We start from the raw sequence: 44,459 nt of genomic DNA, 5'->3' as shown, positions 1-44,459 counted from the left end.
TTGAGGTACTCATTTTTTAGCATTTGAGCCTCTTTTTCACTTGCTTTTCTTCTTTTATTTTCCGACTCTGAGAATGAATACTCACACCCTTGTAAAAAACCTACACCTGTCAGACCTCCCACCCCCCTTCTCCCTGCGGTTTTGATGCTCAGTCTTTTACCGGACATGATATGAGTCCTATCTACGGAAAACTGTACGTGGGTTCTTAAGTATGTTTGCGAAACTGATTGGTGAATAGCACGGAATGAGGATGGGGATACAAAAGTTTATTATGAAGATGAGGTTTTTTGGGAAGTATAAACATAAGAGAGGTATTGCAACTGTTCTACTTCCCTGTTGAGAGTGGACTGGATTAGTCAAGACCTATAATTCTATCGCGTCGGTATCTTTGACTTATGAGCGATCGCTCTGCCCTAACTATCTTCTTAATTGATGATTCTGCTGTAGATCGTTATGTCTATCGTCAGTATTTACAGCACGACAGATTGCAGTCTTATGAAATTTTAGAATTTGAGACGGCAACACAAGCGATGCTCTGGTGTGAGCAACAAACACCAGATGTAATTTTGCTGGATTATTTATTGCCAGATGAAGATGGACTAGAGTTTTTGCAACAGTTGAGACAAAAGCTTCAGAATCGGCAATCTGCTGTGATTATGCTCACAGGGGCTGGCGATGAAATGATCGCCGTTAACGCGATGAAATATGGCGCTCAAGATTACTTGGTGAAAAATCATTTCACGCCCAAAGCCTTACACAATGCCATTCATCATGCAGTAGAACGAATACATCTGACTCGCAAGTTAGAACAAATTCAGGAACAACAACAACTGATTGCCACGATCGCTTTACGCATTCGCCAATCTCTCCAACTCTCAGAAATTCTCAGTACCACAGCCACAGAAGTACGGCAATTTTTACAGGCAGACCGAGTACTGGTTTATCAATTTGAGTCGGATATGAGTGGCAATATTGTAGCCGAGTCAGTGCTACCTGGCTGGACAATCGCTTTAGGAAGGCAAATTCAAGATACCTGCTTTCAACAGGGTGGAGGGCGTGATTATCACCAAGGCACAAAAAGAGCCGTCGATAATATTTATCAAGCCGGCTTAACCAAATGTCATTTACATCTTTTAGAACAATTTGAAGTCAAAGCTTATCTCGTAGTCCCAATTTTAGTCAAAGAGCAATTATGGGGATTATTAATTGCTCAACAATGCAGCAATTTTCGCCACTGGCAAGCGGTAGAGTTGGACTTGTTAGATCAATTAGGGGTGCAAATTGCGATCGCCATTCAACAAGCCAGTGCTTATGAACAATTAAAAACAGAACTAGCAGAACGAAGACGTGCCGAATCAGCCTTAAAAGCCAGTGAAGAGAAACTCAAGCTAACCTTAAATTTTACGGGGATTGGCTATTGGGAGTGGAATCCCATTACTAATCAAATCGTTGCCAGCCAAAACGCTATTCACGGAGTTATCAATAGTATCAATGATTTACTATTGACTTTAGAAGAATGGTTGAGTTATGTACATCCAGAAGATCGGCAATGGGTGGAACAGAAATTGAGACAGGCGATCGCCACCCAAAACGATTATGCTGTGGAATACCGCGTGATTTGGCAAGATAGGAGCATTCACTGGGTATCCGTGAAGGGTAGGGGAATCTATAACAAGACTGGACAACTGCTCAGAATGCTAGGCGTGTTGACAGACATTACTGAACGCAAACACTCAGAAGCAGAACGGCAGCAATCAGAAATGCTGCGAATGGAATTAAATCTCCTAGAACAAATTCTCGAAGTTAGTCTAGCCGGTTATTGGGACTGGGATATTCCCAACAATCAAGAGTACCTCAGCCCCACCTTCAAGCAAATGTTTGGCTACGCAGATCATGAATTGCCCAACACGCCAGAAACATGGCAAAGGCTGATTTTTCCAGAAGATTTAGCCAGTTCCCTAGAAATGTTCCAGCAGCATGTTCAAAGTCATGGCAAAATCCCTTATCACAGTGAGTTACGATATCAACATAAAGATGGTTCTACTGTGTGGGTCATTTGTTCTGGGCGCGTCATTGCCTGGGATCAAGAAGGTAATCCCCTAAGAATGATTGGTTGTCATGTTGACATTACCCAACGTAAACAAATCGAAGCTCAATTAATTGCCGTCAATCGCTTGCAACAAGCCATTTTAGATGGCAGCGACTATGCAATTATTTTCAATAACTGCAATGGTATCCAAACCTTTAACAAAGCTGCTCAAACAATGTTGGGCTACACAGCAGATGAAGTGATCAATCAAATCAAGCCGACTGTGTTTCATGATCCAGAAGAACTCCAACAACGAGCAGTAGAGCTTTCTGCAAAAATAGGGAGAGAAATTGCCCCAGGGACAGAATTTTTTATGACTGTCACTCAAAATGGCAATACCTATGAAAATGAATGGACTTACATTCGCAAAGATGGGACTCGCTTCCCTGTATTTTTGTCAGTAAAAACCTTGCTCGATATAGAAGGTAATAACATCGGATTTTTAGGAATTGCCAAAGACATTACCGAGCAGAAACAAATTGAAGCCGCCCTCAAAGAAAGCCAACGTCGTTATGAAACTTTAACAGAAGCCGCGCCAGTGGCAATTTTCCGGCTGGATACCACTGGTCAATGTCTTTACGTGAATGATTACTGGAGCAAGCTCACAGGTAGACCAACATCAGAGGCGATAGCACTGGGTTGGTTAGAAAGTTTACATCCCGAAGACCGCGATTGTTTGTGGATGCAGTTATCCCAGGGACTTTGGCAAATTCGCCAAGAAGGTAGATATTTACATCCAGATGGCAGTATCACTTGGTTTTACTTGCAACTCCTCGCAGAAAGTAATCCTTTCGGCAATATTATTAGTTACATTGGCACTTTTACCGACATCACTGAACGCAAACAAGCAGAAGAAGCACTCAAAGAAAGCGAAAGTCGTTATGCCCATTTAACAGAAGCTGCGCCTGTGGGGATTTTCCGCATGGATGCTGCTGGTCAATGTATTTATGTCAACGATCGCTGGAGCGAAATGACTGGTAGACCAACACAGTCTGCATTAGGTCTGGGGTGGTTAGCAGCAATTCACCCAGAAGACCGCGATCGCTTAAAGCAAGAATGGGAACTTACATTTGATCAGGAAACTGTTGACTTCCGAGAATACTATGAAAGTGAAGGTAGACATCTGCGCCCAGATGGTAGTATTAGCTGGTTTTATGTCCAGGGAGTACCCGAAATTGATAGTAACGGCTGTGTTAGTGGCTACATCGGCACATTAACAGATATTAGCGATCGCCGTCAGGCAGAAGAAGCCCTGCAAGATAGTGAACACCGTTATGCTACCCTAGCTAAAGCCGCCCCTGTGGCTATTTTTCGACTTGATGCCGCAGGGAATTGTGTCTACATTAATGATCGCTGGAGTGAAATGACAGGTAGACCCACATCAGCCGGATTAGGAACTGGTTGGTTAGATGCTATACACCCAGAAGATAGCGATCGCATTCTCCAGAAATGGTTTGCGGCAGATTTAGCACCAAACGAACTGTTTGACAACGAAGGTAGACATCTGCTTCCCGATGGTAGTGTGAAGTGGTTTCACTGCTATGTGTTAGCCGAGACTAACGCCAATGGAGAAGTAATTGGTTATATCGGCACACTCACAGATATTACCAGTCGCAAACAAACCGAAGAACAACTGCATCACCTCTCAGAAAGACTGACTTTAGCACTGCAATCAGGGAAATTTGGGATTTGGGAATATGATTTTGCCGAAGCAAAACAAATTTGGGATGACCAAATGTATGAACTGTATGGGTTGAGTCCAGGGGAGTTTAGTGGTACTTATGATGCTTGGTTGAACTTCTTGTACCCAGAAGATTGGGATTATATGTTGGCAAGTATCCAGCAAGCGATTGACGGTAAGCAAGAATATGATGTTGAGTTTCGGATCATTCAACCCAGTGGAGCAATTCGCTTCCTCAAAGGCTATGGTATTCTCAAGCGTGACGCGCAAGGTGAACCTGTACGAGTGATTGGCGTAAACTTTGACATCACCGATCACAAACAAGCAGAACAAGAACTGATTCGCAACCGAGATTTGCGGGAAGCAATTTTTAACGAATCAGCCGATGCAATTTTCTTAGTTGATTGGTCTACTCTACTCACCTTAGATTGTAATCGTCGGGCTGTAGAACTATTTGAAGCAGCAAACAAAACTGAATTAATTAATATTAATGGTCAGGCACTCCAGCGCCAACCATTCACTGCCCAGGAAACCCAGGCAATTATGGCAGAAATGGAGTGTCAAGGAGTCTGGAGCCGCGAAATTGAATATGTAACCTTAAAAGGCAATATTTTTTGGGGAAACACTGCCGCCAAACCAATTACTGTCGCCGGACGTACTATGAATATAGTGCGGATAACTGACATTAGCGATCGCAAACAAGCCCAAGAAGCCCTGGCGAAATATGCCCATGAAGTTGAAGATTTATATAATAATGCTCCTTGTGGCTATCATTCCCTAGATCAAGAAGGTCGGTTTATTAAAGTCAACGAAACAGAATTGCAATGGTTGGGCTACAGTCGTGCAGAAATGATTGGTCAACCATTAGTCAACTTTTTCACCGCCGATAGTCGCTTGGCCTTTGAGGAGAACTATCCTCGCTTCAAACAGCAGGGCTGGGCTAAAGACTTAGAGTATGAAATGGTGTGTAAAGATGGCACAATCTTGCCAGTATTGATTAACGCTACGGCGGTGAAAGATGCTGATGGTAATTATTTATATAACCGCGCCACTTTATTTGATATTAGCGATCGCAAACAAGCCGAAGAAGAACTCCGACAAACCAATAAGCAACTGCTGAACACAAACATCGAACTGGCTCGCGCCACTCGACTCAAAGACGAATTTTTAGCAAACATGAGCCATGAATTGCGGACACCACTGAATGCGATTTTGGGGATGTCAGAGGGTTTGCAAGAAAGTGTGTTTGGCTTACTGAATGAACGCCAAGTCAAAGCGATCGCCACCATTGAACGCAGTGGTAGACATTTACTTGAACTCATCAATGACATCCTCGACTTATCAAAAATTGAGTCTGGCAAGCTGGAATTGCAATTAAGTGATGTTTCTGTCAGAAGTTTGTGTGATGCAAGTCTCACCTTTGTCAAACAAATGGCGTTAAAAAAGAATATCCGCCTCAATACTTGTATTGATGGCAACATCGACAGTATCCAAGTAGATGAGCGCCGTCTACGTCAAGTACTGATCAACCTACTAAGCAACGCTGTCAAATTCACCCCAGAAGGAGGTTCTGTCACCATCGAAGTCCGGCAGGAAACAACAGAAATCACTTCAGCCACCAATAATGCCCATCTGTACTTTCATGTGATTGATACGGGTATTGGCATTGCCCCAGAAGAAATCGGTAAATTGTTTCAGCCCTTCGTTCAGCTTGACAGTAGCCTGAACCGCCACTACAATGGCACCGGTTTAGGTTTGGCACTGGTACAGCGCATTGTCAATCTGCATGGGGGAACAGTCTCAGTTAGCAGTAAAGTTGGCGAAGGAAGTTGTTTTACTGTCCGCGTTCCCAGTCATAGCAGTGAGCATATAGTTACAACACCAATCATTACTGCTCCCTTACCCAGCCATAGCTGGCCTGTGGAAAATGCTCAGGTTTTGATTATCGAAGATTCTGTCGCAGCAGCAGATCAAATTACTCGCTACTTCCAGGAAATGGGAATCCAACCCATTACCTATCCTCAAGGGGAAGGAGCCGTAGAAGAAGTGCTACGGGTTCAACCTGCCTTAGTCATTTTGGATTTGCAACTACCTAACCTATCGGGTTGGGATGTGCTTCATCAACTCAAGACTCATCCCCAAACTCAAAATATTCCTGTGATTATCTTTTCTGTCGTTGATGAGCGTCTTAAAGGACTAGCTCAGGGCGCATTTGAATATTTAGTGAAACCGATTACCCGTGAGCAACTCCAGTCTACTATTGGCAAGCTGCGAAATTCTTCGGCTGCGGCAGAGCAGAATCTCAATTTAGCACCTGCGGCAACTTTAGCTAATCCAGTGATTTTGTTAGTAGAAGATAATCCAGCAAATATTGATACGATGTCTGGTTATCTGGCAAGTCGAGGCTATGATTTGATATTTGCCCACAATGGACAACAAGCTATTGATTTGGTGACAATTCATCGCCCAGACTTAATTGTGATGGATATTCAAATGCCGGGAATGGATGGCTTAGAGGCTATGCGTCGCATCCGTGGTGATCAGCAGTTTATGAATATCCCGATGATTGCCCTGACAGCTTTAGCTATGCCGGGCGATCGCGAAACTTGTTTAGCTGCTGGTGCTAACGAATATTTAACCAAACCCGTAAAACTTAAACAACTGGTAGCCACCATTCAAACACTTTTAGGAAGATCGTAAAACTTTTCGATGAAGACTCAACCCACTATTTTAGTTATTGATGATGAACCGGATAACTTTGATGTTGTTGAAACTTTGCTGGATGGTGAAAACTACCAGTTACACTATTCTCCTGATGGTCAACAAGCCCTAAGTCGTCTTGATAATTTTCAGCCTGATTTGATTTTGTTGGATGTGATGATGCCCGATATGGATGGGATGGAAGTCTGCAAACGCATCAAGTCCCAACCCAAGTGGCAAGCAGTCCCGATTATTATGGTGACAGCATTAACGGCAAAGGAAGATTTAGCTCGATGTCTGGCTACGGGTGCAGATGACTTTATTAGTAAACCCGTCAACCGGGTAGAATTACGTGCCAGAGTTCATTCCATGTTGCGAATTAAGCAGCAGTATGACAGCCTGCAATTATTACTCAAACTGCGCGAAGACATGGTAAACATGATTGTCCATGATTTGCGAAATCCCCTGGCCAGTATTATTTTAGGGGCTGAAATGCTGAAATTCCCTGGCTTATCTCAAAAACAGCAACAAGGCAAAGTCGAGCAAATTTTACTGGCTGGACAACAACTCCAATCTTTAATTGATAGCTTGTTGTTGATGGCGAAGCTAGAATCAGGCAAAATGGTTCTCAATTACAGTCAAGTAGATTTACATTCTTTGTGTAAATCAGCATTATCAGATGTGGAAGCGATCGCCGCTCAAAAGAAAATCACCTTAATTAGTGAATTACCAAACCCCGGTGACACAATTGAAATCGATGCTTTAATGTTCCGCCGCGTTTTAGATAATTTATTCACAAATGCCATTAAGTTTTCCCCATCCAACTCACAAGTTACCTTGCGTGCAGAATATTTACCAACAGGTGGGGCGAAATTACAAGTGATTGATTCTGGCAAAGGGGTTTCTGAAGATTTACGCAAAATTATTTTTGAGAAATATGAAGTAGGAACCAGGATGCCTGATGTGTCGCAAATTGGCTTAGGATTAGCTTTTTGTAAAATGGCAGTCGAGGCACATTGCGGCACAATTACCATTGAAAATAATCAATCTAGGGGTAGTATCTTTACAGTCACAATTTAAAATAATTCGGCATCAACCTATCTCTAATTCCTCGGTACTGACCTATCATCATCAAAAATTAATTATTATCCCAAATAAGCTTTTTTCACTCGCTCATCACTAATTAATTCTGATGCTGCACCTGTTAAAGTGATAGAACCAGCTTCGAGTACATATCCCCGGTCAGCAATTTGTAAGGCTAAATTTGCGTTCTGCTCAACTAATAAAATAGTTACACCTGTCGCCCTTAAATTTTCAATAATTGCGAAGATTTCTTTGACAATTGCTGGTGCTAAACCCAAGCTTGGCTCATCTAACAATAACAATTGTGGTCTACTCATTAAAGCCCTTGCGATCGCCAACATTTGTTGTTCACCACCACTGAGAGTTCCGGCTAACTGATTGCGGCGTTGTAGCAATCGCGGAAATAACTCAAATTGACGTTGAATATCAGCTTTAATTTCTGCTTGATTAGAACGGATATAAGCACCTAATAATAAATTATCAAAAACAGTTTGCTTTGCCAAAACTCTCCGCCCTTCTGGACAATGGGCAATCCCCAATTTCACAACTTCATGAGGTTGACGGCGGGTAATATTGCGTCCACTATAAATAATTTCGCCACGCACAGGATTAACTATTTTGGATATAGCTCTGAGTGTAGTAGTTTTACCAGCACCATTCGCACCAATTAAAGTAACGACCTCACCTTTATTAATAGTTAAATTAATCTTTTTCAGTGCTTGAATCCCGCCATAATTTACATCCAAATTTTGAATATCCAAAATCTTAAAATCTTCTGTATTTTCATATCGGCGTTCATCGGCGTTCATCGGTGGTTGCATCTCAAAAGTATCTATAAAAAATTATCTACCTTTGTGAATCATTTTTGTGTGGATACAAGAAAGTTCCGCAACCATCTAATTGCTTCGCTTGTCGTGTCTTCCCGCGCAATTCGGAAACATTGCTGTACAATTTCTGGAATGTTAGGAAAATAACTGCTTTCACTCAGTGTATAATCTTCCCCTTGTAACCTATAAATTAACAACTGTTTATTTATCAGCAGCCAGACTTCCGGCACTTTATATACTAAATAATCATTAATATCGGTATAACTAGTAACATCTATTTCAATGGCTAAATCTGGCGGCGGATCATTTTGCCAATCAATCCGGCTTTTACCGACTGCTGATGGCCAATTTTCAATATAAAAGCAAAAATCAGGCTCAATACCGCTAACCTCTGGCAAACTCATGGTGATGGGTGTAAATGAGTCATATCTAAGGTTTAAATGATCAAGAAAAACCTTAGCAACATCAGCCACCAAACTTACATCTTTTCCATCTTCTGGTAGCGGTGACATCAATAAAATCTCCCCTGGTCGATATTTAATCCGAGGGATGGAGCGATCGCCTAACACTGATACCATTCTTTGATAGTCTTGCCAGTTTCCCAAAAGTTTCAGGACAGCGCCAGCAGGAAGATGAATTTTTTCTGATGTAACTACGGTATTCATGAGTTATGCAGAAATATAACAGTCATATTTGAGAAATTAACAAAAGAGACAAGGTAGACACAGGAGACAAGGGAGAGAAGTTTGTTAATCATTTAGGATTGCTATCTTAAGAATGATCCAATAGGAAATATCAATATATTTAATGGCTACTAACTTCTCTAGTCCCTAAGTCTTGAGAATGTTGGGTTCCGTTCCTCCACCCAACCTACACCTTTTCTAGCCCCTAATCCCTTTTCTCACCCTCTTGCTAAGATAACATCATGATTGACATGGGAGGAATCAATCGTCATGAGTGTGATTTTAGCTAAATGGACGATTGACGAATATCATCGCATGATTGAGGCTGGCATTTTAAGCGATCGCCAAGTTGAACTTTTGCAAGGAGAAATTATCGAAATTTCACCAGAAAGCGAACCTCATGCTTATTCTAGTGATGAAGCGGGTGAATATCTAGCAAAGTTACTGGGTGAACGAGCCTCAATTCGTGAAGCTAAACCAATTACCTTACCCAACAACTCTGAACCAGAACCAGATATTGCCATTGTCCAACGTTTGGGGCGGCAATATAAACACCATCATCCATATCCAGAAAATATTTTTTGGTTGATTGAGTATGCTAACTCTAGTTTAGAAAAAGATTTAGAGATAAAAACTAAAATCTACGCCCAAGCAGGTATTTTAGAATATTGGGTTGTGAATTTAAAAAAGCAAAATCTCATTATATTTCGAGAAATTCTCAATGGAGAATACACCTCAAAACAAACATTAACTACTGGTACAATTCAGCCACTAGCATTTCCCGATGTTGATGTGGCAGTAGAAAAAATTATTAATAACTAATAATGGAAAACACACAACTTTGGTATATTGTCAAGCGCAAAGCTCAAAACTGCGAAATCGTCCCCAGCAATTTAGTTAGAGACGATGATCCAGAGATTATAGAAAAGTGGGGAACATTTACTTCCCAAGAAGAAGCGATCGCGCGGCGGATCGGGCTAATCAGGGCTGGTAAATGCCAACCCCAATAATAGTGCTGAGTGCTGAGTATGCGGGATGAATTGCGATTTTAGCCAAGCTTAAAGGTTGATTTTTTGCGTCTTGGCACGAGTCAGAAATCATCCCATGTTTAAAACCCTCTAATTATTTTTCTCCGCCCTAGTTATACCTTTGGCAGCAATTTGTTTACCCAAAATTTCCACGCCTTTAGCATATTGCGGATCAGCCATAGTTGCTAGTTTGTCACGCTCATGCAGCCATAAATCTTGCCGTTGAGCATCTGTCAAATCCACTTTCACATCGGGGTCAATCCCGTGCTTATTAATATCTTTACCGCTAGGAGTGTGATATTTGGCAATTGTCACCGCCAATCCAGAGCCATCATCTAGGGGACGCACCGACTGTACCAATCCTTTACCAAAGGTTTGAGTACCTACCAAAACAGCCCGTTTATTGTCCTTTAAAGCTCCCGATAAAATTTCACTAGCACTAGCAGAACCCTTATCTACCAACACTACTAATGGTTTATTGGTGAGAGCGCGGCCATTGGCAACTTCTCGCTCTTGCTCGCCTTGGCGGTCAATGGTAGAAACAATTGTGCCTTTATCTAGCCACATCCGAGCAATTTCTACACTAGAGAATAACAAGCCACCAGGGTTGCCACGCAAATCGAGAACATAGCCAGCAACTTTCTTAGACTCTAAATCTTTGATGGCGTTTTGCATTTCTTTACCAGCATTAGCACTGAATTGGTTCAGGCGGATGTAACCGATATTCCCTGCTGGTGATTTTTTTTGCGAATAACGTACTGGATGAATTTCAATTCTGGCGCGTGTGATGTTGAACTGCTTGATAGCACCGTTACGCTGAATTGTAAGTGTAACTTTAGTATTTGGTTCGCCACGGATTAAGGATACAGCTTGGTTTGTATCCATACCCTTAGTGCTTTTATCATTAATTTTGAGGATGATATCTTTGGCTAAGATTCCCGCCTTAAATGCCGGTGTATCTTCAATGGGCGCAATCACAACCAATTGCTTGGTTTTTTCATCCTGACTGATAGTAATCCCGATACCTGTGAGTTCTCCAGAGGTATCAACCTGCATATTTTTGAACTCTTCCGGGTCCATAAACCTAGTGTAAGGATCACCAAGTTTCTTCAGCATTTCCCGGATGGATTTATAGGCTTCTTGCTGATTACTGTAGGACTTGTTCAGGTACTCCTTACGAACAGCCTGCCAATCTACTTGGTTAAAAGTGCCATCTACGTATTGGCGGTTAACAATTTGCCAAACTTCATCTACTGTTTCCTTGGGACTTGCTTTAAATAAAGCCTGACCACGCGAGTGAATGCCCAAGCTAGTAACAGCAATTGTGGAGAGTGTTACTGCCGTAGCACCCAAAACAAGCCTACTTTTTGTAATCACCATAATGACAGCTGTGTCAGAGGGAAAATAATAGTCAGTATGCCCAATCTAACACAGGTATTCTGCAAAGACCGGGTATGTATTTCTAATTTCATGAAAATACTTGACAATCCGGCGAACTTGGGAAGTATAAAGTCTGAAGTATGAAGGATGAAGTATGAAATTGAGCTTTGATGGTTCCTGGTAGTGATGGGTTTCGCTTCTTACAGACAAGCAGCCCCAAACAATTTTACATAACTTCATACTTCATACTTCACACTTCTTATGGATCTACCCAACGTCCATCGGCTTTAATCAAATTGATTAACTCTTCTACACCTTGGTCTTCTGGAACTTTTTTAATTTCCTCACGCCCGCGATATAAAGAAATGTAACCAGGAGTTTTGCCCACATAACCATAGTCAGCATCTGCCATTTCGCCAGGGCCGTTGACAATACAACCCATCACGGCGATATCTAACCCTGTTAAGTGTTTGGTGGCTTCCCGGACTTTATGTAGTACTTCTTCTAAGTTAAATAAGGTGCGTCCACAGGAAGGACAAGCGACATATTCCACCATTGTTTTCCGCAGTCCCAAAGCTTGCAAAATGCTATAGCAGACAGGGATTTCGTTTTCTGGTGCTTCTGTGAGGGAGACGCGGATGGTGTCACCAATGCCATCTGCTAGTAAGGTGGCAATACCAGCCGTAGACTTGATTCTGCCGTATTCACCATCACCTGCTTCTGTGACACCCAAATGTAAAGGATAGTCCATACCTAATTCGTCCATCCGCTTGGCTAACAGACGATAGGCGGCTACCATCACGGGAACGCGAGAGGCTTTCATGGAAACCACTAAGTTGCGGAAATCTAATGATTCACAAATGCGAATGAATTCTAAAGCCGATTCCACCATTCCTTCTGGAGTATCACCGTAGGTAAATAGCATTCTTTCCGCTAGGGAACCATGATTTACCCCAATCCGCATCGCTTTGCCTTGGTCGCGCAAGGAAACTACTAGAGGTTCTAGAGTTTCGCGGATTTTATCGCCAATTTCCTCAAATTCGGATTGAGTATATTCGGTACGGTTGGCGTTTGGTTTTTCAAACACATACAATCCAGGGTTAATCCGTACTTTCTCGATGTGTTTGGCAACTTCTAAAGCAATTTTCATACCATTATGATGTACATCAGCCACAATGGGTACATCTTGGTAAGTTGTAATGATTTTTTGCTTAATTTCTGCCAATGCTACAGCGTGAGCGAGGCTAGGCACTGTGACACGAACGATTTCGCAGCCGACTTCGTGCAAGCGACGAATTGCGGCGACAGAACCATCAATATCCAGAGTGTCTTCGTTAATCATTGACTGCACCACCACAGGGTGTCCGCCGCCGATGGTGACATTGCCTACTTTGACTGGCCGAGTTTTACGCCGTTTGATTGTAGTATCAAAGGTGGGTTGACTAGATGTGGTGTTTGAGCTTGTAGGTGTAGGCAGAGTTTGCATAACTCATTCAGTAAATTTTTGTAGCTAAAAATATTCAGACTAAACAATCCTGTCTCTCAGAGTGCCACAATGGGGGCTTTTTTTGGCGACGGGATGGGAAAAAAGCAGATGACGATCGCCATACATCATCATATATAGCAGGTGATAGGTGACAGGTGATAGAGATAAAATGAAGAGCGATCGCATCATCACGGCGATCGCTCTTCATTTTTACTATTTTAGTTCTGTGCTTAATTCGGCTTAAATAGCTGCCAAGCTATCAGTAAAATCAGCACAATCAAAAACAAATAAACAATTAGGTCGGTTTTATCATATCTAGTCTTAGTTTGGGTTTGACGCTGATTGTTGTTAGCTCTGGTATTATTTGCGTCTGGTCTTGGTGGTGGTGTGATTGGAATAACAGGTTTAACTTGTTCTGCAACTGGAAGATTATTAGTTTCTGGCGGTGATGGTGGTGTCACTGGTTGAACAGGTTTGATTTGTTCCGCTACAGGAAGATTATTGGTTTCTGGCGGTGATGGTGGTGTGATTGGTTGAACAGGTATGACTTGTTCCGCTACAGGAAGATTATTAGTTTCTGGCGGTGGTGGTGGTATGACTGGTTCCGCTACAGGAAGATTATTGGTTTCTGGCGGTGGTGGTGGTGTAACTGGTTCTACAGGTATAACTTGTTCCGCCACAGGAAGATTATTGACTTCTGGCGGTGGTGGTGGTGTGACTGGTTCCGCAACTGGAAGATTATTGGCTTCTGGCGGTGGTGGTGGTGTGACTGGTTCCGCAACTGGAAGATTATTGGTTTCTGGTTGTGGTTCTGGCGTTACTGGTGCAATAGGAGTGACTTGTTCCGCAGTCGGTTTGCTATCTTCAGCCGGAATAACTTCCAGGTTCCACTCATTACCGATACCTGTACCCCAAGTTGTGACACCTTGTTGAGAGTCTGGACGATGTAAGTAATCACCTTTCCAAGATTTTAGTCTGATAGTGCGATCGCTGACTGATTCCACCAGCCACTCATTACCGACACCTGTACCCCAAGTTGTGACACCCTGTTCTGAGTCTGGACGATGTAAGTAATCACCTTTCCAAGATTTTAGTCTGATGGTGCGATCGCTGACCGACTCCACCAGCCATTCATTACCGATACCAGTTCCCCAAGTGGTGACACCCTGTTCTGAGTCTGGACGGTGTAAGTAATCACCTTTCCAAGATTGCAGCTTGATTTTGCTATTGTTTGGTAGATTTACTGCTGCATCTGTAGAATTTTTTTCAGGTTCAATGTTAGTTGTGGCTGACTCTGGCTGTGGTGCAACTGCTGGTTCTACTGCTTTTTCAGGTTCAAGGTTAGTTGCGGGTGCTGGTTTGATGAGTAGTTCTTGCTGTTGCCAAATCGCACCATTAACTGTACCGTTGTTTGCACGGCTAGTCTTATCAGCTACTACAGTACCGGAACATTCATTTAACTGCCAGTAGCCAACTAACCCGTCCTCATTTCCTGCAAGTCTGCTGTGCAGATGCTGTTGAATTTCTGCTTGGCTGCGAGCAATATTCCAAACCCGCACTTCTGAAATTTGACCATCAAAGTAACCATCCTGCGGCCAGTTACTTCTACCGATGTAGTTTTGTGTCCGGTTAATATTTGCTGGGAGTTGTAGCTGTCCACTTTGAATTAACTCACCATTTTTGTAAAGTTTCGCAAATCCTGACTGATCAATTGTTGCAGCTAAGTGCGTCCACTTGCCAGTTTCTAGAACTGCGGCGCTAGTAATTCGTCTTTCTCCGGCGCTAGTTTTGACATCTAAAGCTAGTTGATTAGTGGTTTCTGGATTGGCAAAAACAATATTATTGCTACTTACGCCATTGCCAAAATCGATAATTCTTGACCAATATTTAAAGCTGTTGTAGCGTACCCATGCTTCTACACTAAAGCCCTGAGAATAATCAATATTTACAGCAGGTAAAGATACATAATTATTTTGACCATTAAATTCTAAAACACACTGTCTAAGTGCAGTTGGAAATTCATAAAGTTCTTGAATATCTTTTTCAGATAATGCTCGATTATAAATCCGCACATCATCTATCACACCTTTGAAAAATTCGGTATGAGAGTTATGGGCTGCACCAATTTTTAAAGTTAAAGAATTAGTATTAACTGCCTCACTATGATGTTGTCCTGAACCATCAAGATTACCATCTAAATAAAAAGTTGATACACCTTTAGAGAAAACTACAGCTACGTGATGCCACTCGTTGAGAGAATAAGTAGTGTGAGCAGATACGTTTTGTTTTCCGCCAGTTAAACGCAATCTTCTGCCAGTACTGCCATCGTAGGTATCAAAATTATAGCCATCGTTGACACCTGCTGTAGTTTTGTCAATTAGTCTGTAACCTCTTAATGAATTATCTTCTGGTTGGTTAATCCAGAGGGAAATAGTAAAGTTATCAGTAAGGTTTAGCAGGTCATTGTGGGCGATTTCGATATAGTCATCAATGCCATCAAATTGATAAGCACTGTTAGGATTCCCAAATCTATCCTTGGTAAGTGTTGCACCGTAGACAGTTCCATGAAGTCCGTGTCCACTGCTATCATCTGCATTGCCGTTAAATGGATAATGAGCTACTAAACCTTGTTTGAGTAGTTCTGTTGCTAATTCTTGAAACTCTGCACTACTCAAAATCCATGCGTCGGAATTGCCGACAATTTTGCTCAGTTTTTCAGCAGCTTGCATAATTATTGCCCTGTGTTGTTGATTGAAATGATCTGTTGAAGCTACGCAAAAAAAAAGAAAGATAAGGGTTTGATGAAGGGTGAAGGGGTATAGGGGTGTATGTATTAAAAACCCTTATATAACCTCAAGCCCTTACACCCATTCTTAACAGACAAACTTTGTCTGTAAGTCCTGAAGATGTTTTGCAGTCCGATACTTCAACAATTGGTTACAATGGGGGAATTTCTAGTGAAAATTAACGATACTCATTTCCACTTCATCAAGATATCCACTTATTGGCTGATCGTCCTACGTATAATTACTGAAATCTCTGGAAATCTACTGAAAACTAGGATGTTATTATTACTATGATTTCAATTGGTAAATTTATATGATTGTGAGTTTTTAGAACTTCAAAGTGCTGAATTTTGAGAGGCGATCGCACTCAATATCAGTTCCCAAAATGCACGAAATCTCCTAGACAATTTCCTAGTTTAATGAGGTACAAATTTATTTAATCTTATTCTGTCTCAAGCAGATAGTGATGAAAGATTTTATGTACTAAGTGAAGATGGGCAAGAGGGAGATACAATTGTAGTTCTGTTAAATCCATCTATATTTAAATTTCTTCAAGACATTAGTAAGTTTGAGAATCAAGACGTACCAAAGCCTATCGAGACATATTTTGAGAGTATATTGTCCTGAATATCAAGTAAAAAGTGCTGCACCAACTGTGCAGAATAAATATGGTCAGTGTTGTTTTCAAAAGTAAAGATTGAGAAAAACCTGAGATATAGGAATACGGTTTGATTCCTATATCTAGTTGTGCAGACAGGGAGTAGGGAATGGGGAGTAGGGAGTAGGAAAGAAGCCTGAACTGGGTGTACTGATTTTTTCCCAAATCAAATATGAGTCCTATAAGTAACCACGCAAAATTAATTACAGTCATTGCGAGCGAAGCGAAGCAATCCCAGCCCTTGCGATTGCTTCATTTCGCTTCGCTCCATTCGCAATGACTTTGTGTAATTAATTATGTTTAACTACTTATTGCTGGTTATTTAACTGGTTACGATTTCCTCTTCAATGCTTTATCTGTGGCAAACATTTTTTGAATTGGGATTACTTTAAGTTAATTCCAGTCGTCCGCGATAACCGGTGACAATGCGGCTACCATCTTTGAGAATGTGAATTTCAATTTGGTCACTAGCCCAAGTAATTTGGTCGGCTAAAGCAGGGTTAAAGACATTTACTCGCTGGTTACTAGAAGAAACTGGGGAGTTGGGGGAATTAATCGCCAGAGATTCGACAAATGGCCCATCAATTAAAATATCTAATTGTGCTAATAGTTCTTGTGAACCTGGAGGTGCGGAGTCGGACTGGAGTTGTTTGAGGGTAAAACCTGTAAAAGACATCACATTTAAGCCCGCAGCTTTTAGTTTACGTGCTAAAGCGGCTAAAGCAGGTGCTTGCCAAAACGGTTCGCCACCAGAGAAGGTGACACCTGTGTTTTGGGGTTTACTGAGAATTTGCTCGGCGAGGGTATCAACAGCAATCAGTTGGTTAATCTCAAAAGGCCAAGACTCAGGATTAAAGCACCCAGAACAGGCGCGGGGACAACCTTGCACCCAAATCACAGCGCGACAACCAGGGCCATTAACTTCTGACTCATCAACATAACCCATAATGTTGAGATAGCCAGGGGGAATTTCTAGAAGTGTTGGTGATGGGTAAGTTGGTTGCGTTTCCATCTGTTTCCTCCTGTGCTGAAATTACCCAATACTCTTGATGTGTTGATTTGGAATTATGCGGTGCGATCGCCGTCAAAACCTACATCAAAGCAATTATCGCTACCAGTCACTCGACATACTGCATTTGATTTGACTAAACTGCCATTCTCCATAATTCCATCAACATTGAACCCGAAAAAAATGAGGAACTTGTGAAGATATCTCGCCTAACTCGTAATTCACGTTTTCTGTGGAACACAAGTAAATTCGGCAATCAAACCAAATTACTATAGGACTCATATTTGATTTCTGAAAAAAATCAGTACACCCAGTTCAGGCTTCTTTCCTACTCCCTACTCCCCATTCCCTACTCCCTGTCTACACAACTAGATTCAGGAATCAAACCGTATTCCTATATCTCTGCGTTATATTTATTAATAATATTCTAATTTTATGAAAATATTTTCCCTTTGATCCCCAGAAATTTTTAATAAATTATAAAATCAAGAGACATTTATGTATGATCAATCGATGAAAATTCTATTGGTTGATGATCAGCCCACTGATTTAAATTTTTTAACTCAAATTCTTGAAGGCGAAAATTATCAGGTACAAAAAATAACTTCAGGTAAACTGGCAATTGACGCAGTACTCAAAATATTGCCTGACTTAATTTTACTAGACATTCTCATGCCGGAAATGGATGGTTATGCAGTCTGTCAGTATCTCAAAACTCAGCCACAAACTCGACATATTCCGGTTATTTTGCTCAGTTCTATAGAAACCTTACAAGATAGAGAGAAATTTTTTCAATTAGGGGCTGTTGACTATATTACCAAGCCACTGTGCGCTCCCGAAATTTTAATTCGTGTGCAGAATTGCATTCATCGTCACATCCAGTCTCAGCAACTAAAGTTGGCATCAATACCAACAAAGGATACATCTCAGGCACAAGCTTTAAAATTGCTAAATCTTAAACTCCGTAACCATAACTTAGTATTAACGGAATTAGCTAAAAATCAGATATTATATCAAGGTGAGATCAAACAAGCATTTGGCGCAATTACAGAAGCAGCTACGAAAAGCTTGGAAACGGAACGAGCTAGTATCTGGTTATATAATCAAACTGCAACTGCGATTTCTTGCCTAGATTTATTTGAGCAAAGTCATCAGCGTCATAGTGAAGGGCGTACCTTAGCTGTAGTAGATTATCCGATTTATTTTCAAGCTTTGCAGCAAGAAGAAATCATTGCGGTGGAGAATGTTCACATTGATCCGCGAACCCAAGAATTTGCTCAACCTTATTCCGAAATCAACGTTATTTCGATTTTAGATATACCGATTCGATCAGCCGGAAAAACGGTGGGAGTTTTGTGTTTAGAAGCGGTGGGAGAATTGCGAAATTGGACATTAGAAGACCAAAACGTTGCCCGTTCCCTGGCAAATATCGCATCTTTAATATTGGAAGCGCGGGAACGTCAACGCGCCGAAACCGCACGTCAAGCTTCGGAAGCCAAGTTAGCATCAGCCTTTAAAGCTTCTCCTGACCCAATTATTTTGTGTAAACTGCCAGAAACTCGCTACATCGAAGTTAATGATAGTTTTTGTCGGCTATTTGGTTATTCTCGTACCCAAGTGATTGGTCACACTGATCAAGAATTGCAGATTTGGGCTAATTCGCAAGAAAGTGTGTTTCTGACACAAATTTTGCAACAAACTAAATCTTTACGCAATTATGAAGTTGATTTCCGTACCGCCAATAGAGAAATCAAAACTATGTTGTTCAGTGCGGAAATGATTGAAATTGATGGTCAAAAATATGTGTTAGCTACAGCGAAAGATATTACAGACCGGAAGCAGGCAGAAAATGAAAGTCGGCTACTACTATTAACATCCCAAGCTATTACCCGCGCGGTGGATGTTAATAGTGCTTTAAAAGTGGTGTTGCGTTTAATTTGCCATTCTATTCACTGGGATTTTGGGGAAGTATGGCTACCGAGTAAAGATGGGAAATGTTTAGAACATAGTTTAGTTTGGTATGGCGAAGAAACCAGCTTAGGACAATTTTCTCTCAATAGCCAAACAGTCAAGTTTGTTGTGGGTGAGGGGCTACCTGGGCGGATTTGGCAAAATAAACAACCAGAATGGATTGAAGATGTTTCTGCGGCTACGCAACCAAAGTTTTTGCGATCGCCACAAGCAGCCCAAGTAGGATTAAAAGCAGCCTTTGGTGTGCCAATTTTAGCTGATGGTGAAGTATTAGCAATTTTAGTCTTCTTTAAACGCACTGCTGTATCTATTGATAAGCGGTTACTGATGTTAGTTGGGGCTGTGGCGACTCAGTTAGGCAGTTTAATTCAGCGCAAAATGATCGAAGCGGCCCACAGACAAAGTGAAGAACGTTTACAACTTGCCTTAGAAGCCAGCGACTTGGGTTTGTGGGATTGGAATTTGATCACAGATCAAGCTTACTGTGGCTGGCAATGGAAACACATTATGGGATACGAAGGCCATTATCTAACAAATACTTCTCAAGCACTGGAGAAATATATCCATCCAGAAGATTTACCAGCAGTCAGTTCTGCTTTAAAAGCCCATCTGCAAGGGGTGAGTGCTGTTTATGAAGTTGAGTATCGGATGCTCGGTGGTAATAATGAATGGAAATGGATTCATTCTCGCGGGAAAATTGTTGAATGTGATGATTGGGGTCAGCCGTTGCGGATGATCGGTACTCATAAAGATATTACAGAACGCAAAACTTTAGAGCGAGAATTGGCACTACGAGAAGCGCGTCTTAATGCCTTTTTTAGTAGTGCGCCTGTGGGGATGAAAATACTCGATAATCAATTGCGATATGTACAGGTAAATCAAGTTTTAGCTGATATTCACGGATTATCCCCAGAATCACATATTGGTAAAACTGTATACGAAGTTATACCCCAAATTGCACCTTTATTAGTGCCATTTTACGAACATATATTATCGACTGGCGAAAAAATTCTCAATATAGAAATTTGTACAACCACACCCAAGCAACCAGAAATATTGAGTTATTTTTTAACTTCTTATTTTCCGATTCCCGATGAAGACAATCGGATTTCGGGAGTGGGGACAGTGGTAGTAGACATTAGCGATCGCAAACGTGCAGAATTGGCTTTGCAAGAAAGTCGGCTGCGCTATCAAACCTTAGCGGATGCTTCACCAGTTGGCATCTACCATACAGATAAATTTGGTCATTGCATCTATCTTAATCAGCGTTGGTCGGAAATTACTGGTTTACCACAAGCAGAAGCAATGGGTACTGGCTGGGCAAAGTCCTTGCATCCTGATGATCGCGATCGGGTTTTTGCTACCTGGAATGAAGCCGCCGCCGCTAAATCTTTATATACATGCGAACATCGTTGTCTGCGTCCTGATGGAAAAAGTGTTTGGGTGATTTGCCAAGCCATACCAGAACTCGATGAACATGGAGAAATTACCGGACATATAGGGACAATTACAGATATTACCGAGAGTAAACTAGCAGAAGCCGCTTTACGAGAGAGTGCTGAACGAGAAAAAGCAATTGCCCAAGTCATTCAAAGAATGCGCCAAACTTTAGATTTACAGACAATTTTTGCCGCGACAACTGAAGAATTACGCCAAGCATTAAATTGCGATCGCGTGGTTGTCTATCGTTTTAATTCTGACTGGAGTGGTGAATTTGTCTCAGAATCAATGAGCGAAGGTTGGGTTTCTTTAATGTTAGAACAAATCCATGATCCCATCATTGCCAACGATGTTTTAGAAGATGGTCGCTGTCTAGAAACGATTTTACAAAGTGCCACTTATCCCATTCAAGATACTTATCTGCAAGCCAATCAAGGCGGTGTTTATGAGCAAGAGATAAATTTTCGGTGTGTGGCAGATATTTACAAAGCCGATTTTGACTCTTGTTATTTAGACTTATTAGAACGTTTTCAAGCCAAAGCTTATATTCTTGTCCCAATTTTTTGTGGAAGCAAATTGTGGGGTTTACTCGCCAGTTATCAAAACTCTAATCCGCGAGAATGGAAAACAGGTGAAATTAATATTGTTGTGCAAATTGGCAATCATTTGGGCATTGCTTTGCAACAAGCCGAACTACTAGCACAAACCCAAAGACAATCACAAGCATTACAAGCAGCAGTAATTACTGCTGATGCTGCTAATAAAGCCAAAAGCGAATTTCTCGCCAACATGAGCCACGAATTACGCACACCACTCAACGCAATTCTTGGCTTTACCCAAGTTATGAGTTATGACAATCAACTGTCAACAGAACACCAACAACACCTAGCAATTATTAATCGTGCTGGCGAACATTTGCTCAACTTAATTAACGACATCTTAGAAATGTCTAAAATTGAAGCCGGCAGAACCACATTAAACATCAGTCATTTTGATTTAATTGCCTTATTAAATAACCTAGAAGAAATGTTGCGGTTGCGTGCCGAATCAAAAGGTTTACAACTACAGTTTGAATACGCACCACAGCTACCTCAGTATGTGCAAACAGATGATAATAAACTACGGCAAGTTTTACTTAATCTTTTAGGCAATGCGATAAAATTTACCGCTAAAGGTAGTGTGATTTTGCGTGTCAAATTAGCCCAAAAATCTCAACAACATACAGAAAATATTTTTTCTCACTCGCTTCTCTTCGAGATACAAGATACAGGCGTTGGTATTTCTCCTCAAGAAATTGATTTGTTATTTAAAGCCTTTGAACAAACTGAAATTGGACGAAAATCTCAACAAGGAACGGGACTCGGTTTAGCCATCAGTCGTAAATATGTGCAGCTGATGGGAGGAGATATCACTGTTACTAGTCAAGAAGGTATTGGCACTACTTTTACTTTTCAGATTGATATTGATTTCGCCGCAACTAGTCAACTTACAATCAGTCAAAATCAGTGTCGAGTTCTTTGTTTAGCACCAGGACAACCTGAGTACCGAGTTTTAGTTGTAGATGATGTTTTAGAAAACCGTTTAGTATTAGTTAAATTACTACAACTCAGAGGTTTTGTAGTGCGTGAAGCAACAAATGGCCAGGAGGCGATTAACTTATGGCAAGAATGGCAACCACATCTAATTTTTATGGATATGCGTATGCCTGTGATGGATGGCTATGTAGCAACAAAGTTAATTAAAACTGCAAATGAAACCGCAGTGTCTTCGTCAGTCAATGCGATTATTATTGCTTTAACTGCCCATGCTTTTGAAGAGCAAAGAGCAGCTATCCTATCAGCAGGTTGTGATGATTTGATTAATAAGCCGTTTCGTGAAGCAGAAATATTGGAAAAAATTCAACAATATTTAAATGTTCAATATATCTATCAGGAAGGAACTCAGCCTAAGATTAATGAAATACAATCAAATATTAGCCATAATACCATACACCAAGAAGTATTAGATTGGTTAGACCAAATGCCTGATGAATGGCTGAAAAAACTACATCATGCTGCGGCTCAGTGTAGTGATGATTTAATTTTAAAGTTAATGTCAGAAATTACCCTTAAAAATCCCAGATATCAAAAGTATTTAATCGAATTAGCGCAAAACTTTCGGTTTGAAATCATTATGGATTTAGCGAGCCAGAAATCAAATATATAGGAATCCGGTTTTATTTCTGAATTTATTTGTGTAGGTAGGGAATAGGGAATGGGGAGTCGGGAGTAGGAAAGAAACCTGATCTGGGTGTACTGATTTTTTTCCAAATCAAATATGAGTCCTATAGTTAAATGATAAAATTTCAGCAATTACCAGATTTTAATTAATTGCTTGCTCTGTAAAAATAAATCAAATCGATGGATATCTTTTTCACTTTCAAAAGCAGCAACTGGTAAATAATGAAATTGAGCTTTAGTCATGTATAAAAAATAATAGTCTGCTTTTGTGATGACTTGCATAAAGTGTGAGTAATTAAGTTTAACAATACTGCCATCTTCATAAAACATTGCAAAAAAGTTTTCATCAATTTCACAGTAGCGATTTTGAAAATTTAACGTAGAATTGCGCTTTCGTGGTTGAAAAAACAAAGGCAAGGAGACAAAATACGCTCCTAAGCCGACAAAATATATTAACCACCAATCAAAGCGATTTTGTAAGACGGAAACAACAATATTGATAACTAGCAAAATTGCGAAGAGAATAAAAAAAAATTTCATCCGTCTGTAATAGTCAACAGTTAACAGTGCGCCTAATTCTTTTGGAGTAATTTGAAAACTTTTAGTTTTGATGTACATTTCATTTAAACCAGTGGTAAGAAAATTTGAGAATTGCGATCGCCACCACAGTGTACTGTCAATGTGATAACCTGAGCATTGCGTAAATCATTACTGTTCAGTACTGCACCATTACCAGAGTTCATGGCATAAGCAGGAAAACAAGCTGCACTCAAACTCAAACGCAAAGCATTACCTTTGGCAATTTGTACACAAGTTGTTTGCAGTTTAATTTTAATCGGGACAGGAGTATGTTTTGGACAATGTATATACCCTTGAGTCAAATTATATACTTTGCCATCAGGCTGGACTTGCGATAACACAGCGCATACGTCATAACTAGGCTGGTCGGCATTACAATCAATTTCTACCACTACATTCCCCAGGATATGCAGGTCTTCGGTGAGTGGTTGAGTGGTATAGGTTAACACATCAGAACGACAATCAAGATGCGATCGCTCAAATACACCTGCTGGTAAGCCGGCATGACCACCTAAAGAAGGTACAGGTCGCCAAGGGTCGTGGACTAAAACGTCGTGAGTACTGAGTTCTGGATACTGTACACTGAGCGCAGTCGAAGTGTGAGTGCTGAGTATTCCTGAGTCTTCGCGGATGCTGGCGAGTCCGGTGGTTGACAGAAAATAAGATTTTTGGTTATCTGTATTTAGGCTAGGGAAAGTCCGCCAAATATTACTTCCCATTTCAAACAGGCAAATAGAAGACTCCCGCAATAAGCCTGTATCTATATCTTTTAAAAATTGATCAAACCAGCGAATTTGCATTCTATCTACAGGGCTGGCGGCTTTCGCACCAAAGTCAACTTCGCCGACTTTTCTTCCCCAAGGCAAATGCGCCCAAGGGCCGACTAATAAATGTTGGGGTTGGGTGCTGCGGGTTGCCATATCTTGGTAAAAACCCAGAGTTCCACGCAGATAAGTATCAAACCATCCGCCGATATGAAATATTGGCAAGTCCACAGCTTGGAAGTGGCGTTTGGGTGAAAGTTCTTCCCAATAATCATCGGCTTGGGGATGGGCTATCCATTCATGATAAAACGACTCCGGGGCAAGTTGTTGGAGAACTTCGGGATTATTTAGCGGTAAATTGCGTGCCGCAGTAAATAAAGCCTGATAAGTTGTGTGATCATAGCGTAGACGCGCGGTTTCTGTAGCTAATTGAATTGCCCAAGCGAGATTAGTTTGTAAACAGAATGCGCCACTTTCATAAGCCCAATCTGTATATAAATCATAAGCAATCATCGCCGGACAAATTGTTTTTAAAGCACTGGGTTTAGCAGCTGCGGCGTAGAGTTGGGTCATTCCTTGATAAGAAAAACCATACATTCCGACTTTGCCATTACTTCCAGGTAAATGGGCTGCCCAATAAATGCTATCTTCACCATCAGCAATTTCATGGGCAAATAACTTAAATTCTCCAGCCGAAGTACCGCGCCCGCGAACATCTTGAATCACGACAATATAACCTTGGGCAGCATACCAACTGGGATGGGCATAGACTACAGTTGATGCGATCGCTCTACCATAAGGTTGTCGCATTAATAATACCGGAAAATTCTCTGCGGCATCAGGGCGATAAATATCTGCATCCAGTCTGACACCATCGCGGGTGTACATAGATGCAGTTTGTTTAGGAAGAACTCTATACATAAGTAGTTGCACAAGATTAAATTAGGGAACAAGCAACAGGAAGAGAATGTGTGTAATTAATTCTGTGTGATTACTTAAGACAAGCACAGATGAGTAATGGCGTGTCTAAACTAAAATATAGCGGTTCTCGGTTGGATGAGGTACATTTCAACCCCACCCCCAACCCCTCCCCGCAAGCGGGGAGGGGAGCGTTTGCGTCAGCAAATGCGGGGTGGGGTTCCGACTGTATTACAAGCAAGTCAGAACCGCTATAGTGCATTAGATTGGAAAAATTAACCGCAGATGGACGCGGATATAGACGCGATAGCGGCTTCCCGGAGGGTACGCGGATGAAATCGGTTTTTTAATGCAACATTTCTAGACACGCTACTACTTTTTACTCAGTACTCAGCACTTTTTAAGCACCTTCACGTAATTTATCTAACACGCTACGGTCTTCGAGAGTTGAGGTGTCACCAGAAACTTCTTGTCCGGCGGCGAGGTTACGCAACAATCGCCGCATAATCTTGCCTGATCGCGTTTTGGGTAAAGCATCGGTAAAGCGGATTTCTCCGGGACGGGCGATCGCACCAATCTCCTGCACGACGTGTTTTTTCAGTTCTTTACTCAGTTCCTCGCTTGGTTGATGTGTACCTTCTAAGGTAACGAAAGCTACAACATCCTCACCTTTGAGTTCATCTGGTTTACCTACTACCGCCGCCTCAGCAACGGCTGGGTGAGAAACTAAGGCTGATTCAATTTCCATAGTGCCGAGGCGATGTCCTGAAACATTCAACACATCGTCTACCCGTCCCATCACCCAGAAATAACCATCTTCATCGCGTCTCGCACCATCGCCAGCAAAGTATGTATACTTGCCATCCTGGGGCGGAATATGTTCCCAATAGGTGCGGCGGAAGCGGTCAGGATCGCCGTAAACAGTCCGCATCATCCCCGGCCAAGGATGGCGCACTGCTAAATAGCCGCCTTCGTTATCGCCTAAAGAATTACCATCTAAATCAACGATGTCTGCCAAAATTCCGGGGAAGGGACGGGTTGCGGAACCGGGTTTGGTCGGAATTGCCCCTGGTAGGGGTGTAATCATAATTCCACCTGTTTCAGTTTGCCACCAAGTATCGACAATTGGGCAGCGATCGCCACCAATTACGCGGTGATACCACATCCAAGCTTCTGGGTTAATTGGTTCGCCGACGGTTCCCAGCAAACGCAGTGAAGACAAGTTGCGGGTTTTGGGATGGTGTTCGCCCATCTTAATAAACGCCCGAATCGCCGTTGGTGCAGTGTAGAAAATATTCACGCCGTATTTTTCAATCACATCCCAGAAGCAGCCAGGATTAGAAGCACGGGGCGCACCTTCATACATCAGTGTGGTTGCACCGTTGGATAATGGCCCATAGACAATGTAACTATGTCCGGTAATCCAACCCACATCGGCAGTACACCAATAAACATCTGTGTCTTGTAAATCAAATATCCACTTGGTGGTGATATGGGTGTACAAGTTATAACCAGCAGTGGTATGCACAACGCCCTTGGGTTTGCCTGTACTGCCAGAAGTGTAGAGAATAAACAGCATATCTTCGCTGTCCATTGGTTCCGCCGGACAATCAGCCGAGACACCTTTTTGTAAATCGTGCCACCAATGGTCACGTCCGCCCAACTGCATATAAATATCTTGTCCGGTGCGCTTGACTACCAAGACATTTTCTACAGAAGGAACAGCGCCATCTGCCAAAGCTTTATCGACTTGTTCTTTCAGGGGAACGATCGCATCTTTGCGCCAACCACCATCAGCCGTAATCACTAATTTAGCTTGGGCATCAATCAAGCGATCGCGTAAAGCTTCGGCACTAAAACCACCAAATACCACACTGTGGGGTGCGCCAATTCTCGCACAAGCTAACATAGCGATCGCCGCTTCCGGTATCATCGGCATATAAATACCAACGCGATCGCCTTTCTGCACACCCAACTGCTTTAATACATTGGCAAATTGGCACACTTCTCGATGTAGTTGGGCGTAAGTTAAAGTTCGGGAATCCCCTGGTTCACCTTCCCAAATCAACGCCGCTTTATTCTTGCGCCAGGTGGTGAGATGTCTATCTAAACAGTTGTAAGAAATATTAATCTTACCGCCGACAAACCACTTAGCAAACGGTGGTTGCCAATCTAAAACTGTGTGCCACTTTTCAAACCAATGCAACTCTGTTTCCGCTAAATCTGCCCAAAATTTTTCCGGGTCAGCCTTGGCTTTATCGTAAAGTTGTTGATAATCTTCTAAGCTTTTAATATGGGCGTTTTGCGAGAATCCCGCCGCCGGATGGAATAAACGCTTCTCTTGTAGGATTGACTCTATAGTTGGTTGAGACATAGTTGATCAGCACAATCACTATATGTTAGTAAAAACCATTCTTAGCCTAGTTAGGCTCTCAAGAGTTTAGATTTTCGTTAAGCTGGATGAAAAGAGGGGCTAGGGGCTAGTACAACAAGGCAAAAGGAAAAAAGCAAAAGGAAAAAGAAAGAATAACGATACCACAAGCCTTTTAGCAATTCTAGATAGTCTGTTTATTTACACCGACCTGTACTAGTTTTTGTTGAGTATCCAGGATTTTCACATTAAATAAAATAAGTATAAAATCTCATACTTCACACTTCATACTTCACACCATGCCGCTAATTCTTGAAGCTAGTAACTTATCACTCAACGATGTTCATCGCTTGCTGAAACTCGAAAAGCTTCCAAATGGCTCATTTACAGACTTTTTAAGTTTAGAACCAGTCTCTGAGTTTGAACAGCAGGATTTATTGCGAATCAGAAATGACTTTGAGCGTTACTCTAGTGAAGGTAAAATTTCTGAAGGATTAGTTAAATTTTTAACACTAGCGCCATTAATGCGACTGGCTGGATTTTATGATGTGCCGATTCGGTTAACAATGGAAGATAGTGTGGCGATCGCAGTCGAAGATGAAGACAGAAGAATTACCGGACGGATGGATATTTTAGCCCTCAACAGTTTTCAAAGTAATGCTGTACCACCTTTTTGGATTTTAGTGATTGAAACGAAAAATAGTGCGATCCATGTGGGTGAGGGTTTGCCGCAATTAATCACTTACGCCTTTAAAAGTTTAGAGCAACAACCATCTGTGTGGGGTTTAGTTACCAACGGACAGCTTTATCAATTTGTTCATTTAACCCGCGCCCAACAGCCTACTTATCAACTTATGCCATTATTAAATCTTAATGAATCCCCCGATGCGATCGAGTTATTACAAGTTCTTAAAGGCATCTGTCAGTTAGTAAATCTTCAGAAATAATAAACGTAGATATTGAGAGCCGCTTATGTCTGAACCTGCCATTGTAGACAGGATCAAGAGTGAAATCACAGCAGATGGTATACCATTTCCGCCTAGTGATTTACTAAGTGACGAACCACCATTGGAAAGTGATTTACACCGCGACCAAATTGAACTGCTAATTCGCACATTAAAGTTATGGTGGCAAGAAAGACAAGATTTCTATGCTTCTGGTAACTTGACAATTTACTACAGCCCCAGGCAAAAAAAATCAGAAGAATTTCGCGGCCCAGATTTTTTCGTGGTGTTAGGTACAGAAAAAAGAGACCGTAATAGTTGGATAGTCTGGCATGAAGACGGCAAATATCCTAATGTGATTGTCGAAATTTTGTCAGATTCCACAGCCGCAGTAGACAGAGGCTTGAAAAAACAAATTTATCAAGACACCTTCCGCACCCCTGACTACTTCTGGTTTGACCCCGTTACTCTTGAGTTCCAAGGATTTCATTTAGTAGAAGGTAGATATCAACCAATTACACCCACCCCAGAAGGCAAACTCTGGAGTCAGCAGTTAGAACTGTATCTCGGCGTGTATCAGGGCAAATTAAGATACTTTACGGCGGATAATCAGTTAATACCCACACCAGAAGAAAAAGCTCAACAAGAACAAAGCCGCGCCCAACAAGCCGAAACCCGCGCCCAACAAGCCCAAGCGGAAGTTAATCGGTTAAGGGAGATTTTACTAGCGCAAGGTATTGACCCCGACAATATTTAATAGCATGATGAAGTTAATACGAAGTTTTTTAAATAAAATAAGTATCATTGACCACGAGCAGGACATCATTTGCAAGCGAAAGAGATTAAGGAGCAGTTAAAATCACTTATCGAGGAAGCATCCTCGGTAGATCAAAATCTAGCGAGAAAATTGCATGAAATTAATCGTTGGGTTAAAGATATTAAGTTAGGTTCCCTGACGGCAAAACCTTTGGTTCTGGCATTTCTGTTGGAAGTAATCACGGACTCTACCATTTGGTTAATGATTAAATCATTACCTTCCGAAGCAGAACAACAAGCTAAATTTGCCCAAATGACAGCAAATGAAAGATATTGGTATAGTTATCTTTTTCCTAAGTGGATTAATGCAACTGACACTAAATTTTATATTTGGAAACAAAAATTAATGTCGGGTGAATTTAATCAAGTGGATGATGGTATTATTAAATCTATAGCTCAAGATATTGTGAGTCGTGAAGGTAGTTTTTGGCAGAGGTATATTGCCGACCTTTCGATGGCGACAGACTTAATTGTTAGCAGTCGCAACAATCAACCATTATGTATTCAAATTACGAGTGTATCTGAAGAACTAAGTAACCAAAAATATCATGATTGGAAAAGTACACTTAACTCATGGGAGATAGAAAGAGGCTTGTTTGTTAGTTACAATCCTAAAGATGCAAATTTCATTAATCAGTTAGTCAACGTTGCTTTGTATAACAGTGATTATCTTGCGGAAGGCAAATATCTGAAATTTGCCTAATTTTTGATGTATTAATTCAATTAACTGCTTATCACAGCCTTTATGCCTAATCAAAGTGAAACTGCAAGCTACGAAGGACAATTAGATAAATTTGCCCAAGCTTTAGCAACAGCCCGTAAAATGCAACAAGATTGGCTAACTTATGGTTTAGATTTTGTACATATCTATGTTGAAGATGTTGATGGAGATTGGCTAGAAACCTGGGAACATGACGAGATTTTAGGCAATCAGTTATTAGATTCAATTAAAGAATTTTTGGTCAGTGATGATATATTAGCTGTCCAGGTGAGACAGCAGTTAGGTGAAAAATCGCTGTTTGATTTTGCAGTTAACTTAGCAGCTTGTGAACGAATTGCGGAAGAAGGTGATAGGTTATCTGCGGTGATTAGTTTATTAGCTGATGATCATGTACATAATCTAGATGTTGGAAATTTAGCAGCACATCTAGTAGGAAGATTTTTCGCCTGAAAATCTATCACCTTCGTAGTGATTCTTAGCAGTATTTTTGTTGAATAATTTCAACTTTTTTTTGAAGACCATTCGCATGAATTAAGCCTACATAACCTCTAAATTGGCATTTGTCATCACTATCATACACAGAAACATGCTGAAGGGGAGACGAAATAAGCTAGAAGACTCACTCTATAAGCCTCATAGCTCTTAGACCTTATTGATAATACTTACATTTATTGCGATTTAATCTCATTAATTCTATGAACCATATCCATACAAATATCCTTGAAAAAGTGGCATCACTTGAGATAATATCTCTTGTTGCTCAGATATGTTACTATTCCCTAATTTTGGTAATAACTTAAAGTAAATTGGCAATGCTCTTTTATCCCAAATTACACTTACCATCAATAAATTTATTCTCTTCCAATTAGTTCTATCAATTGCTAGATAAATTATTTTTTCCTCGCTACAGTATATTGATAACCATTCTTTAATAATCGGAAACCAGATTTTCTCAATTGTGAAATTCGGTAATGATAAAAATCTTTGTATTCTTTTTCTCCTACTTTCAAATTTTATTGGTAATGGTAGTCCATTCGCTAACTTTTCTGGCTCTCCCAGACTGTGTTACAAAAATAAATTTAGTTACACTAATGACAAATTAATAATTCTTTATATATTTTGTTATGTTGACGATTGACTGGTAGAAATAACCGAAGCTTGCCCAATCAATGTGAATAGGCATATTATTTCTCTACCTTCGCAGGCTTTGTTTGTATAGCCCCAGATTTCCAGTTTCTTGGGTTATATACAGCCTCTTATCGAATTGGGATGACTTGACTTTCAGTTGCGCTTCCAGCCTAGATAAGTAACATAAATAATTGCAGCCAACTGCATTGGTAGTAGGAAAACTACACTCTTTAAATAATAATTAATTTCTAAATTAGACATGGTACTAAAATATCCACAGCCTAATAGCAGTAAGAAAAACCAAATGAGATGTTTACGTTTGAGCATTGGCATAGTAGTAAAACTCAGACTATTTTTTCCCATCCTAATTGATATATGAACCAAAGAGACAAGGGTGAAAAGGTAGACAAGGAAGAAAGATGTTTGTAAATGATTGAGGAATTGCTCTAGCCATTCAAAGACTTACTGAAAAAGCCATTGACCCAAAGGAGATTGACTAAAGGCAATATACAATTCTCCTGTTTGTGAGATGTGATACAGCCGGAAAGTATGATAAATTAACACGATCAGTAAAAACAGTATTTGTACCTTTTTCAGTCTTAATAGTTGACAATATAAAGTTTTAATTTCCTGCCTAGTTAACAATTCTAAGGTAACGTGAACTATGGCAATGACAAAACTAGCAAATAAAATAGGGCCAAATAAATTCTCGGTAAATGCTTGGTTTAAGTCTCCTCGCCCAATAGCCATAAATGAACGTGTCATACCACAGGTAGGACAAGGGATTCCTGTTAAGTGTCTAATAGGACAGACTAAAAACCCAAGACGATAATTTTGGTTGTAAAAATATGTACCAAATAGTGGGGTATAAGAGAACCCTAATATACCCCAACGTACTAGCTTACCGTGGCACGATAGAGGAGTAGAAGATAATTTCAACACAGATGTCCTCTGAAATCACAACGGCAAATGAAACCTGCCAAAATTAAAACTTAAAACCAGCCTTTTTTGTTGACAATGTAAGCCTCAACAAATTCCTCATCGGTTTTGGTTAAGTAAATAACTCCTTCTACTAAACCAATAATGCCCATAATTGCTCCACCAAAACCACAGGTGAGGATGCTAACCAGCAACATGATTAAGCCTTCGGTTGTGTAACCGAGAATAAACTTGTGAATCCCTAAAGCTCCTAACAAGATTGCACAAATTCCTGCTGCTAGTTTTTTACTACTGGTATCGCTAGGACTGTTATTAGACATTGGTTAGAAATACGCCTCAAGCATAAATAACACTCCAATTTTATAGTAACTTTATTTACTTAGCCTCTACATATTTACAACAGATACAATTTGTTATCTATTAAACCTTCTGTTACGCTTTGCTGGGAACTTGGAGCGTCTAGCACAGAAAGTCAAAGGTAGCATTAAATATAGTTAAGTATTGTATTTAAAATATCAAGATAAGTTACAGTATATTGATAAAATATGAACATTTTTCAGATACCCAATTTTCTGAAGAAAGTCGGGTATCTTGTTGTTCTTGTGAGATATGAGCTTTAGAACCAGCCTTGTTTATTGACAAAATAGATATCGGCAAATTCTTCTGAGGATTTGTTTAAATAAATCATGCCTTCAATCAAACCGATCAGCTGCATCACTATCAAGGCGACTCCATAAGTAAAAGTACCTGCAACTATGGATATAGCCAACATAATAAAGCCTTCAGCAGCATATCCTAAAATAAATTTATGAACGCCAAACCCGCCAAAAATTATCCCGCAGTAACCAGCCAAAAGTTGCTTATTAGGATGACTAGTAGGGTTGAGATTTGCCATAGTATTCTTACTCCTCAAAGATCAGTGGAAAACTAAATTTTTCTTTTGATGAAGAACAGTTGAGTTCAATTCATAATTTGTAATTAATGTTTTTGAATCTCAATATAGAAATGCAGAAATCACCAAGAAACACAGTGTTTTTTCTTAGTCGTACATGAATAGTCAGCTAGGAAAAACTATTTATGAAACTGATTTTTTGTTAGTATACGCCTAACGTTTACCTAAATAAAGATGTCAACACTTTAAAGGAAACACTACAAAATATAAGTAATAGGGACAAGTATTTTGTAGCTGCAAACTAGCAAGCTACTTGATTTACAGCAGAATCCGAGCATCAAAATTCAGAATTAGATTAGTTTTCTAAGCTAGGTAGAAAACTAATTTGTGTACTTTATTTACTTGAAATCTGCTGTATGTATTTAATTGTGATTATGACATCAAAAACAGTGATTTTGTAGATTCGTAAGTATGATTTCTCTGGACGAGGATAAATACTCATAATCATCAAAAAACGGCGATATCATACCATTTCTTTCAAGTCCATTAATGTTATTTCCGGACTTTTTTGATATGGCTGCAAGGATGAGATTTTAAATTAGCTGTAAAGGGATAAATTCGATACAGATGGCATGTATTCCTCAACTAGAAAATTATGCCATTTTGGTACTAGTGAATTGAAGTTACACTGAATACCTTATTTAATTGTTTTGCATCACTCCTATGGTTAAGGGCTATGATTCAATATCGCTTGCCAAATATGACACAGATAGGCAATCAACATCTGAAAAATAGCTTTCACTATCTAGATAGTACTAGAGGTTTATCTAGAAGTTTTGTAGTCTATTTGACAGTAATGTTGGAATTTTTTGGCTGTCAATATGATTAAATTTCAGCCAAATCTCATAGAATACTTGCTTTAGTAATCACCTACGAAAAATCATGACCTACGCAGATGTAATCAGATATTTTTTGCTACGGCAACCGTATTAAATATGTTTCATTAGTTACTACTGCCCAAGAGGAAAAGACTCAGTAGTGTGCCACTATTCCAGAGGCTGTGGAGTAGCATGGGAGCAAGGAGATTGCGCGATCGCGTGTACACTACTCCCAGGATGATCCCCAAGGCGGTGAGTGGTAAAACTTCTGACAAGCTCAGGTGAGCGATCGCAAACAACAAGCTACTGGCCAAAATTGCCCCCCACACAGGTAAATAACGGGTGAGGGAGGGTAGCAAAAAGCCTCTAAATAAAATTTCTTCAAATATGGGAGCAGCGATCGCGGCTGTCGAGAAAAATATTCCTAATGCGATAGAATCTTGACTTTCTAGCGCCAGTTGTAATAACGGATTACTACCACCCTGTCCTTGCCAGAGTTTTTGATTAATCAACGATACCACCACAACTACAGGTAAAGCGGTGCAGTAACCGCCTAAGCCCCACAGCCACCAACTATCTTGGAGTTGGAATTTAAACCACAACCTTGGCAGAGGGAAAAACCGTTTGATGGAAAAATACATCACCGACAGCGCCCCCGCCGCCACCAACAAGTAACTAACCAACACAGAAAAAGCTTGTAAGCGTACACCCACAATCGGGCGGGGAATAGGCAGTATAGATAATAAAACGGGAACAAAAACTTGTCCCATAAAGAAAAATCCCACAACAAAAACCTGGAGTACAGTTTCACCATCCCAGGGTGTTGTCCAAACCAAATCACCATTTTGTGCCAATAACGCTTCTTTTCCTTTCAGCAAGCGTTGTGTCAATAAGAAAATCAGCAGAATTGTGCCGATCAATGCGGCTAAGGCGGGGATCGTGCCGATGAGGGTGAGTTTAAATACTGCTTGGGCTGCGGCTGATTGCTGTGCAGCTTTAACTGCGGCTAAAGGTTCTTGACGTTGCTGGAGTTGGTATAGCTGAATCAGAGCCGTATTCCGAAACCAACCATCTAAATTCTTTTTAATTAGCTGCTGGGCGTTGGGTAAAATTCGCGGAGGATCACTCCAGAGTCCGCTCAAGATAGTCGCGGTATCTGCAAAATCGCTGTTGAGTGCTGGTTTTTGTAATTCCGCCCAAGTTTTCAAGGCTGTGTCTTGTTGTCCTTGTTGTACTTGTAAAATTCCCAGACGTAAATCTAACTCGGCGAGTAATTTTTGCTGTTGGTAAAGAGATTGCTGTAATTGTTTCTTGGTGACTTCTGGAGATGCGCTAGTGTCAACAGTGTCTTGTGGTAGGGGTTTAGCTGGAGAACTTAACTGTGTAAGTTGGCTGTTAAGCTGATCTAAATTAGTTTGTACAGATTTACGTGCTGCTTGATATTGCTGTGTGGCATTTTCTAGGGGCTGATCTTCCAGGATAGCTTGGCGAATTACCTGAAAATTATCACCATTGCTATCTTCTGGCTGCCAAGCTTGGGCTTGCAGCGCAATATTGATTTGATAAAGTTCCAGACGACTTTGGAACTGTGGTTTCTGCCAACTACTGACTAGCGACAAAGTTGCCAATACAACTGCTATCACAGTCGAAATGATTAAAACCAATCGTTTGAGAGTCATCTATCCCCCTTGGACGAACCAGAATATGCCCCTTGGGAATTATCGCAAGAAAAAGCAGGAGGTGGATAGATATGGTCAAGATTGTGAGTCTACTTTACAAGAATAGCGATCGCTCACCGCACCACAGGATGTTAAATTACAACTCATTAACCCTCTAGCTGACTTCTTACCCAAGCACGAAATAATTTGAGTAAAGCAATTTCACCCATAGTTTTACTTTGTTCAATAAATCGGCTCACATCACGTACTGATACTATTGGAAAGGCAATGCTAAACTCACACTCAATATATTGCCCTTCTAATAATTGATAAAATTTTAAATTCTGTCCGTTATATCTCCATAGTTCAGTAATACCTAATGCGGCATAAATATTAAACTTATTAACTGAACTACTAGTAATATCAACTTCTATTGCTAAATCAGGTGGTGGATCAGTTTCTAAGTCTAAAGTTTCTTTACATCGCATCAATAGTTCGTTTTGGATATAATAACAAGCATCTGGTTCTATGCCTTTTTTAACTAACTTCTGCTTCAAGGTTGTAGAACCAGCACTTCTGATTTCAATATCTAATTCTTCAGCTAACGCAACAATAAAGTTTCCTAAATTACTTTTAGGGTTTTCATGTTCAAATAGTGGTGTCATAATTTCTAAAGTACCGCATTCATACGCAAACCGAGAACCTCTCTCTTCACCTGTATCTCTTAGCAAAGCTTCAAAGGTTTCCCAGCTAACGTTGTGCAGAACTGTTCTTTGTTCAGCAGGCGTTGACTTGGCAAGCATACGAAAATGTTGATTTTATCAGATTACTAGATAAACAAATTTTATCGTGTATGTACATCAAGCGGGCATCAACTATGGCGTTTTTCGGTTTAGTGCAGTACAAGTTAATAGGTAATAGAGGCTAGAGACTAGAGGAATGTATCTTATTAAGACGGAAAACGCTGTAGTATTCCTCCACATAAATCACATCATAGAACCCCGACTTTTTCAAAAAGTCGGGGTTCTGAACACCTGCAACCTGTCAATATATGCTTCTTCATATCGATTTGGTATTAGAGACATCCAGCAGTCAAATAGAATTTTTATATATAGGACTCATATTTGATTTGGGAAAAAAATCAGTACAGAGCAGGTTTCTTTCCTACTCCCTACTCCCTGCCCACACAAATAGATTCAGGCATAAAACCGTATTCCTATAGTATATGGTTACAAAAGCTTTTGGTTATTTGGTATTGGATTGTACTGAGTAAAAATTCAATTTATACCCAGCAAATCGATTGCCTTGATTGTTCTTAAAACTAAATACAATGTTTTCCAAAAGTCTGATGAAGATTTAAGTTTTTCAGCTTAGTATACTAAGTTGCCACTACCGCGTAATTGTCGCAAAGAATTAATGCAATAAGGACAGTCACACTTAAAGATTCTAATTGCGGCATCACTTTCTTCATCTGTAAAGTTCAATTCTGCAATATTGGTATCAGATGGCTGGGATGAAACCACCATAGATGTAGGTGCAGGAGGTGCTTTGGGATCTCTTTCGGAATCTCGAATACAGACAAAATCCTTCAAACCGTGGGGATTAGTAATGCAAGTACGTCCATCGTTGGTGTGAATTAATTTTTGGGTGAGGTTCACAGAGGCGTGTGCTGGAATGACTGCCAATGTAGACATCAGGGAGGTAAAGATTGCCGAGCTAGAAAGCAAATTCAGTACTAACTTCTTGTTCATATTTTTCCTGATAGAACATCTCTGATTGCCAAGCCTATCCTATTAGTTCTCATTGGTCAATATGAGGTTGACAATAAATTATGAAAGATTACTCATATATTTACTTGACTGTCCCTCTTTAGCTATCAAAGAAAGTAAATTAATTGACTATTAAAATTCGTCACTAAAAAGCAATACAAAAGACATACCAAGTCCATACAATTAATAAGTATCGTCACAATTGTGAGTCTATCTTCAAACATAAGTACACACATTTACACGGTAGTATAATTTGGATTACAGTGTTTTTCATCTCAATGAGGTACATTCCTCTAGTCCCTAGCCTCTAGCCTCTTTCCCCTATCAACTTGTACTGCACTAAACCGACAAATGCTACATGATGCTATCTGCTTAATAATCGGTTTTAAATAAATAGCTATTTTTAGAGATTTGTCTACAGCCCACCAAAAGGATACTCAGATGAGAAAAAATAGAATGCTTAAAAGCATCTGTTAATGGTGCAGGCTTTAGAGCAATTGAAATTGTCATCCTTTTTTTCTGGACAATCAAGAGTTTTTACAGTGTGAAATGAGCCTTGGTCAAACTGGATAAGCGCAACATCATCGCCAAGTTCTAAAGACAGCAATGAATTTCTTTGTGATTGCGGATTTTTGTCCTGTTTCTTTGTAGTTAGGCTTGCATAAGTTAATGGGAAGCCATCTTATGAGTCATGACCATCCTGTAAGCTACACAAATCTGAGGATGGAACTGATATTTTAAAAATTGCGTCTCTGCGTCTAGACTATTGCATCAATTGATACAATATCAATATGCAATTATCTGTTTGGAAAGTCCGATTCATCAAGGTGGAACTGACCAAATGACGTAGGCGTAAATTATTTGCTGAGGTTGATATGTATAGGATAATTTGCATTGGACTCATAGCATTACCGGCTTATTTGTACAATGCGGAAGTTAGTTTAGCGAGCAGTAATATTAATGTGCCAATTATTACTGCCAAGATAAATAAATATAGTGTTTATACTAAAGTAAAGCGATCGCCACAGCGATTTGCTTCCAGAGAAGATCAAACGGGGGATTGCTTGCGAATCGGTCGGTGTAGAGATTAATCGGCTGATGAGTCAACTATGCTGGCGATCGCATCCCCAAATTCTTGCCCCAATCTTTATCGCAAAATTTGGTCAATCATCCGGTTGGCTTGGGAACCATAAGCACCACCAAATAAATTGAAGTGATTCAAAATGTGATAAAGGTTATACAAAGTTTTCCGGCGTTCGTAGCCTTGATCTAGGGGAAAAGCGGCGTTATATCCTTGATAAAAAGCGGCGGGAAAACCACCAAAAAGTTCTGTCATCGCAATATCCACTTCGCGATCGCCATAATAAGTGGCTGGATCAAAAATGACGGGTTCACCTGACACAGTACAGCCAGCATTTCCACCCCACAAATCGCCATGTACTAAGGATGGTTGTACTTCGTGATTGGCTAATAATTCGGGAATCGCGGCTAATAATTTATCTTGTTTCGGAAAATTACCTCCGCGCCTTCTGGCTAACTGAAATTGATAACCAAGGCGATGTGTACAGTAAAAATCAATCCAATCGGCTGTCCAAGTGTTGATTTGGGGAGTGGAACCAATAGTATTATTCATATCCCAACCGAAACCATTTTGGCTGGTTGCTTGGTGCATGGCGGCTAACTTGCGCCCCATTTCTGCCCAAGATTGGGTATTACCGCCACCTATTTCTAACCATTCCAAAACGATGTAGCCAGAATCGCCTGATGTTCCCCAACAAATGGGCTTGGGTACACGGATAGTATTTGTGGCGAACATTTGCTTTAAACCCAACATTTCAGCTTCAAACATCGCTACTTGCGATGCTTGGTTGAGTTTGACGAAGTATGTGATTTCACCGTTAGAAACGGCGTAACCTTGGTTAATACAGCCACCACTTACAGAACGCCGTTTTTGAGTGAGAAAATTTTCGCCAGTTACTCGGCTAATATGGGCATCAATTTCAGTCCAAAACATTTTAATGGGGAGTAGGGAATCGGGAGTAGGGAGTAGGGAATTTCACCACTCCCTACTTACCACTCCCTAATTTACAACGGTTTCATGACCACTACACCATAAGCATCAGGACAGAGATATTGATTGGCGGCGAGGAGTAAATCGTTGGCTTCTTGTTGTTGAATGTGCAGGGGGTAGTTAAAGGCTGGTTCTAAATCACCGACTAATGATTGATAGAAACCATATAAGCCACTGCGATCGCTTGGGGTTTCGTTACCAAAGATAAATCTGTTGGTGACACGTTTGCGGATGCGGGCGATTTCTTTGTCTGTGACTAGTTCTGTTTGTAGTCGGCGAATGTGTTGGGCGATCGCATCTTCAACGGCGGCGATGTTTTCAACTGCACATTTAGCAGAAATATAAAATGTACCTTGTAATAAATTGCTCATATTACTAACTGCGATCGAAGAAACTAATCCGCGTTCTTCCCGCAAATCTCTAACTAATCTTGATGTCCTACCATGTGCTAAAACTCCCGCTAACACATCTAAAGCATAAGTCTGATTTAACTGTGCTAATCCAGGAACCCGCCACACCATGACTAACCGCGCTTGCTGAAGACTTTTATCGACAAATTCTCGCCGCACAATTTCGGTAAACGCTGATTCGCTGTTGATGAGTAAGTGCTGAGTACTGAGTGCTGAGTGCTGAGTTTTACCAACCTGGGTAAATCCTTCCGCAACATTAGCAATTAATTGTTCTACAGGTAAATTGCCCACAGCTACAGCCGTAATCATTGGCGGTTGATACCATTGAGCATGAAAATCCCGCATTTGTTGAGGTTCTAGCCCAGATATGACCGATTCTGGCCCCAACACGGGACGGCGATAGGGTAAAGTATCAAATGCCATTTCCATTGCACGGCGAAAAGTCCGGCGGTGGGGATTATCTTCAGAACGGCGGATTTCTTCTAAAACAACAGCACGCTCACGTTCAAAGGCATCATCAGGAATACTCGGATTAAATACAACATCGATTTGCAGTGGAGCCAATTCAGCAAAATCTTGGGGCGCAGTAGTTATATAGTAATGAGTATAATCTTGGCTGGTAGCAGCATTAGTCACAGCACCCCGTTCTTCAATTCGACGCTCAAACTCTCCACTGGCTAATCGCTCAGTTCCTTTAAAAATCATGTGTTCTAAAAAGTGAGCCATCCCGTTAATCGCATCAGATTCTACAGCCGAACCAACTTTAATCCAGAGGTTGAGGTTGACAACATCAATGGGCATTTGTTCGGCAATGATTGTCAAGCCATTAGGCAAACGGTGTATTGTTGGGGAATTGAGACGAGAAGACTTTAATAGAGTTGAGGTCATGAGTAGTGGTGAGTGAACAGGGTTCTTACTTCTTTATCTTATCCGTCACTCCAAAATATCTTTGATTGTTGCATCTGAAACAGACTGAACACACAAAGATTTTGTGAGGCTGGGTGTAAGAGTTATTCTTAATCGCCCGAATACTCAACTTTTACTACTTTGCCATTTTTGAAATAAATATTTACCACCTCCGCATTGTAATCACCATTGTTTGGGTCAAGAATGTAGTTTAGATGCTGGTTATATACAACTGGGCCAATATTTTCCCACACATCATCATTCCCACCCATGAAGTCCCCTTGTGGCTGATAAAATCTTCCACCTTTGGGAAAACGTTGGTTCAATCTGCTTTGCACTTCTGGAATTGTCATCCCATGTTTAATATCGAGATAAAACTGGGTGAAGGGCTTTACAGGCGAGAGAGCTACAAAGTACAAAGCAAAGAGGCTGAGATTGAACCCGATAAACAGCCACAATTCTTGTTTCCGCCGAGATGGTAAGTACACTGGCAAAAGTAAAATGAGGGCTAAAACATCCATAAATACGTAATATTGCCAAAATAAAGAAGCAGCATATTTATAATCCAGCCAATATCCCAGTAGAAATAAGATTACTAAAAAAAACACCTCGACAATAAGCTCAATTTTGTTAACGTGACGATTGATATATTTCATGTGACTATATCTTGTATTTTTTTCTCAAAGCTCTCAGACTGGAAGTTTGGTGGTAGACAAACAAAGCCTGCTCTTCGACTGCGCGGTAATCTCGACACTTCGACAAGCTCAGTGCATCGCTTCGCTCGATTACCGCGTAGTCAAAACTCAGTAAACACCTTCCCAGGCTAATTACTACGTTAATATTCAGAGTAGGTTTTACCAGTAAGAAAGCATACTTAGCTGTATAGTGTCAGGAGAAAAAATACTTAAATTTACTCAGCCTCCTGAAAAATTCTTGGTACAAGGTTAATAACAGTAGTAAATCCGAAAAATAAATATACAAATACAGCAATCATTCTGATGTCTGTTCTTGGGCGATCGCCCCAACTCGCCTCGATTAGCTTGTAAAATTATGAGTAGTAATATTAATTTTTGTAAAGCTAATCTTAATGTCACATATTGTTGTTAACCAAAATCAACCCCGTGTAGTCGTGATTGGTGCGGGAATTGGCGGACTGACGGCGGCGGCGTTATTAGCCCATCGTGGCTACAGCGTTTTAGTCCTTGACCAAGCCATTGTACCGGGGGGTTGTGCTTCGACATTTAAACGTCAAGGGTTCACTTTTGATGTGGGTGCAACCCAAGTGGCAGGTTTGGAACCGGGTGGGATTCACCAGCGCATTTTTGCGGAACTAGAAATTGATTTACCAGAGGCTACCCCTTGTGACCCGGCTTGTGCAGTTTATTTACCAGGAGAAACCACTCCGATTAATGTTTGGCGCGACCAAGATAAATGGCGTGAGGAAAGACAACGGCAGTTTCCTGGAAGTGAACCTTTTTGGCAGTTAATGGCAACTTTATTTGCTGCGAGTTGGGAATTTCAAGGACGTGACCCGGTGTTACCGCCGCGTAATTTGTGGGATTTGTGGCAATTAATTCAGGCGGTGCGTCCGAGTACATTTATCACTGCGCCGTTTACATTGTTCACCGTAGGTGATGCGTTAAGACTATGCGGTTTGGGTAATGACCAGCGTTTGAGAACTTTTTTAGATATGCAATTAAAGTTGTATTCTCAGGTAAACGCTGAAGAAACAGCCTTACTATATGCAGCCACGGCGTTGAGCGTTTCCCAACTGCCCCAGGGATTGTACCATCTCCAAGGTAGTATGCAGGTGTTGAGCGATCGCTTAGTGACTGCCCTAGAAAGAGATGGCGGACGGTTATTAATGCGCCACACTGTTGAACACATCAAAGTCGAAAACGGTCAAGCCACTGCTGTTGTTATCCGCAACCAAAAAACAGGCGAAGTTTGGACAGAACCAGCCGACCATGTAGTAGCTAACGTGACTGTCCAAAACTTAGTGCAGCTTTTGGGGGACAAAGTACCATCCGGTTACAAACAGCGAGTCGAAAAACTACCGCCACCATCAGGGGCTTTTGTGGTGTACTTGGGTGTGGATGCGAGTGCGATTCCTGTAGGTTGTCCGCCCCATTTACAGTTTTTATACGATGCCAATGGCCCCATTGGCGAGAATAATTCCTTGTTTGTGTCTGTGAGTCATCCTGGTGATGGTCGCGCCCCAGAAGGTAAAGCCACAATTATTGCGTCATCTTTTGTGGATTATCAGCAATGGTGGCAAACTCCAGATTATCAAGCATTGAAACAAAAATATACCGCAGATGCGATCGCTCGCCTCAATCAATATTTTTACCTCAAACCAGAAACCATCATTTACCAAGAAGCCGCCACACCCCGCACCTTTGCTCATTACACTGGACGCGATCGCGGTATAGTTGGGGGCATTGGGCAAAGAATACCCACCTTTGGCCCCTTTGGTTTTGCCAACCGCACACCGATAAATTCTCTCTGGTTAGTCGGCGACTCTACCCACCCCGGCGAAGGTACGGCTGGCGTGAGTTACTCGGCGTTAACCGTGGTGAGACAACTTGAGGCGCAAGCGAAATAAGGAGTAAGAAGTAACTGGCATATTTTTTCTGTAGGGTGTGTGACGCAACGAGAAGATTTAAACGTAGTCATCAAATTTATAGCGTCACGCACCAACTACCAATCGTGACACTTATAAGCTATTAAGCACTTAGTTTGCAGTTTAGACCGCAGGGGAGCAGAGGGGCAGAGGAGAGAGTTTAAGTCATTTATGTACAATTTCAATAGTGCAGCTTAAATGCTGATTAGCTTACCAATTTAATATGAAGCTGCACTAAATGAAACTCTAGATTCTTGGCGCTCTTGGCGCTCTTGGCGGTTCGTTTCTTAAGATTCTGTGCATCTTCATGCAGAACTGGTATTACGTAAGTCCTGTTAGGTAAGAATGAGCAGTTTTAGGGATTAGTTGAAATTGCAATTCCAAGATTAATCAGTGGATTATATAGGTTAATATTTCAATCCCTAATAGGGATTAGTTGAAATTGCAATGACAGAAAGTGCAGATGGCGAAGTTCCTAATGGTAAGTTTCAATCCCTAATAGGGATTAGTTGAAATTGCAATTCTGTAATATTTTTAGCTTTATCGAAATTGTAACTACCTGGTTTCAATCCCTAATAGGGATTAGTTGAAATTGCAATTCCCGGTCTACCATCTCTACCAGGTATACCCTGTAGTTTCAATCCCTAATAGGGATTAGTTGAAATTGCAATGTCCATTCAGTAGTTCATGGCTCTCAAGGTTTATGTTTCAATCCCTAATAGGGATTAGTTGAAATTGCAATCCCTCTTTGAATAGCGATCGCGTCTAGTACATTTTGTTTCAATCCCTAATAGGGATTAGTTGAAATTGCAATTTTATTGCTGTGCTGTATAAAACAGATAAAAGTGTGTTTCAATCCCTAATAGGGATTAGTTGAAATTGCAATACAGCACCTACGGCTGTTATGAGGTACAGTAGCAGCAACTAGCAAACCAGTTTCTTAAATGTTGAGGATTTATTAAGTCGAGTGCAACTGAGATTAGTTTATCAACCATTTCTGTTGTAGTTGGAGCAAAATTGCGTAAAAAAGAT

The 44,459-nt window shown here is 40.8% G+C and carries 31 protein-coding genes, 1 pseudogene and 1 CRISPR repeat array; of the genes and pseudogenes, 11 read left to right on the top strand and 21 right to left on the bottom strand.

Annotation, left to right across the window (positions count from 1 at the left end):
- The first annotated feature begins 395 nt into the window (after positions 1-395).
- A complete protein-coding gene (locus H6G79_RS30545; RefSeq protein ID WP_190594073.1) occupies positions 396-6,470 on the top strand; it encodes a PAS domain S-box protein in 6,075 nt (2,024 codons plus the stop codon).
- Positions 6,471-6,479: 9 nt separating this feature from the next.
- Positions 6,480-7,550: a response regulator gene (locus H6G79_RS30540; protein ID WP_190594071.1), complete on the top strand. Its 1,071-nt coding sequence runs from the start codon at positions 6,480-6,482 to the stop codon at positions 7,548-7,550.
- Positions 7,551-7,615: 65 nt separating this feature from the next.
- Here the strand turns inward: H6G79_RS30540 and H6G79_RS30535 are convergent, their stop codons facing one another.
- Both H6G79_RS30535 and H6G79_RS30530 read right to left on the bottom strand, forming a co-directional pair.
- A complete protein-coding gene (locus H6G79_RS30535; protein ID WP_190594077.1) occupies positions 7,616-8,362 on the bottom strand; it encodes an ABC transporter ATP-binding protein in 747 nt (248 codons plus the stop codon).
- 50 nt (positions 8,363-8,412) lie between these two features.
- The gene (locus tag H6G79_RS30530) at positions 8,413-9,045 is read right to left on the bottom strand and encodes a Uma2 family endonuclease (protein ID WP_190594069.1); all 633 of its coding nucleotides are present in this window, start codon (positions 9,043-9,045) and stop codon (positions 8,413-8,415) included.
- Positions 9,046-9,333: 288 nt separating this feature from the next.
- On the opposite strand from H6G79_RS30530, the gene H6G79_RS30525 reads away from it, so the two are divergent.
- Positions 9,334-9,885, top strand: a complete 552-nt coding sequence (locus tag H6G79_RS30525) for a Uma2 family endonuclease (RefSeq protein WP_190594067.1) — start codon at positions 9,334-9,336, stop codon at positions 9,883-9,885.
- Positions 9,886-9,887: 2 nt separating this feature from the next.
- Positions 9,888-10,073 (top strand): DDE transposase family protein, encoded by a 186-nt coding sequence (locus tag H6G79_RS30520; RefSeq protein ID WP_190594065.1) that lies wholly within the window; start codon positions 9,888-9,890, stop codon positions 10,071-10,073.
- 108 nt (positions 10,074-10,181) lie between these two features.
- Here H6G79_RS30520 and ctpC read toward each other — a convergent pair whose 3' ends face one another.
- The 5 genes from ctpC to H6G79_RS30495 all read right to left on the bottom strand — a co-directional run bounded on the left by ctpC (position 10,182) and on the right by H6G79_RS30495 (position 17,413).
- Positions 10,182-11,471, bottom strand: a complete 1,290-nt coding sequence (gene ctpC / locus H6G79_RS30515) for a carboxyl-terminal processing protease CtpC (protein WP_190594063.1) — start codon at positions 11,469-11,471, stop codon at positions 10,182-10,184.
- Between the two features lie 259 nt (positions 11,472-11,730).
- The gene (gene ispG, locus H6G79_RS30510; protein WP_190594062.1) at positions 11,731-12,957 is read right to left on the bottom strand and encodes a (E)-4-hydroxy-3-methylbut-2-enyl-diphosphate synthase; all 1,227 of its coding nucleotides are present in this window, start codon (positions 12,955-12,957) and stop codon (positions 11,731-11,733) included.
- A 34-nt stretch (positions 12,958-12,991) separates the two neighbouring features.
- Complete coding sequence (locus tag H6G79_RS30505) at positions 12,992-13,165, bottom strand: hypothetical protein (protein WP_190594061.1); 174 nt, start codon at positions 13,163-13,165, stop codon at positions 12,992-12,994.
- A gap of 22 nt (positions 13,166-13,187) precedes the next feature.
- On the bottom strand, positions 13,188-15,686 hold the full coding sequence (locus H6G79_RS30500; RefSeq protein ID WP_190594060.1) for a LamG domain-containing protein: 2,499 nt from the start codon (positions 15,684-15,686) through the stop codon (positions 13,188-13,190).
- Positions 15,687-16,789: 1,103 nt separating this feature from the next.
- Positions 16,790-17,413 carry a 4Fe-4S single cluster domain-containing protein gene (locus H6G79_RS30495; RefSeq protein ID WP_190594059.1) on the bottom strand — a complete coding sequence of 208 codons (624 nt, stop codon included), beginning with the start codon at positions 17,411-17,413 and terminating at the stop codon, positions 16,790-16,792.
- A 495-nt stretch (positions 17,414-17,908) separates the two neighbouring features.
- Between H6G79_RS30495 and H6G79_RS30490 the strand changes: the two genes are divergently transcribed.
- Positions 17,909-23,026: a PAS domain S-box protein gene (locus H6G79_RS30490; protein WP_190594058.1), complete on the top strand. Its 5,118-nt coding sequence runs from the start codon at positions 17,909-17,911 to the stop codon at positions 23,024-23,026.
- A 146-nt stretch (positions 23,027-23,172) separates the two neighbouring features.
- Here the strand turns inward: H6G79_RS30490 and H6G79_RS30485 are convergent, their stop codons facing one another.
- The 3 genes from H6G79_RS30485 to acs all read right to left on the bottom strand — a co-directional run bounded on the left by H6G79_RS30485 (position 23,173) and on the right by acs (position 27,675).
- On the bottom strand, positions 23,173-23,658 hold the full coding sequence (locus H6G79_RS30485) for a YcxB family protein (protein WP_190594057.1): 486 nt from the start codon (positions 23,656-23,658) through the stop codon (positions 23,173-23,175).
- A 5-nt stretch (positions 23,659-23,663) separates the two neighbouring features.
- Complete coding sequence (locus H6G79_RS30480) at positions 23,664-25,304, bottom strand: CocE/NonD family hydrolase (protein WP_190594056.1); 1,641 nt, start codon at positions 25,302-25,304, stop codon at positions 23,664-23,666.
- A gap of 397 nt (positions 25,305-25,701) precedes the next feature.
- Positions 25,702-27,675, bottom strand: a complete 1,974-nt coding sequence (acs, locus tag H6G79_RS30475) for an acetate--CoA ligase (RefSeq protein ID WP_190594055.1) — start codon at positions 27,673-27,675, stop codon at positions 25,702-25,704.
- A gap of 296 nt (positions 27,676-27,971) precedes the next feature.
- Here acs and H6G79_RS30470 point away from each other — a divergent pair, with 296 nt between their 5' ends.
- From H6G79_RS30470 to H6G79_RS30455, 4 genes are all read left to right on the top strand, one after another.
- A complete protein-coding gene (locus tag H6G79_RS30470) occupies positions 27,972-28,619 on the top strand; it encodes a restriction endonuclease subunit R (protein WP_190594054.1) in 648 nt (215 codons plus the stop codon).
- 25 nt (positions 28,620-28,644) lie between these two features.
- On the top strand, positions 28,645-29,373 hold the full coding sequence (locus H6G79_RS30465; RefSeq protein WP_190594052.1) for a Uma2 family endonuclease: 729 nt from the start codon (positions 28,645-28,647) through the stop codon (positions 29,371-29,373).
- Between the two features lie 69 nt (positions 29,374-29,442).
- Positions 29,443-30,135 carry a hypothetical protein gene (locus H6G79_RS30460; protein ID WP_190594050.1) on the top strand — a complete coding sequence of 231 codons (693 nt, stop codon included), beginning with the start codon at positions 29,443-29,445 and terminating at the stop codon, positions 30,133-30,135.
- A gap of 42 nt (positions 30,136-30,177) precedes the next feature.
- Positions 30,178-30,603, top strand: a complete 426-nt coding sequence (locus H6G79_RS30455) for a hypothetical protein (protein WP_190594048.1) — start codon at positions 30,178-30,180, stop codon at positions 30,601-30,603.
- Positions 30,604-30,867: 264 nt separating this feature from the next.
- On the opposite strand, the pseudogene H6G79_RS37035 reads toward H6G79_RS30455, so the two are convergent.
- The 8 genes and pseudogenes from H6G79_RS37035 to H6G79_RS30420 all read right to left on the bottom strand — a co-directional run.
- Positions 30,868-31,200: pseudogene (locus H6G79_RS37035) on the bottom strand (IS4 family transposase); the annotation flags it as partial.
- Positions 31,201-31,434: 234 nt separating this feature from the next.
- Entirely contained in the window at positions 31,435-31,614 is a 180-nt protein-coding gene (locus H6G79_RS30450) for a hypothetical protein (protein WP_190870827.1), read from the bottom strand.
- A 129-nt stretch (positions 31,615-31,743) separates the two neighbouring features.
- Positions 31,744-32,085, bottom strand: coding sequence for a DUF2752 domain-containing protein (locus H6G79_RS37525; RefSeq protein WP_313934704.1), 342 nt, complete (start codon positions 32,083-32,085; stop codon positions 31,744-31,746).
- A 188-nt stretch (positions 32,086-32,273) separates the two neighbouring features.
- Positions 32,274-32,540, bottom strand: coding sequence for a TM2 domain-containing protein (locus H6G79_RS30440; protein WP_190594047.1), 267 nt, complete (start codon positions 32,538-32,540; stop codon positions 32,274-32,276).
- A 296-nt stretch (positions 32,541-32,836) separates the two neighbouring features.
- A complete protein-coding gene (locus H6G79_RS30435; RefSeq protein WP_190594045.1) occupies positions 32,837-33,115 on the bottom strand; it encodes a TM2 domain-containing protein in 279 nt (92 codons plus the stop codon).
- Between the two features lie 1,000 nt (positions 33,116-34,115).
- Entirely contained in the window at positions 34,116-35,669 is a 1,554-nt protein-coding gene (locus H6G79_RS30430; protein ID WP_190594043.1) for a CPBP family intramembrane glutamic endopeptidase, read from the bottom strand.
- 146 nt (positions 35,670-35,815) lie between these two features.
- Positions 35,816-36,451 (bottom strand): Uma2 family endonuclease, encoded by a 636-nt coding sequence (locus H6G79_RS30425; protein ID WP_190594041.1) that lies wholly within the window; start codon positions 36,449-36,451, stop codon positions 35,816-35,818.
- A gap of 567 nt (positions 36,452-37,018) precedes the next feature.
- Positions 37,019-37,399, bottom strand: coding sequence for a hypothetical protein (locus H6G79_RS30420; protein ID WP_190594039.1), 381 nt, complete (start codon positions 37,397-37,399; stop codon positions 37,019-37,021).
- 893 nt (positions 37,400-38,292) lie between these two features.
- Between H6G79_RS30420 and H6G79_RS30415 the strand changes: the two genes are divergently transcribed.
- Complete coding sequence (locus H6G79_RS30415; protein WP_190594037.1) at positions 38,293-38,508, top strand: hypothetical protein; 216 nt, start codon at positions 38,293-38,295, stop codon at positions 38,506-38,508.
- Positions 38,509-38,564: 56 nt separating this feature from the next.
- Here the strand turns inward: H6G79_RS30415 and H6G79_RS30410 are convergent, their stop codons facing one another.
- The 3 genes from H6G79_RS30410 to H6G79_RS30400 all read right to left on the bottom strand — a co-directional run bounded on the left by H6G79_RS30410 (position 38,565) and on the right by H6G79_RS30400 (position 41,460).
- Positions 38,565-39,431, bottom strand: a complete 867-nt coding sequence (locus tag H6G79_RS30410; protein ID WP_190594035.1) for a fructosamine kinase family protein — start codon at positions 39,429-39,431, stop codon at positions 38,565-38,567.
- Between the two features lie 71 nt (positions 39,432-39,502).
- On the bottom strand, positions 39,503-40,786 hold the full coding sequence (locus H6G79_RS30405) for a pitrilysin family protein (protein ID WP_190594033.1): 1,284 nt from the start codon (positions 40,784-40,786) through the stop codon (positions 39,503-39,505).
- A gap of 128 nt (positions 40,787-40,914) precedes the next feature.
- Positions 40,915-41,460: a hypothetical protein gene (locus H6G79_RS30400; protein ID WP_190594031.1), complete on the bottom strand. Its 546-nt coding sequence runs from the start codon at positions 41,458-41,460 to the stop codon at positions 40,915-40,917.
- A 431-nt stretch (positions 41,461-41,891) separates the two neighbouring features.
- Here H6G79_RS30400 and crtD point away from each other — a divergent pair, with 431 nt between their 5' ends.
- On the top strand, positions 41,892-43,409 hold the full coding sequence (crtD, locus tag H6G79_RS30395; RefSeq protein ID WP_190594029.1) for a C-3',4' desaturase CrtD: 1,518 nt from the start codon (positions 41,892-41,894) through the stop codon (positions 43,407-43,409).
- 360 nt (positions 43,410-43,769) lie between these two features.
- Positions 43,770-44,313: direct repeats of the CRISPR family, unit length 36 nt; unit sequence TTTCAATCCCTAATAGGGATTAGTTGAAATTGCAAT.
- Positions 44,314-44,459: the final 146 nt, after the last annotated feature.

The sequence above is a fragment of the Anabaena sp. FACHB-83 genome, assembly GCF_014697485.1.
Taxonomy (GTDB): Bacteria; Cyanobacteriota; Cyanobacteriia; order Cyanobacteriales; family Nostocaceae; genus Nostoc_B.
This window is presented reverse-complemented; position numbering and strand designations above follow the sequence as displayed.

What these genes read in the sequence shown, in the direction of transcription:
- H6G79_RS30430 (WP_190594043.1), bottom strand. Translation starts at nt 35,669, where the DNA reads ATGACTCTCAAACGATTGGTTTTAATCATTTCGACTGTGATAGCAGTT.
- H6G79_RS30455 (WP_190594048.1), top strand. Translation starts at nt 30,178, where the DNA reads ATGCCTAATCAAAGTGAAACTGCAAGCTACGAAGGACAATTAGATAAA.
- H6G79_RS30450 (WP_190870827.1), bottom strand. Translation starts at nt 31,614, where the DNA reads ATGCCAATGCTCAAACGTAAACATCTCATTTGGTTTTTCTTACTGCTA.
- H6G79_RS30520 (WP_190594065.1), top strand. Translation starts at nt 9,888, where the DNA reads ATGGAAAACACACAACTTTGGTATATTGTCAAGCGCAAAGCTCAAAAC.
- H6G79_RS30480 (WP_190594056.1), bottom strand. Translation starts at nt 25,304, where the DNA reads ATGTATAGAGTTCTTCCTAAACAAACTGCATCTATGTACACCCGCGAT.
- H6G79_RS30440 (WP_190594047.1), bottom strand. Translation starts at nt 32,540, where the DNA reads ATGTCTAATAACAGTCCTAGCGATACCAGTAGTAAAAAACTAGCAGCA.
- H6G79_RS30490 (WP_190594058.1), top strand. Translation starts at nt 17,909, where the DNA reads ATGTATGATCAATCGATGAAAATTCTATTGGTTGATGATCAGCCCACT.
- H6G79_RS30465 (WP_190594052.1), top strand. Translation starts at nt 28,645, where the DNA reads ATGTCTGAACCTGCCATTGTAGACAGGATCAAGAGTGAAATCACAGCA.
- H6G79_RS30415 (WP_190594037.1), top strand. Translation starts at nt 38,293, where the DNA reads ATGTATAGGATAATTTGCATTGGACTCATAGCATTACCGGCTTATTTG.
- H6G79_RS30495 (WP_190594059.1), bottom strand. Translation starts at nt 17,413, where the DNA reads ATGGAAACGCAACCAACTTACCCATCACCAACACTTCTAGAAATTCCC.
- H6G79_RS30540 (WP_190594071.1), top strand. Translation starts at nt 6,480, where the DNA reads ATGAAGACTCAACCCACTATTTTAGTTATTGATGATGAACCGGATAAC.
- ispG (WP_190594062.1), bottom strand. Translation starts at nt 12,957, where the DNA reads ATGCAAACTCTGCCTACACCTACAAGCTCAAACACCACATCTAGTCAA.
- H6G79_RS30505 (WP_190594061.1), bottom strand. Translation starts at nt 13,165, where the DNA reads ATGAAGAGCGATCGCCGTGATGATGCGATCGCTCTTCATTTTATCTCT.
- H6G79_RS30405 (WP_190594033.1), bottom strand. Translation starts at nt 40,786, where the DNA reads ATGACCTCAACTCTATTAAAGTCTTCTCGTCTCAATTCCCCAACAATA.
- H6G79_RS30500 (WP_190594060.1), bottom strand. Translation starts at nt 15,686, where the DNA reads ATGCAAGCTGCTGAAAAACTGAGCAAAATTGTCGGCAATTCCGACGCA.
- H6G79_RS30525 (WP_190594067.1), top strand. Translation starts at nt 9,334, where the DNA reads ATGAGTGTGATTTTAGCTAAATGGACGATTGACGAATATCATCGCATG.
- H6G79_RS30530 (WP_190594069.1), bottom strand. Translation starts at nt 9,045, where the DNA reads ATGAATACCGTAGTTACATCAGAAAAAATTCATCTTCCTGCTGGCGCT.
- H6G79_RS30435 (WP_190594045.1), bottom strand. Translation starts at nt 33,115, where the DNA reads ATGGCAAATCTCAACCCTACTAGTCATCCTAATAAGCAACTTTTGGCT.
- H6G79_RS30470 (WP_190594054.1), top strand. Translation starts at nt 27,972, where the DNA reads ATGCCGCTAATTCTTGAAGCTAGTAACTTATCACTCAACGATGTTCAT.
- H6G79_RS30545 (WP_190594073.1), top strand. Translation starts at nt 396, where the DNA reads ATGAGCGATCGCTCTGCCCTAACTATCTTCTTAATTGATGATTCTGCT.
- H6G79_RS30420 (WP_190594039.1), bottom strand. Translation starts at nt 37,399, where the DNA reads ATGAACAAGAAGTTAGTACTGAATTTGCTTTCTAGCTCGGCAATCTTT.
- H6G79_RS30535 (WP_190594077.1), bottom strand. Translation starts at nt 8,362, where the DNA reads ATGAACGCCGATGAACGCCGATATGAAAATACAGAAGATTTTAAGATT.
- acs (WP_190594055.1), bottom strand. Translation starts at nt 27,675, where the DNA reads ATGTCTCAACCAACTATAGAGTCAATCCTACAAGAGAAGCGTTTATTC.
- crtD (WP_190594029.1), top strand. Translation starts at nt 41,892, where the DNA reads ATGTCACATATTGTTGTTAACCAAAATCAACCCCGTGTAGTCGTGATT.
- ctpC (WP_190594063.1), bottom strand. Translation starts at nt 11,471, where the DNA reads ATGGTGATTACAAAAAGTAGGCTTGTTTTGGGTGCTACGGCAGTAACA.
- H6G79_RS30485 (WP_190594057.1), bottom strand. Translation starts at nt 23,658, where the DNA reads ATGTACATCAAAACTAAAAGTTTTCAAATTACTCCAAAAGAATTAGGC.
- H6G79_RS30425 (WP_190594041.1), bottom strand. Translation starts at nt 36,451, where the DNA reads ATGCTTGCCAAGTCAACGCCTGCTGAACAAAGAACAGTTCTGCACAAC.
- H6G79_RS30410 (WP_190594035.1), bottom strand. Translation starts at nt 39,431, where the DNA reads ATGTTTTGGACTGAAATTGATGCCCATATTAGCCGAGTAACTGGCGAA.
- H6G79_RS30400 (WP_190594031.1), bottom strand. Translation starts at nt 41,460, where the DNA reads ATGAAATATATCAATCGTCACGTTAACAAAATTGAGCTTATTGTCGAG.